The sequence below is a fragment of the Azospirillum ramasamyi genome, assembly GCF_003233655.1.
Lineage (GTDB): Bacteria > Pseudomonadota > Alphaproteobacteria > Azospirillales > Azospirillaceae > Azospirillum > Azospirillum ramasamyi.
On the sequence record NZ_CP029831.1, the window covers coordinates 497,501 to 555,171 of the forward strand.

A 57,671-nucleotide genomic window follows, 5' to 3' on the forward strand; every position below is an offset into this window, starting at 1 on the left:
GGGTAGCGACTGTTTACTAAAAACACAGGGCTCTGCGAAGCCACACAAGGCGACGTATAGGGTCTGACGCCTGCCCGGTGCCGGAAGGTTAAGAGGAGAGGTGCAAGCCTTGAATTGAAGCCCCGGTAAACGGCGGCCGTAACTATAACGGTCCTAAGGTAGCGAAATTCCTTGTCGGGTAAGTTCCGACCTGCACGAATGGCGTAACGACTTCCCCGCTGTCTCCAACACCAACTCAGCGAAATTGAACTCTCCGTGAAGATGCGGAGTTCCCGCGGTCAGACGGAAAGACCCCGTGCACCTTTACTACAGCTTTGCAGTGGTGCTAGGGACTTCATGTGTAGGATAGGTGGGAGGCTTGGAAGCCCGGGCGCCAGCCCGGGTGGAGCCAACCTTGAAATACCACCCTTGAAGTCTCTGGCATCTAACCGTGGCCCGTGATCCGGGTCCGGGACCCTGCATGGCGGGTAGTTTGACTGGGGCGGTCGCCTCCCAAAGTGTAACGGAGGCGCGCGATGGTGGGCTCAGAGCGGTCGGAAATCGCTCGTCGAGTGCAATGGCATAAGCCCGCCTGACTGCAAGACTGACAAGTCGAGCAGAGACGAAAGTCGGCCATAGTGATCCGGTGGCTCCACGTGGACGGGCCATCGCTCAACGGATAAAAGGTACGCCGGGGATAACAGGCTGATGACTCCCAAGAGTCCATATCGACGGAGTCGTTTGGCACCTCGATGTCGGCTCATCACATCCTGGGGCTGGAGCAGGTCCCAAGGGTTCGGCTGTTCGCCGATTAAAGTGGTACGTGAGCTGGGTTTAGAACGTCGTGAGACAGTTCGGTCCCTATCTGCCGTGGGTGTCGGAGTTTTGCGAGGATCTGTCCCTAGTACGAGAGGACCGGGATGGACATACCTCTGGTGCACCGGTTGTCACGCCAGTGGCATGGCCGGGTAGCTAAGTATGGACGGGATAACCGCTGAAAGCATCTAAGCGGGAAACCCACCTCTAAACCAGAGCTCCCTTGAGAGCCGTGACAGACCATCACGTCGATAGGAGGCATGTGGACGGGCGGCAACGCCTGAAGCTAAGCCTTACTAATCGCTCGATCGGCTTGATCTCACCCCACAAACCGCGCCATGCGCAGCAGCAAGCCTGCTTGACGCACGCACCGCAGTTCGATACATCCTCGACCTCACTTGCACTGAACCCGCGATACGCTTTGGGAAAAGCGTCGGTCTTGAGCCTTGGTGACCTGGTGGTCATGGCGAGGTGTCAAACACCCGATCCCATCCCGAACTCGGCCGTGAAAAGCCTCCGCGCCAATGGTACTGCGTCTTAAGACGTGGGAGAGTAGGTCGCCGCCAGGTCACTCAGGCTCAAGAGACGCCATAACCAAAGCAAATCCGCAGGCATCGGCACGACATCCATCACCCCATATCGAGACATCCGCGGGGTGGAGCAGCCCGGTAGCTCGTCAGGCTCATAACCTGAAGGCCGCAGGTTCAAATCCTGCCCCCGCAACCAACGACAGTTGACAGCCCGCCTCCAACGAGGCGGGCTGTCGGCGTTTCGGGTCCGCCTCTGCGCACGCCTCCAGGATCACCAGCAGGTCGCCATGAAGCTGCGCCTCCAGCCCAGCACCGGACGGGCAGGGGGACAGCACGACACGGTCGACCATGGACCGGATGATCTTGCCCCGGTTGGTTGGACACCACAGCTAGAGTTTCGAGCGTTTAATCTGACGCATATCCTGCATGTTTGAGGTAGTTCCAGCATTCGTCTGGTGTGTAGAGGTCGCAGATAGAGCCGACAGCCCTCCACAACTCCTCGATGGTACGGGCGCCGATGCGGCGGAGATGAGCTTTGAGCTTGGCGAACGCCATTTCGATAGGGTTGAGGTCGGGACTGTAGGGCGGCAGGAAGAGGAACCAAGCGCCACGTTCCTTGAGGATGGCCTTGGCCTTTTCACTCTTATGGCTGGATAGGTTGTCGAGGATGACGACATCGCCCGGCCGCAGGGTCGGGGCGAGTTGTGTCTCGACATAGGTCTCGAAGAGCGTCCGGTTCATCGCGCCCTTGATGATCCACGGGGCGGTCAGCCCGTCGCAGCGCAGGGCAGCGATGAAGGTCTGGGTGCCCCAATGGCCAAACGGCGCCGTGGCCTTGAACCGCTGGCCGCGCTTGGCCCGTCCGCGCAGTCGGGTCATCTTCGTGGTGGTTGCGGTCTCGTCGAGAAACACCAGCCGATCCGGCTCCTCGCGCATCCGGGGCTGACGGTGGCTGCGCCAACTCCGGCGGTCCTCAGCAACGTCAGCGCGACCGGCCTCGCTCGCCAGCACCGTTTTTTTTGACAGTGAAGCCGCGGGCGAGCAGGAAGCGCGACAGCGAGGCGGGGTGGACCGTGACCCCGCGCTCGGCCTTCAGCTTGGCCGCCAGTTCGGGCATGGTGATGTCGCCTTGCTTCTCCACCCAGCCGATCAGAAGTTCGGCATGCGGGGCCAGCTTGCCACCGCCCGGTGGGCGCCCCTGCCGGGCCGGGTCCAGCGAGCCCGTTGCCGCCATGCGCTGAGCAAGCCGCACGCCCGTGCTCGCGCTCACATCGAACCGGCGCGCCGCCGCCCGACGCGAACCGCCTTTCTCGACCTCTCCGTAAATCCGAACCCGAAGGTCCGACGAATAGCTGCGCCCCATGATCCACCTCCAACAACGGTGAATCACGTCAACGGCCCAAGCGCAACTGTCGATTCAGATTTCAGGCGCGATGCTCTAGGCTCCGAGTGGAGCGGGAAGGTGTCCGATGACGCAGACGAGGCGATGCTTCACGGACGAGTTCAAGCGTGAGGCCGTTGGCCTGTTGGAAGCGAGCGGCCGGCCGCTGTAGCATGTGGCGCGGGAGTTGGGCCTCCAGGCCTCGGTGTTGCGGAACTGGCGGCGGGTAGCCCAAGGCCACCCGCCGCGCTCACGGTCTGGCGCCCCTGCCGTACCCGGCACGGCCATGCCGGCCAAGCCGAACGAGCAGACGGCGGAGATCGCGCGGCTGCGACGCGAGCTGGAGCGCGCCCGACAGGAACGCGACATTTTAAAAAAGGCCATCAGCATCTTCTCGGAAGCACCGAGATGAGGTTCCGCTTCATCGAGGACCACCGGGACAAGTTTCCGACCCGGCTCATGTGCTCGGTGCTACTCGGCCATCGGAGACATCACCCCCGAACAGGCCGGGCTAAGATCTGCGTGAACCCGTGTCCACCCAACCGGGGCAAGATCAAGGAGACGCGTACCGGCAGGCCGGTCGTCGTCATGGGGCCGCACTCTTGGCGATGACCGGGCTTCGTTGCGCCGTACGCATCCGGTGAGTGCCGCAGTCAGATTGCCTTCCAGTTCCAGGGCAGCAGTTCGGGCAGGCGGTTCTGCGGCAGGTCGGCGATGCGGGCCAGCACGTCGGCCAGCCACGCCTGCGGGTCAACTTCGTTGAGCTTGGCGGTGGTGATCAGGCCGTACATGATCGCCGCCCGCTGCCCGCCGCGATCGGAGCCGCAGAACAGCCACGCCTTTCTGCCCAGGGCGATCCCGCGCAGGCCGCGTTCGGCGGCGTTGTTCGTGAGACACAGCCGGCCGTCGCCGAGGAAGCGCGTGAAGCCGTCCCAGCGCGTCAGCATGTAGTCCATCGCCTTGGCCACGGGGGCATGGCGGGAGAGCCGGGCGCGCTCCGTCCGCATCCAGTTCTCCAGCGTGGCCACCAGGGCGACGCCGTGCTCCTGGCGGGCCGCCAGCCGCTCGGCCGCGGGCTTGCCGTTCAGGGCGCGCTCGAGATCGAAGAGGGCGTCGATGTGGGTCACGGCCTCCAGCGCCAGCGGTGAGATCGGCGGGGCATCCTTGCCGCGTCTGGTGTTCGCGGCGATGTCGGCCAGCTTGAAGAAGCCGCGCCTTGCATGCGCCCAGCACAGTGCGGCGCTGATCGGCCCCGGTCGGCGCTCAGGTTCGTACAGCCGGTTATAGCCGGCGAACGCATCGGCCTGCAGCCAGCCCGTGAAGCCGGCCAGGTGCCGTTCGGGATGCTCGCCCTTGCGGTCTCGCGAATAGTGGAACAGCGCTGCCGGTGGGGCTTGGCCGGCAAACGGCCGGTCATCACGCACATACACCCACAGCCGCCCGGTGTCGGTCTTGCCTTTGGCCAGCACGGGCACGGGCGTGTCGTCTCCATGCAGCCGCTCGGCTGCCAGTACATGCGAAGCGATCAGGTCGTGCAGCGGCTTCAGCACCGCGGCGGCGGCGCCCACCTGGTCGGCCAGGGTGGACAGGCTGAGCGGCACGCCCTCGCGCGCAAAGCGTTCGGCCTGCCGGTTCAGCGGCTGATGCTGGCCGAACTTCTCGAACAGGAGGGTGGCCAGCAGGTTGGGGCCGGCCCAGCCCCGTGGGGTGGCGTGGAACGGCGCCGGCGGCTGGCTGATCGTCTCGCAGGCCCGGCAGGAGAACCGTTCCCGCACCGTCTGGATCACCTTCCACTGGCGCGGGATCACCTCCAGCGTCTCGGTGATCGTCTCGCCCAGCTTGCACAGCTTGTCCGAGCCGCAGCACGGGCAGCTCGCCGGTGCCGGCACAACGACGCGCTCGCGCGGCAGGTGGTCGGGGAAGGGTTGGCGTGATGGCCGTTTGCGGGTAAAGGCCGCCACCGCGGTGGTTTTGGCAGCGGCCTGCTCGGCCGCCAGTTCGTCCTCGCTGGCCGTCGCTTCCAACTCTTCGAGCTGGAACTCCAACTGGTCCAGCAGACGCGCCTTGCGCTCGGAGCGCGTCCCGTAGAGTTCGCGCCGGAGTTTCTCGATTTCCAGCTTCAGGCCGGCGATCAGCGCCTCGGTGTTCGACGCCATCGCCTTGGCCCGCGCCGCTTCGGCTTCCGCCGCATCCGCCCGCGCCTCGGCCTGCGCCAAGGCAGCGCGCAAGTTGGCGACGTCGTCGGCCGAGGTGGAGGGGAGCGGGGCGGCGGTCATGGCGCCAGTTTACCTGGGAACGCGCCGTCGAGCCGCCGCAATCGCCCCTGAACCGGTGCGTCGATTCACCGTGTCGCAGTCACCCCGCGGCCTCGGGACGCCAGGTCTTCTGCGGGTTGCGCCAGTCGATGCCTTCGAGCAGATAACCCATCTGCCCAACCGAGATCGACACCGCGCCGTCCGCCGGCGTGGGCCAGATGAAGCGGCCCCGCTCCAGCCTCTTCATGAACAGGCAACTGCCCTGGCCGTCATACCAGATGATCTTCACCAGATCGCCGCGGCGCCCGCGGAAGATGAAGAGATGGCCGCTGTGCGGGTCTTGGGCGAAGCGTTCCTGCACCAGAAGCGCCAAGCTTGCCCAGCCCTTGCGCATGTCGGTGTGTCCGCTGGCCAGCCACACCCGCACGCCACTCGGCACCGGGATCATGCCAGAGCACCGATGACGGCCGCCGCCAGAGCCGGATCGACCGGCCCTTCCAGACGCAGGCGTGCCCCGCCGGGCAGGATGACCTCGAGGATCGCTGGGCTCGTGGCCAGCGTCGCTGGAGGCGGCAATGGTTCAGGGGGCTCCAAGACCGGCGGTTCTGTTACGGTCGGCTCCGGCGTGATGGTCACTGCGACGAAGCTGGACGGTTCGGCCACCGCGCTCCCGCTCGCCTGCATCAGCCCTCGCCAGCGGTATAGCAGACTTTCGTGCACGCCCAGCCGGCGGGCCGCTTCCGTCACCACCACGCCGGGGCGGAACGCCTCCTCGACCATTCGGACCTTCTCCGCCGGCGTGTAATTCCGCCGCCGCTCCGTTCCCGTCAGAACCTCGACCCGCTGGTAAGCCATGACGTTTGCAACTCGTTTGCGTCCGCGCAATGACGCGCCACGCAAATCTCAGACGTCGCCCCCTGCTTTGCCAAGGCGGCGCTCACCGGAGGCGTACGTTGCGCCCGGAAAGCGGCAGCGTTGTCCGCGAGGATTTTGGCGGCTATTAAACCATACTGCCGCATGCAAGTTGTCTTGCATCCTTCTGAAGCCGTTTTTGGTGGACGCAGCATGGTCGGTCGTCTTGGCGTTTGGGCAAGCACGGAGCGGATTTCGCGCCGCTGTGGAAGCTGGGCGCAGAGGCTGGCGCGAGCGCTGGTGAGCGTGCCCCTGCTGCTGCCGGGCGCGGCTGCTGCCGGACAGGAACTGCCGGGCGCGGCGGAAGCGATCACCGTCCTGACCTCCTTTCCCGCCAGCTTCTACGAGCCGGTGCGCGAAGCGTTCGAGCAGGCCCATCCCGACCGGCGCCTGCGCGTGATCAATAGCAAAACGACCGCCGCGATCACTCAGCTGCAGGATCGCGTGGAAAAGGACGTGGACATCTTTTGGGCATCCGCACCCGATGCCTTCGAGGTGTTGAAGGCCGCCAAACTGCTGCTGCCGGTCGCTCCCCGTCCGACCGGCGCCCCGGCGACCGTCGGCAACCAGCCCATCGACGACCCGGACGGTGGGTATCTTGGCTTCGCATTGTCGGGATACGGGCTGATTTGGGACCAATCCTACCTCGACCGCCACGGGATCGCCGCCCCGCGCAGGTGGGAGGATCTGCGCCGGCCCGTCTATGCCCGCCACCTTGGGATCACGGCACCCTCGCGCTCCGGCACCATGCATCTGATGGTGGAAACGGTTCTGCAACTCCACGGCTGGGAGCGCGGCTGGGCGACATGGCTGGAGATCGCCGGCAATCTGGCGACCGTGACGGCGCGCAGCTATGGCGTGGTGGAAGGTGTCGGCAAGGGGCGTTTCGGCATCGGACTGGCCATCGATTTCCTGGGACAGGGCACAAGACAGGAGGCCGGGCAACGCCAGGACGAAGCGCCGCAGGGCGGAACGACGGACAGCGGCGGCCTGCGTTTCGCCTATCCGGCCGACGGCGTGTTTCTGCCGGCCAGCGTGGCGATCCTGCGCACCGCCCCAAATCCGGCCGGGGCGGGCCTGTTCATCGATTTTCTGCTTTCGCCGGCCGGGCAGCGCCTGATGCTGCGTCCCGACATCGGACGCCTGCCGGTGAGCCCCGACGCCTACGCCGCAGCTCCCGTCGGTTATCCCAATCCTTATGCCCGCGAAACCGGCGACGACCTCTTCCTCTTCGACCGGGCCTTGTCCAGCCGGCGCTACGAACTGGTCAATCTCCTGTTCGACGAGCTGATCACCTTCCGGGTGAAGACGCTCAACCGCGTCTGGCAACTGATCCACGACGGCGAGAACCGCCTGACGGCCCACCCCGACCCGGTGGCCCGCGACCTGTTGCGCACCGCCCGCGCGGCGGCCACCGCGGTTCCCGTCGGCTCCGCCGAGGCCGTCGATCCAGCCTTTTCCGCGGCGTTGCGGCGGCCGGCCCGGGGCATGCGGGTCTCTGCCCGCCAGGAGGAACTGGCGGAGGAATGGCGGAGCTTCTCCAAGACCCAGCTGGACGCGGCGCTGTCGGCGGCGGAACGGGCGCTGGTGATCCTGCGGGTGGCGGCCGGCGAAGGGGGCTGGCCATGAGCACCCTGGTGCAGCCGTCCCTGCCCGACGGTGGGCAGGAGGGCAATGGGCAGGAGGGCAGTGCGCGGGGCAGGCGGGGTCCGCGGCGCTTCGGCATCCGCGCCCGTCTGTTCCTGGCCTTCGTCGCGGTGGCCGTTCTGTCGGTGGCGGCCTGCGCGCTCGGCTGGCTGTCCTACGACCGGCTGGGCGGCACGCTGGACGAGTTCGCGGAAAGCCACCTGCCGGCCCTGGGGCTCGCCGCCAAGCTGGCCGAGGAGGGGGGCGCCATCATCGCCACCGCTCCCATCCTGGCCGGCAGCCGCACCGAGGACGAGATGGACGCCATCCGCGACACGCTGGGCCGCCGGCTGTCCGCGCTGCGGACGCTGACCGACGCCATCGAAGGCGGCGTTCCCGGTCTGCGCCCGGTGGTCGACGCGCTCGGCCGCAATCTGGCGGAACTGGACGGCACGGTGCGCCAGCGGCTGACGCTCGCGCGCCGCAACCAGGAGGCCATCGAGCGGCTGCGCTGGCTCCACGCCGATTTCCTTGACGAGATCGAGCCGCTGGTGGCCGACGCCCGCTTCAACATCCAAAGCGCGCTGTATTCGGTGGAGAGTGGGAAAGCCTCCGCCGAGCAGGTCCGCATCCTGCGGGAGGAGAACCGGCGGAGCGAGGCGGTGCTGCAGATCGGCGCCAACGGCAACCTCGCGGTCGGGCTGATCGCGAGGGCGGCGATGCTCGCCACGCCCGAGATGCTGGACGACAACGCCGGCTTCCTCGACGAGACCGCCGATCGGTTGCAGCGCGATCTCCTGGCGCTGTCCAACTGGCCGGACGGGGTGTCGCTCGGGCAGGTGGTGGCCCAGCTACTCGGGCTCGCGCGCGGGGCCGAGGGCGGCGTGCCGGCGCTGCGCCGGGAGGAGCTGGAGACCGCCGCGCGCGGACAGGTCCTGCTGGCCGAGAACCGCGACATCGTGGCCCGGCTGAACGGGCTGATCGCCCGGCAAGTCCAGGCGGTCGAGCATGATTCCCGCGCCGCCGCCGCGCGCTCCGCCCAGGCGGTGGCGTTCGGCCGCACCGCCCTGCTGGCGAGCGCCGTGGTCAGCCTGCTGGTGGCGGTGCTGGTGGCGTGGCTCTACGTCAACCGCAACCTGATCTCCCGCCTGACCCGATTGGGCGACGCGGCCCGCGCCATCGCCGCCGGAGACCTGAAGGCCGACATCCCGCTTGGCGGTCGTGACGAATTGTCGGACATGGCGGCGGCGCTGCTGGTCTTCCGCGACACCGCCATCGCGGTCGAGGAGGCGAACGCCCAGGCGATCATCGACAACGCCCAAGCCGGGCTGGCGATTACCGACGCCCAGGGCATGATAGAGTTCGTCAACCCGCTGGCCGCCGCGCTGATCGCACCGCTCGACGGGGGCGGCGATGGGAAGGGCGCCGCGGCACGCCTCGCCGACCGTCTGGACGCCGACGGCGCCCGCCGCGTCGAGGCGTTCTTCGCCCAGGTTTCCGCCGGAGCCGAGGGCATCGCGCCCACCCTGTCCATCCTGGCCACCGGGCGGCGGCCCGATGGCGGGACGGTGCCGGTGCAGGTCGGCGTCCGCCCCTTCCGGCGGCGCCGGCAGCAGCGCTTCATCGTCACCCTGACCGACATGACCGAACGGCTGGAGGCGCAGCATCTGCTGGAGCGCACGGTGCGGGAGCGCACCACCGACCTGCAGGCCACCAACGACCGGCTGGAGCGGGCCATCGCCGAACACCAGCGCACCGAGCGCGAACTGCGCGAGGCGCAGGCGGAACTGGTGCAGGCCGGAAAGCTGGCGGCGCTCGGCCAGCTCGCCGCCGGTGTCGGGCACGAGCTGAACCAGCCGCTCGCCGCCATCCGCTCCTATGCCCATAACGGCCGCAAGCTGATCGGGCTGGGCCGGGTGGAGGAGGCGGGGGCCAATCTTGGCAAGATCGCCGACCTGACGGCCCGCATGGCAAACATCACAAACCACCTGAAGCGTTTCGCCCGGCGCCCGGACGCCCGCCTGGGCGCAGTGGAGCTGGAGCCGGTGATCCAGGGCGCCCTGTCCCTGTTCGGCAACCGCCTGCGCGAGGAGGAGGTCGCGGTCGATCTGCAACTGGCGGAAGCCGGTGCTCCGCTGCGGGTGCGCGCCGAGGAGGTGCGGCTGGAGCAGGTGCTGGTCAACCTGCTGAGCAACGCGCTGGACGCCGTGGCCGGCGCTCCGGTCCGCCGCATCCTCATCCGCGCCGAGGCTGTGGAGAAGGGGGAGGGAGGGGAGGGCGAGGCCGTCCGCATCGAGGTGCGCGACAGCGGCCCCGGCATCGCCGCCGATCCGGTCGAGCAGATCTTCGATCCCTTCTTCACCACCAAGCCGGTGGGGCTGGGGCTGGGGCTCGGCCTGTCGATCTCGTACAACATCGTCCGCGACTTCGGCGGCGTGCTGTCGGTGGCCGAGAGCGGCCCCGGCGGGACCGCCTTCGCCCTCACCCTGACCCGCCTCCCCTGATCGCCCCCGATCACCCTCCTGATCCGCGAGTGAAAGCCCATCCATGACCGTCCTGCTTATCGACGACGATCCCGAAGTGCTCGACTCCAGCCGCCAGACGCTGGAACTGGAGGGTTTCGCGGTCCAGGCCGTGACGGATCCCGCGGCGGCTCTTGCCCGGCTCGGCTCCTCCTGGCCCGGCGTGGTGGTGACCGACGTCCGCATGCCGGGAATGGATGGCTTCGCCCTGCTGGAGTTGGTGCGCGCCGCCGACGCGGAGGTGCCGGTGGTGCTGGTAACCGGGCATGGCGACATCGCCATGGCCATGCGCGCGGTTCGTGAAGGCGCCTACGACTTCATCGAGAAGCCGGCCGAACCCGACCATCTGGTCGAGGTGGTGCGGCGGGCGCTGGACCACCGCGGACTGATCCTGGAGAATCGACGCCTGCGGGCGCAGCTGGCCGAAGGGGGGGCGGAGGGACGGATCATCGGCCGTTCACCGGCCGTCGAGCGGCTGCGCGCCACCGTCGCGAACCTCGCCGATGCCGAGGTGGACGTGCTTCTGTTTGGCGAGACCGGCACCGGCAAGGAACTTGTCGCCCGCAGCCTGCACGAGGGCGGCCGGCGCCGTGACGGCAACTTCGTGGCGCTGAACTGCGGCGCCATGCCCGACAGCATCATCGAGAGCGAGCTGTTCGGCCACGAGCCGGGCGCCTTCACCGGCGCGCAAGGGCGGCGCATCGGCAAGCTTGAGCATGCGGCCGGCGGCACGCTGTTCCTCGACGAGATCGAGAGCATGCCGATGCATCTCCAGGTCAAGCTGCTGCGCGTGCTGCAGGAGCGGGTGATCGAGCGCATCGGCGCCAACCGGACGATCCCGCTCGACCTGCGGGTGGTGGCGGCGACCAAGGTGGACCTGCTGCGGCTGGCGGCGGAGGGCAAATTCCGCGAGGATCTCTATTACCGGCTCAACGTCGTCACCGTGCCGCTGCCCCCCTTGCGGGAACGGCGCGAGGACGTGCCCCTGCTGTTCCGACATTTCCTCGACGCCGCCGTAGCCCGGTCGCGCCGGACGGTGCCGCCCCTTGACCCGGCGATGCTGGCCCGGCTGGGCGCCCATGGCTGGCCCGGCAATGTCCGCGAGTTGCGCAACGTCGCCGAGCGCGTGGCGCTGGGATTGGGCGACGGCCTCGCCCAGGTTGGGCTCCCCGTCGCCATGACCGGTATGGCGGAGATCGAGCCGCTGGCCGACCAGCTCGACCGTGTCGAAAAGCAGCTTATCGAGGACGCGCTGGCCCGTTGCGGCGGCAGGGTCGGCGAGACTGCGGAGCGGCTGGGGATCACCCGCAAGACGCTGTATCTGAAGATGCGCCACCACGGCCTGAATCGGGACGATTTCGCCGAGGAGTGAGACGACCGGGCCAGGGCATGTTCCCCACGTTACCCGCATGGACCGGGCGATGTTCCCGTCCTGACCCATCGATGCCGTGCGAAGCCAGATGGTTCGAGGCCCCGCCTTCTGGCACGCAGATTGCTGAAGCGTCCAGCATAAGACATCGAAAGGGAGGGACTCCACCCATGCTTCGCACCACGCGCAGCCTGCGCAACGCCGCCGCCGCCCTGGCCGTCCTGCTTCTGTCCGGCACCGCCGCCTTCGCGCAGGATGCCAGCGGCAAGCTGGTCATCGTCACATCCTTTCCCAAGGACATGACGACCGCCTTCCAGCAGGCCTTCCAGAAGGCCAACCCCAAGGTCACGGTCGAGATCCTCAACCGCAACACCAATGCGGGCGTGAAGTATCTCCAGGAAACCGCGTCCAACAACGGCGTCGACCTGTTCTGGGCCTCGGCCCCCGACGCCTTCGAGGTGCTGAAGGGCGCCGGGCTGCTGCAGCCCTACAAGCCCAAGGTGGACGGCATCCCGGCCAAGGTCGGCGCCTATCCGGTCAACGATCCCGAGGGGATGTATGCCGGCTTCGCCGCGTCCGGCTACGGCATCATGTGGAACACCCGCTACATGAAGGCCAACGACCTGCCGATTCCCAAGGAATGGTCCGACCTGGCCAAGCCGGTCTATTACGACCACGTCGCGATTTCCGCCCCGTCGCGCTCGGGCACGACGCACCTGACCATCGAGACGATCCTCCAGGGCGAGGGCTGGGAGAAGGGCTGGCGCACCAACAAGGAAATGGCCGGCAATTACCGCACCATCACCGAGCGCAGCTTCGGCGTGCCGGACGGGGTGAATTCGGGCGCCTTCGGCATCGGCATCGTCATCGATTTCTTCGCGCTGTCGTCGCAGGCGTCGGGCTTCCCGGTGGAATTCGCCTACCCCACCATCACCACCATCGTCCCGGCCAATGTCGGCGTCGTGAAGAACGCGCCCAACAAGGCCGCCGCCGAGGGGTTCGTCGATTTCCTGCTGTCGCCCAAGGGGCAGGAGGTCCTGCTTGAACCGGCGATCCGCCGCCTGCCGGTCAATCCGGTCACCTACGAGAAGGCGCCGGCCGGCTATCCCAACCCGTTCAAGGACACCTCGCTGGGCTCCCAGGTGAACTTCGACGTGGAGGTCTCGCAGGCCCGCTACAACGTGGTGGACGCGCTGTTCGACCAGCTCATCACCTTCCAGCTCGACGACCTCAAGGCGGCGACCCAGGCCATCCACAAGGCCGAGGCGGCCATCGCCAAGAAGCCGAACGACAAGGCCAAGGCCCTGCTGGCCGAGGCGCGCGATCTCGTCGCCGCCATGCCGGTGACGGCGGAACAGGCCGCCGACCCGCAGCTGGCCGGCGCCTTCACGGTTGAGCGCAAGTCGGCCAAGGACGCGGTGCCGGAACGGCAGGCGCAGATCGAGCAGAAGTGGGCCGCCTTCGCCAAGGAGAACTACGCCGCCGCCCGCAAGAAGGCCGACGAGGCGCTGGCCCTGGCGCGCTGACGCGCCGGCGCGCCGTGCATGGGGGACGCGCCGGTCGCGTCCCCTCCTTCCTCCCCAGTTCACGGGCCTTTCCATGACGTCACTTGCGCTCACGCGCGACCGCATCGCGCGCGTGCGGCCGGGGCCGGCGCTGGCCGCGCTGCTGATCGCCGCCTTCCTGCTGCTGTTCCTGGTCGTCCCCGTGGTGCAGGTCATCTTCGTCGCCTTCCAGGACAAGACGACGGGTGCCTTCACCCTGGTGAATTTCGCCGATTTCTTCCAGAACGACCTGTTCATGCGCTCGTTCTGGAACTCCTTCTACGTTTCGGCGATGTCGGTGGTGGTGGCGAGCCTGCTGGCCCTGCCGCTCGCCTACCTGACCACGCGCTTCGAATTCCGCGGCTCGGTGCTGATCCAGAGCCTCGGCATCATCCCGCTGATCATGCCGCCCTTCATCGGCGCAGTGGCGATGCAGCTGCTGTTCGGGCGCAACGGGTCGGTGAACCTGCTGTTGCGCGAGCATTTCGGTTTCTCGATTCCCTTCATGGAGGGGCTGAACGGCGTCATCTTCGTCCAGAGCATCCATTATTTCCCCTTCATCCTGATCAACCTGTCGGCCAGCCTGAAGAACATCGACCGGGCGATGGAGGAGTCGGCGCAGAATCTCGGCTGCCACGGCTTCCGCCTGTTCCGCCGCATCGTCTTCCCGCTGGCGATGCCGGGCTACGTCGCCGGCGCCTCGCTGGTCTTCATCAAGGTGTTCGACGACCTCGGCACGCCGCTGCTGCTGAACGTCAACGACATGCTGGCGCCGCAGGCCTATCTGCGCATCTCCTCGATCGGCATTTCCGACCCGATGGGCTACGTCATCTCCGTCGTGCTGATCGCCTGCTCGCTGCTGGCGCTGTGGGTGTCGGCGCTGGCGATGCGCGGCAAGGATTACGCCACGGTGCAGCGCGGCGGCGGCGGTCTGGCCAAGCGGCGCCTGAAGCCGCTGGAGATGGTGGCGGCCTACGGGGTGGTGCTGCTGATCCTGGTGCTGGTGCTGGCGCCGCATATCGGGCTGGGCCTGCTGTCCTTCGCCACCATCTGGTCCTTCAGCCCGGTCCCCGACGCCTTCACCCTGAAGCATTATGAGACCGTCTTCACCGAGAGCGGGCAGTACATCACCAACACGCTGCTCTACGCCTCGCTGGCGGCGCTGCTGGACGTGGTGATCGGCACCGCCATCGCCTATCTGGTCCTGCGCACCAAGCTGCCTGGCCGCCAGTGGCTGGACTACATCGCGATGGCGGCGCTGGCGGTGCCGGGCGTCGTGCTGGGCATCGGCTATCTGCGCAGCTTCTACGACGTGCCGATGCCCTTTACCGGCCAGCCCCTGTCCAGCTTCTGGCTGATCCTGGTCTTCGCGCTGGCGATCCGCCGGCTGCCCTACGCCCTGCGCGCCTGCACCGCCGCCCTGCAGCAGGTCAGCTCCTCGCTGGAGGAGGCGGCCGAGAATCTCGGCGCCACCAAGCTGCGAACGGTCAGTCGCATCGTCGTGCCGCTGATGTCCGGCGGCATCCTGGCCGGCTTCGTCACCAGCTTCGCCACCGCGGCGGTCGAGCTGTCGGCGACCATCATGCTGGTCCATTCGCAGAGCGACGCCCCGCTGGCCTACGGCCTCTACGTCTACATGCAGTCGGCGGCCGGTCGCGGACCGGGGGCGGCGCTGGGCATCTTCGCCGTCATCATCGTGGGCCTGGGCACTTACCTGTCGCACGTCGTCATCGAGCGCGGCCGCCGCGACCGGGGCCAGGACCACTAGAGTGCGATCGGTTCAAGCGGAATCGCTTGAGGCGTGAATCGCACGGAGAACCAAAAGCCTGGAGTCTGTCCGGGGCGTATCGAGGCACCGGACAGACTCCAAGAGAGTCCTTGAGGGGATCCCCATCATGAACCACCAGTTTTCCCCGGCCGCGCTCGCCGCCCAGATCGAGAGCGTCGGCGTCGACATCGAGGGCGTGAACCTGTCCTACGGCACCAACCATGTGCTGAAGGACGTGAACCTCGCCATCAAGCCGGGCGAGTTCTTCGCCTTCCTCGGCCCGTCCGGCTGCGGCAAGACCACGCTTCTGCGGCTGATCGCCGGCTTCAACACCGCCCAGCGCGGCGCGGTGCGTATCGGCGGGCGCGACATCTCCACCCTGCCGCCGCACCGTCGCGACGTCGGCATGGTGTTCCAGAGCTACGCCCTGTGGCCGCACATGACCGTGCGCCGCAACGTCGCCTTCGGGCTGGAGGAGCGGCGCGTGCCCCGGGCGGAGATAGAACGGCGGGTGGACGCCGCCCTTGATCTGGTCGGGCTGAAGCATCTGGCGGACCGCCGGCCGTCGCAACTGTCGGGCGGCCAGCAGCAGCGTGTGGCGCTGGCCCGTACCGTCGTGATCGAACCGAAGGTCCTGCTGCTCGACGAGCCGCTGTCGAACCTCGACGCCAAGCTGCGCGTGCAGATGCGCCAGGAACTGCTGAGCCTGCAGCGCAAGCTCGGCCTGACCACCATCTTCGTCACCCACGACCAGGAAGAGGCCAACACCATCTGCGACCGCATCGCGGTGATGGAGGACGGCAAGGTGCAGCAGGTCGGCACGCCGCAGGACCTCTACGACCATCCCGCCAACCTGTTCGTGGCCGGCTTCCTCGGGACGGCCAACGTCCTGGACGGCGAGGTGCGCGGCGACGGCGGCGCGGGGAGCGTCTTCGTCGGCAACGGCGTCACGCCGGTGGCGCTGCCGCCGTCGGTGGCGGCGGGTGCGGCCGGCAAGCTGATGTTCCGTCCGCAGAACCTGGTCATCCGGGCCGATGGCGGACCGCCGGCTCCCGGCCACGCCCGGCTGACCGGCATCATCCGGCACCGGGAGTTCCTCGGCGCCTCCATCCGCTATGCGGTGGACGTCGGCGGGCAGCTGGTACAGGTGGACGCGCCGCATCAGGCGGGCGATGCTCTGCTCGCCCCGGACGCCCCGATCATCCTCGACCTTGCGGCCGACAAGGCCCGCTTCCTCCGCCAGTAAGGTGCCGCGACCGTGACCAACCCAGCCGACACCCTCGACCGCCGCCCCATCCGCGCTGCCATCCGGGCGGTCGCCTTCGACCTCGACGGCACGCTGGTGGACAGCGTGGCCGACCTGATGCATGCCTCCAACGCCTTGCTCGCCGAACTGGGGCGCCCGCCGGTCGATCTGCCGTCAGTGCGCTCCTTCGTCGGCGACGGAGCGGCCAAGCTGGTGGAGCGCGTGCTGGCCGCCACCGGCGGGGTTCCGGCCCCGGACGAGGCCGCCCGCTGCGTCGAACGCTTCCTGGAGATCTACGAGGCCGACCCGAGCGCCAACAGCGTGCTCTATCCCGGCGTCGCCGAAACGCTGGAGGCGCTGGCGGCGGCCGGCCTGCGGCTGGGCGTCTGCACCAACAAGCCGATGGCGGCGACGCTGCGGCTGCTCGACGATCTGGGCATCGCCGGCCGTTTCGCCGCGGTGGTCGGCGGCGACAGCTACCCGACCCGCAAGCCCTCGCCGGAGCCGGTGCTGGGGCTGCTGGACCGGCTGGGCGTCCGCCCGGAGGAAACCGTCTTCGTCGGCGACAACGAGCATGACGTGGCCGCCGCCCGCGCGGCGGGTGTCGCGCGGGTGCTGGTGGTGCCCTACGGCTACACCCGCGTGCCGCTGGAGAGCCTGCCGCACGACGGCGTTCTCGACCGGTTCGCCGATCTGACGGGGCGGCTGTCATGCTGAACGCCGTGATCTTCTGCCGCCATGGCGAGACGGAGAGCAACCTTGGCGGCTGGCTCGCCGGCTCGCGCGATGTGTCGCTGACCGACCGGGGCCGGGCACAGGCTCGGGAGGCCGCGACGGCACTGGCCGCTGGAAAGCAGCCGGTTACCATCATCTACAGCAGCCCGCAACGCCGGGCGCTGGAGACGGCGGCCATCCTGGCGGAGTCCCTGAACCTTCCGGTGGTCCCGGTGGCCGGGCTGGAGGAGCGCCGCTGGGGCGATCTCGAAGGCAACGCCATCCCGGCCGACCTGTTGCGGGAGGAAGTGCCGAATGGGGAAAGCCTCACCGGCTTCCACAGCCGGGTCACGGTGGCGCTCGACGGGCTGCCGGTGCCCCAGGACGGCCGTCCGCCGCTGATCGTCGCCCATGCCGGCACCTGGCCGGTGCTGTGTCGCTGGCTGGGGATCGACTCCTCATTGCTGTGGCCGCCCAACGCGTCGCCCATCCTTCTGACGCGGGAGGGGGTGGGCGCCATGTGAGCGAAGCCCCGGCGATTGCCGACCGTCTTCAAGGTTCTGTTGCAGTGCTTGCGCCGGGGTTGGGACCGGGTAGAACCTCGGCCGGTTCGGCAGCCGGGGTGGCAGAGTGATGGACGTTGGTGCGGAACTCGTCGCGTTGACGGACCCCGCCCTGGAAAGTTGTCATTCTGAACCGGTTCAGTTGTTGGACTGCTGTGGCCGGATGTGGCTGCGTGCCACGCCGAGATCAGCCAGCGGCTCAATCACCGCCTTGGCCTTCATCGCGACATTGGTGCAAAAGGCAGGGGTGGTGGCGGTCGGCAGGGCGAGCGGGTAAAGCGGCGCCCCCACCCGGCGCGATCGCCACGTCCGGATGATCAAGGAGCGCGGGCGGCTTGGCTGGCAGCGCGCGGTCCAGTACGGCCGCAGATCGCTGGTTGAGGTGGCGATCCTGAGGTACAAGGTTCTCATCGGACGCAGCCTCCGCGCTCGGACTCTGCCCGCGCAGAAAATCGAAGCGGCCATCGGCTGCAAGGTCATGAACATCATGACCGGCTTGGACATGCTCGTCCCTCGCAAGAGCGCCTGACCACCGCTGCCCAACGGTGGACTGCGCCCTCATGCCGATTTGTGCGCCAAACTCGCCGGTCATGGCATGAGGCGGTCGCTCCAGAACCGGTCCAGCGACGCGCCGATCCGCACCGCGCATTCGCGGTCACCGTCGTCCCGTGGGTCCCGCGCCCGGCGGGCCGATTCCGCCGCCGCTTTCCGGGCCATCGCCGGATCGAGGTGCGGGAAGGCGCCGTCGCGGTAGAGGATTCGGCCCTCCACCATAGTCAGCACCACGTCGCGCCCCAAGGCCCGCGCCGCCACGGCGTCGCGCAGGGGCATGTCGGGGTCGAGCCACCCGCCGCGGACGCGCTCCAGCGACAGCGCTACGAGGTCGGCGCGCCAGCCCGGCTCCAGCCGGCCGATGCCGTTCCACCCCGCGACCGCCGCGCCGTTGACCGTCGCCATGGACAGCAGGTCCGCCGGACCCGGCCCGGTCGGGCAGCCCCATTGCGGGTCACGGGCCAGCAGCCCGGCCAGCCGCAGCTCGCCCAGCAGATCCTCGCCGTCCTGGGAGGCGCAGTTGTCCGTGCCGACCGCGAGCCGCACGCCGTGCGCCCGCAGCCGCGCCAGCGGCGGAGCCCCGTTGGCGAGGCGCAGGTTGGAGCCGGGGTTTGTCACCACCGACACGCCACGCGCCGCCGCCCGATCCATGTCCGCGTCGGTCAGGTAGACACCATGCGCCAGCGAGGTCCGCGGCCCGAGCACCCCCAGCGCGTCGAGCCGGGCCAGCACCCCCTCCGGGTAGAGGCGCCGGCAAGCCGCCGCCTGGACCGGCGATTCCAGCGCGTGCAAGTGGACGGGAAGGCCGAGCCGGTCCGCATCCTCCGCCAGCGCTTTGAACAGGCCGTCGGACACCCATTGCGGCCCGGCGGGGCCGTAGGCGAAGCGGACGCGCGGGTGCCCGGCGAAGTCCGCGCGGAGATCCGCCATCAGTGCCTTGGTCCCGGCGGCGCTCCCGGCGTAGGCGGGCGGGCGCGGCCCGGTGATCCAGGCGCGCAGCTCGTCCGGCAGCGTGGCGAGGAACGCCTCCTCCAGATCATAGGCGATGCCGCCGCGGTCCGCCGCGCCCACGCAGTAGGTGACGCGCAACTCCGCCTCGTCGTAACCGCGCAGCGCCGCGCGGACCTCGCCGGCATAGTCGCCGCTGCCGTAGCTCATGTTGGCGTGCAGCGCCGTGGTCACCCCGTTGCGCAGCATCTCCAGGGCGCACAGCAGGGCCAGCGGGTAAGGGTCCGGCGCGTCGCGCCCGCGCCGCCGGTTGATCCACAGCTCCAGCCGGTCGTCGGGGTAGCCGAGCTGCACCTGGCTGAGGCCCCGGCCGTGCTGGTGCGCGTTGACCAGCCCCGGCATGAGCAGCGCATCGGGCAGGTCGATGCGCTCCGCCCCGCGGTCTTCCAGTTGAGAAGGCGGAGCGACGGCGGCGATCCGGCCACCCTCCACCAGCACCGCCAGACCGGGCAGCGCCTTGGCCTCGGCTGAGGTCAGCACGGCGGCGGGGACGAGGAGGAGCGCGCTCATCCGAAGGTGATCCGGGGCAGCCACAGCGCCACGTCCTGCCAGTAGATCAGGACGACGGTCAGCAGCACCATCATCGCCAGGAACGGCATCGTTCCCTGGATGACCTGCACGACCGACCCCTCGCGCCGCACGCCCTGCACGACGTAGAGGTTCATGCCGACCGGCGGGGTGATCAGCGCCAGCTCGCACATCACCACCAGGAAGATGCCGAACCACACCGGATCGATGCCCAGCGTCAGCACCAGCGGGAAGACCACGGGGATGGTGCCGATCATCATGGACAGCGTCTCCAGGAAGCAGCCCAGGATCAGATAGAAGACGAACAGAACCAGCATGGTCTCGATCGGCCCCGCGCCGATCTCCGCCACGAAGCGGGCCAGCGCCTGCGGGATGCCCAGGATGCCGATGACGAAGCTCAGGTAGAACGCCGCCACGACGATCAGCGTGATCATCGCCGTCACCTGCACCGTCGCGACGAAGCAGTCGTGCAGCATGGATATGGACAGCCTGCGCTCCGCCGCCGTCATCAGCAGCGCGACGACCACGGCCACCGCGGCGGATTCCGTGGGCGTCGCCCAGCCAGCGTAGATGGTGCCCATCACCACCGCGAAGATGCCCAGCGGCGGGACGAGGCCCCACAACGCGCGCAGCCGAACGCGCAGCGGCGCCATCGGCTCGCGCGCTCCGGCCATGGACGGGCGCCACCAGCTCACCGTCACGATCACCAGCATGAACAGCGCGGTCAGCAGCAGTCCCGGCACAATCCCCGCCGAATAGAGCCGCCCGACCGAGGTGTTGGTCATGGCGCCGTAGATGATCATGTTGATCGACGGCGGGATCAGGATTCCCAGCGTCGCCCCCGCCGCCACCGAGCCGAGCACGAGGCGCGGGTCGTAGCCCCGGTTGCGGAAGGCCGGCAGAGCCACCGTCCCGATGGTCGCCGCCGTCGCCACGGACGAGCCGGACACCGCCGCGAACAGCGCCGACGCGCCGATGTTGGTGTGCAGCAGCCCTCCCGGCAGCGGGGAGAGCCAGTGCGCCAGCGCCCGGTACATGCGGTCGGTCGAGCCGCCGCGCACCAGGATCTCGCCCAGGAGCACGAACAGCGGCACCGCCAGCAGCACAAAGTTGTCCGACGCGCTCCACAGCTGCGTTCCGGCCGCAAGCACGATGGGCGAACCGATGGTCAGCGCCGCCCCCAGCAGCCCGACAGCGAACATCACCACCGCCACATGGAAGCCCAGGAACATCATCCCGAGCATGAAGGCGAAGCCAAGGGCGGCTTCCCACAGTCCGATCATTGCGCGGCCCTCCGGCTCAGGTCGGGCAGCTCCGTGCCCAGCTCCTCCTTGATTTCCTCCAGCACCGTGGGCGGGCCGTAGAGGGCGTTCATGCTTCGCATCTCGCCGCGCAGCAGACGCCGCACCGCGTCCACCGCCAGCGCCGCGGCCACCGCGGCGAACAGCACCAGCCCCGCCAGCCACAGCCCCTGCGGCAGCCACATCGGCACCTGGAGGGGCGAGTTGGAGACGCTGCGGAACTCCACGCTCTCGCTCAGCACCGCGTAGCCGCGCTCCGCCATGAACAGCGCGAAGGCGGCGAGCACGAGGGCTGCCAGCGCGTTCAGCACCGCCTGCGCCCTGGCCGGCAGGCTGACCAGCAGCAGGTCGACGCGCGTGTGGGCGCGGCGCACCAGGGCCAGGGCGAAGCCAAAGGCGGTGCTGATCGCCAGCGCGTAGCCGCCGATCTCGTCGATGCCGTTCAGCGAAAAGCCGAAGAACTTGCGCCCGACGATCTCGACGCAGGTCAGTACGCTCAGTCCCAGAAGCCCCCAGCCGCAGAGGATCGCGGCGAAGCGGCACACCGGGTTCAGGAGGGTATGAAGGGGGCTGGAGTCCATGGGTAGCTTCCTATGTGGCGGACATTTGCCCCCCTCCCCTGCGAAGCGCGAGAGGGCCGGGGTGGGGGCAAAGCGCGTCAGTCGATCTTGTACCCGGCGGCCTTGCCGACCGTTTCGTTCCAGGTCTGCGCGCAGGCCGAGTCGATGCGGTTGCAGCTTTCCTTCCAGATCGGCAGGACGACGGCGGTCACCGCTGCCTTCACCTTGGCGGCGTCGGCGGGCGTCACCTCGACCGCGGTCATGCTGAACTTCGTGCCCTCGGTGCAGGGGGCCATGCCGACATTGCAGTTGGCGGCGTCGGCGTTGGCCGTCTCCGCCAGCGCCCACATCTGGTCCTCCATGCCCTTGAAGGCGGCGAGGATCTTCGCCTGGCTCTCCGGAGAGAACTTCTTCCAGAAATCCAGGTTCACGAAGTGCCCCTGGACCGAGCCGGACACCGACAGCGGCAGGAAGTGGCTGGTCACCTCCGGCCAATTGCCGCTGTTGCCCGAGGTGGGCGAGGTCACGCCGCAGTTGGCCACACCGCGCTGCAGTGCCGGGTACACCTCGCTGAACTGCAGGGTCACCGGCGTGGCGCCGAGGTGCTGGATCAGCGCCGCCATGGACGGCGTGAAGCTGCGCACCTTCAGGCCCTTCAGATCGTCCAGGCTCTTGATCGGCGTGTTGCAGTAGAAGACCTGCGGGCCGAAGGGCCAGAGCGTCAGGACCTTGGCGTTGAACTTCTTCTGGAGGCGCTGGTCGAACGCCTCGCGGTAGGCGTCCACCGCCTTGCGAAGCTGGGCCATGTCGGTGGAGACGCCGATCAGGTCCAGCCCCTCGAAGAAGGGGTCATCGCGCGACGCCTGCCCGATCTGCACGCTCATCACGTCGAATGCGCCGGAGCGGATCAGGCGCAGCGCCTCGTCGGCCTTCACGCCGACCACGTCCATCGGGTTGTAGTTGACCTGGAGCTTGACGCCGCTCTTGTCCGAGAGCGCGTCGAAGAAGGGCCGCTCGATCCCCTCCACATGCTTTCGGTTGGAGGAAAAGTTGCCGACGGCGCGCATGGCCGTCGGGTCGGCGGCCTGCACCGCGGGGGCCGCCGCAAAAAGGGCGCCGGTCGCGAGCAGGAAGGCGGCGAGGGTGCGGGACTTGGTCATGTCTGTGAGCCTCCGTGTTCTTTTTTTGGTGTCAGACGGCGCCGGCGCGGATCAGCGCCGGAAGCTCCTGCCCGATCACCTGCTCGGTCGGGTCGGTAACGATCAGGTGGAAGGCGTAGTCGATCACCGCCTTGCCGTCAGCGCGCCGGTGGTAGTCCTCGACCGCGGCGCGCAAGGATTGGCCCTTCATCTGGCAGGCGAAGGGGATCACCGTCGTGGTCCCGCCACAGGCGGCAGAACGGGTGCCGGAGGTGAAGTCGTCCGCCATCACCGACCCGTCGCCGGTCGGCTGGTCGAAGTGGCAATGCGCGTCCACGCCGCCCGGCAGGACGAGCAGCCCCTTGGCGTCGATCTCCTCCTTGCCCTTGGCAAGCCCCTCGCCGAGCGCCACGACGCGCCCGCCGCGGATGCCCACGTCACAGCGCTGGACGTCGCCGGCGGTGGCGACGGTGCCGTTCCGGATGACCAGATCGAACGGGTCCATGCCGCCCTCCCTCACGCCAGTTCCTGGAACAGGCTGCCCCAGCCCTGGACCCGGCGGGTGTCGACGCCGGTCATGCGCAGCGCCTTCCACACCACGGTGGAGACCGTGTCGTAGACGGGGATGCCCAGGGCCTTCTCCACGCGCTCGGCCACGGGGGCCCCGCGCATGTTGGTGCAGATGATGGCGATGGCCTGGGGTTTGGCCTCCGCCACCTCGGCGCACAGGCGCTCGATCCGCTCCTCGGTGATCTCGGAGAAGGAGAAGTTGCCGCGATCGTTCAGGTGCCGCTCCGCGACCACCTCGAAGCCGGCGGCGGTGTAGTTGGCGATCATCTTCTGCTGGATCTCGTCCAGGTAGGGGCTGACGATGGCGAAGCGCTTGCGCCCCGTCGTCTCCAGGATCTCGTTCAGCGCCAGCATGGAGGTGCAGGCGGGGATGCCCGTTTCCGCCTTGATGGAATCGCACAGCCGCGCGTCGGCGTCGAAGCCCATCCAGCCGGCCGAGGTGCCGTTCCAGCCGATCACATCAAGCTGGGCATCGGCCAGAAGCCGCGCGGCGTCCAGGAAGGGGGCGTCGCCGAACTGGCCCAGCGCCTGCGGCTTCAGCGAGATCTCGGTCACCCGGAAGCGCCCGAAATGGGCGCTAACCTCGGGCAGCCCCGCCAGCATGACGCCCGTCACCGGCTCCAGCACCGTGTTCGACGAGGGGGTGAGCATTCCGATCAACGTACGCTTCTGCAAAGGGGGTCTCCCTAGTAGCCCATCGCGTGCGGCAGGGCGGTGATGAGGGGCGGGAAGAGCATTCCGGTGGCCAGCAGCGCGAAGCCCAGGGCGACGAAGGGCCAGAGATGGCGCATCATCTCGCCCATGGAGATGCGGGCGATGCCGCAGACGACGAACAGCACCACGCCCACCGGCGGCGTGAGCATGCCGAGCACCAGGTTGAAGACGAACAGGAAGCCGAAATGTAGCGGGTCCAGGCCGTAGGACACGGCGATGGGGTGGAACAGCGGCACCAGCATGATGTAGGCGGCGTTGGATTCCAGGAACATGCCGACCACGAACAGCATGGCCGCGACCAGCAGGTTGAAGACCAGCGGGTCGGTCGTCAGGCCCTTGATCGCGGCGGTCAGCCGCATCGGCAGCAGGTCCACCGTGATGAGGAAGGTGACGGCCGACGCGAAGGCGATCAGCGCGCCGACCATGGCGGTGGTGATCGCCGCCTTCAGCAGACAGTCCGGCAGGTCGGCCAGCCGCAGCCGCCGCGTCACGAGCAGCCCGACCAGCAGCGCGTAGACCACCGCGATGGCGGCACCCTCCGTCGCCGTGAAGGCGCCGCCGACGATGCCGCCGATCACCACGATGGGCATCAGCAGGATCACCAGCGACCGCCGCATCTGGTACGCGATGTTGGCGAGGCTGACCGGCTCGCCCGTGGGCGGGTAGCCGCGGCGCTTTGCCATCCACCAGCACAGCGCCATCATGCCGGCGCAGTAGATCAGCCCCGGCACCACGCCGGCCAGGAACATGCCGGCCACCGACACGCCGCTGCCGGCCATGAAGGCGTAGACGATCATGGCGCCCGACGGTGGGATGACCGGGCCAAGGTTCGCCGCCGCCGCCACGATGGCCGCGGAGAAGCCGGTGCCGTACACCTTCTCCAACTGGCGGACCAGCACGGTGGCGAGCGCGCTGGCGTCGGCCACGGCGGCGCCCGACACCGCGGCCATGCCCGCGCCGGAGACCAGCGTGACCTGGGCGAGGCCGCCCTGCACGCATCCGACGAAGGCGTTCGCCAAATCGATCAGCCGCTCCGCCAGCCCGCCGCGGATCATCAGCTCGCCGGCCAGCATGAACAGCGGGATCGCCATCAGCGGGAAGGCGTTGACCGCGTGCATCATGCGCTGCGGCAACATGTTGAAGTCGATGCCGCCCAGCGATAGCCCGGCTAGCGCGCTGAACCCCAGCGCGAAGGCCAGCGGCATGCCCAGCAGGCCCAGCACCATGAAGAGGAGGATGATCGGCAGGCTCATGTCGGCCCACTCCCTGCCCGGCGGAATGCCGGCCCCAGCGCCTGGGACAGCAGGTGCAGCGCCCCGTGCAGCGCGCCGATGCAGACCGGCAGCATGAACAGCCCGACCGAGACGTCCAGCGTGGACATCGGCTCGTCCCACTGGTCGAGCGTCAGGATCGCTGCCTGCCAGCCGACCAGCGCCATCAAGCCCATGCCCAGCAGCGCCATCAGCCGGGCCAGCCCGGCGCGCAACCCCTTGGGAATGACGTCCGTCAGCAGCGTCATGCCCACATGGGCGCCGCGCCGGATGCCCAGCGGGATCGCCAGGAACACCGTCCAGACGAAGAGAAGACGCGAGATTTCCTCCGCCCAGTCGATGGACAGATTCAACGCATAGCGCATGAAGACCTGGGCCGGGATGATGACGACCATGCCGATCATGGCGCCGGTCACCACCTTGGCGACGATCCAGTCGATGCCGTCGAGCACCCGGCCGAGGGCCGCGGCGGCGGTCCCCGGCGGCGCGGCCACGCCGTTCAGCGTGCTCATCCCTTCTTGCCCACGGCGGCGAGCACCTGGTCGACCAGGCCGGCCCCTGCGCGCTTCTTCACCTCGTCCACCACGCCGGAGGTCGCCTTGCGCAGCTCGGCAAGGGTTTCCGGCGTCAGCGAGTCGAACTGCATGCCCTTGGACTGGAGGTCCTTCAGCGCCTCGGCATCGGCCTCGGCGGCCAGCTTGCGCTGCTCGGCCACGGCCTTGGCCGAGGCGGCGGTGATCGCCTGCTTGTACTCCGGCTTCAGCGCATCGAACTGCTTCCTGTTGGCGACGAGGGGGATGAAGTCGAAGAAGTGGCCGGTGTTGGACAAGTACTTCTGCACCTCGAAGTACCGGCTGGCGCGGATGATGGGGTAGGGATTCTCCTGCCCGTCCACAACTCCCTGCTGGAGTGCCGAATACAGCTCCTTCACGTCCATCGCCACCGGGTTGGCGCCGAGCGCCCGGAAGGTGGCGAGGTGCGTCTCGTTGGGCTGCATGCGCAGCTTCAGGCCCTTGAAGTCCTCAAGGGTCTTCAGCGGGCGGGTGTTGTTGGTGGCGTGGCGCTGGCCCAGCTCCATCCAGCCGAGCGGCGCGAAGCCCTTGGCCGCCAGTTTCTCCTCGATGGCCTTGCCGACCGGGCCGTCGATGACCTGGAAGGCGGTCTCGCGGGTCTCGAACAGGAAGGGCAGGCTGACCGCCTCCACCTCGGGCACGAGGCGCGAGACGAAGGCCGCCCCCACCCAGGTGCCGAAGATCGTGCCGGAGCGCACGGCGTCCACGTTCTCCTTGGCGCCGCCAGGCTGCATGCCTGGGAACAGGTCGATGGTCAGCGCGCCGTTGGTGCCGCGCTCGACCTCGGCCTTGAAAAGCTCCATGGCTTTGGAGGAGGAATGTTCCGGCGCGAAGTTGCCGGCGATGCGGAGCGTCTCGGCGTTGGCGCTGCCCGCCGTGACGCCCAGAGCCACGGCCAGGACGGCCAGAAATCCCGAGTGGGTTCCCATGGATGCACCTCTCCTGTTCCAGTCGAGCGGCGCGCGCTCCGATACCTGCACCGGACGCGGTCGAGTATTAGGGAGTTACGGCGAAATCGGCGGGTCGATTGTCTCCTTTCGACCGGATTGACTTCCCTCATTCTTGGAACCCCGATCCTCTTCGCACTATTGCAAGTCAATTGCCAAAACTGGATATTGAATTACAATGATGCGTAACATATTGAATACTCGTGGGAAAATGTGGGCGGGATGGGTTTGTCCGCTTTCTGCGCCTCCGGAGGAGGTGCGGTGGTCCGCTCAAATCCTGGGCAGCGGGGGGAGGCATGGTGATGCGGAATTCGGCAAACGAGCGTCCGGCGCGCCGGGCTGCCATCGGTCGGGTCACCCTGCACGACGAGGTGGCGGCGCGCCTGCGCTCCATGATCGTGGAGGGGGAGCTGTCCCCCGGCGCCCGCATCCCGGAAAGCCAGCTCTGCGAGGCGTTCGGTGTCTCGCGCACGCCGCTGCGCGAGGCCTTGAAGGTGCTGGCATCGGAAGGTCTGGTGGAGCTGCTGCACAGCCGCGGCGCCATCGTGAAGCGCATGTGCGTGCAGGAGGTGGCTGACATCTTCGAGCTGATGGCCGGCGTGGAGTACATGACCGGGCAGCTCGTCTGCCAGCGCGCGACCGCGGAGGAGGTGGAGGAGTTGCAGGATCTGCACGCGCGGCTGCTTGACTTCCACCGCCGGGGCCGGCGGTCGGACTATTTCCGCACCAATCAGAAGATCCACCGGCGGATCGCCGAGGTGTCTGGCAACCGCGTTCTGGCGGAAATGCAGGCCGATTTCTCCGGCAAGATCCGCCGCGCCCGCTACATGGCGAACCTCCAGCAGGCCCGCTGGGACGAGTCTGTGCAAGAACACGAAGCCTTCATGGAGGCGCTGGCCCAGCGCGATGGCGACCTGATGGGCCAGCGCCTGCGCGACCACATGCGCCACACCGGTGACGTGGTGATTCGCGCCCTGCGGGAGGAGGGAGGCGCGTAGCGAGATGGGCCCCGGATCTGAGGCAGGTGACGAAGCGGAAGTCTCGCCCCTATAAGTAGCATAAACACAGGAGAGGTACGTAGGGTTGACGCCTGACGCTGGCTTGCCGGCATGCCAAGCCCGAGGTTGGCGCTGAGGAGTCAGATGGTGACCGGCGGAAGTGTCACCTCTCGGCGGCCTCCTGCCCCCGCAACCAACGACACCAGACGCCCCGGTTCGAAAGAGCCGGGGCGTTCGTGCGTCATGGCCTCGCCCATCCGGACGGCGCCCTCGCAGACCGCCAGCACGCCGGCCAGTTCGCCATGCAGGCCGGCATTCAGCCCCGCACCGGCAGGGGAGGGTGTCAGGACGACGCGGTCGATCATGATCCGCACCATCACCATCGCCTCGGCGCTGTCCTCACCGCCGGCGAGGGCCGCCTCCAGCGCTTCCACCTTGCGGCGGTAGAGGTCCGACAGCTGGGGGGCAGCAGGACCGACGGCAGATCCGCATCGGACTCTTCGGTCTTGGCAAGCTTTGTAGGCACGGGCCTGCGGGGCCGCAATGGCCTTTGCCGCTGAGCGTAAGCCAGAACTTACCCTCAGCGGCATTGCTCATTCAGGCCGCTTGCTTTCCAGCCTGAATGAGCAAGGTCGGGTCAAGGATGTAGCCGCTGAGCTTGTGAAGGCTCAGCACACATGAGCCAGCCGCAGCGCATCAAGCACCGCAGCATGAACGTTCCGGCTTCCTGCGGCATCCCCGATACGATGCAGTTCGAACCCTTCGTCACGCATGGGCTGTGGCTTGCTCGCCAGCAGCGCGGGGATGTCGGTGACTCCGCGGTTGCCGGCGTGGGGGCGCAACCCTTCGAACAGGTCGTCCATAGGCACGGTTCCCATCTCGACGATGACCTGGTCGACCTCGATCTCATGCAGGTTGTGCGTCAGCTCATCCAGCACCGTCGCGGTGAGGCGATGACCGGCGCGCGCCACCTTCACCAGACGATGCTCCAGATGGGGCGTGACCCCCATGCGGATGAACTCCTGCTTCCAGCGGGTCCGCTCGGCATAGGTGAGCTCCTGCGCCAGGAACCCGTCGATGGTGAAGTAATGGATCTTCGAGCCGGCCGCATGCGCTCGTTCGGCGGCCAGCGGAGCCGGATGGCGGCCGGTGCCGTCGAAAATCAGGACTTCCGCCGCCGGCGGAATCTGGCGCCCGATGATGTCCCAGGAGGGGACCACCAAATCGGCCCCGTCACCGAACTCCGTCTGCGGCAGTCCGCCCGTCGCCACGATGACGAGATCCGGCTCAAGCGCCAGCACATCGGCGGCTTCCATGTAGGCGTTGTAGGACACGGTCACGCCCAGGCGCTCCAGTTCCGCCACCCGCCAGTCGACCAGCCCGATGATGTCGCGGCGCCACTTCCCTTCGGCGGCGATGCGCACCTGTCCGCCCGCCTCGGCGCCCGCCTCGTACACCGACACGTCATGGCCACGCTCCGCCAGCACGCGCGCCGCTTCCAGCCCCGCAGGGCCGGCGCCGACGATGACCGCGCGCCGGCGTGGCCCGGTGGTGGGGCGGATGACGTGCGGCAGGGTAAGCTCGCGTCCGGTCGCGGCGTTGTGCAGGCATTTGGGGCGGTAGGGCGATTGGCAATGCGTCGCGCCGACGCAGGGTCGGATCAGATGTTCCTCACCGCGCGCCAGCTTCGCCACCAGATGGGGGTCGGCGATCTGTGCCCGTGTCATTCCGGCCATGTCCACCATGCCCGCGCTGACGGCATAGCGGGCGGTGGCAATGTCGGAAATGCGGGCGGCATGGAACACCGGAAGCCCGATCTCCCGCCGGAAGGCGCCGACGGCGGTCACCCATGGGGCGATGCGCGTGCCCATGCCGGGCATGTTCTCTTCCGCCAGGGCGCGCGCCGTGTCCATCGAGCCATAGATGGCGTTGAAGAAATCCACCGCTCCTTCCCGCTTGAGGATCTCGGCGGCGGCGATGCAGTCCTCCGCCTTCAGAGCGCCGTCGATTCCTTCGTCGACGACGAAGCGCATGCCGACCAGGAAGTCGTCGCCGACGGCCTTGCGGATCGCTTCATGGACCATGAGGCCGAAACGGATGCGATTTTCCAGGCTGCCGCCGAAGCGGTCGGTGCGCTGGTTGGTCTTGGGCGAAAGGAACTGGCCGATCAGGTGCCCGGCCGCGAGCGTTTCGATTCCGTCGAGGCCACCCTCCCAACAGCGGCGGGCGGCGGCGGCGTAGGCATTCACCACGCGCTCGATGTCGTGGTCGTCCATTTCGCGCGGGATGGCGCGGTGCAGGGTCTCGCGTAGGGCGGACGGCCCGATGGCGGGCAGCCAGTCCTGGGCGTAGGGGTCGGCGCGCCGCCCGAGGTGGGTGATCTGACACATGAGCGCGGCCCCCTCGGCATGCATGGCCTCGGAGAAGCGTTGCAGGTGAGGGATGATCTCGTCGGAACCGACATTGAGTTGGCGGAAGATGTTGGGGCTGTCGCTGTCGACGTTGGACGACCCGCCGAACATGGACAATGCGATGCCGCCGCGGGCCTTTTCCACATGGTAGGCGCGGTAGGCCTCCTTCGGCATCCCTCCGTCCTCCAGGCCACAGGCGTGGCTGGTGCTCATGATCCGGTTGCGGAAGACCGTCTTCTTGATGGTCAGCGTTTCGAGCAGAGGGTCTTGCGTCGTCGTGATGGCCTGGTCGAGCATGTCTCGTGACACTCAGTGTGGGCGCTGAGGGCCTCGGTTCCGAAGCTTTGTGCCCCCGGACGCCGCTGCCCTGCGCGGGAAAGTTGATCGGTGAGAAACGGTGCTAGGTTCCGTGGGACGCCGAAGGACGGCTCAGTCTTTCAACCTTCCGGCCTATTGCCGGTCTGGTGAGGCCGTCGGCGTCGGCGTCGGCGGTGCGAAGCGCCGCGCCTGGAGCGCGAGGAAAGCATCCACCTCCCGCACCTTGTCTTCGTCCGTCCAACCGAGCGGACCGGCGATCACATCGGCCACCGCAGCCGCATCCTCGCGGCTGAGCAGCCCCTGCCAGACCAAGCCGGTGCGTTGCACGAGCACGCCGTAGAGGTCGCGGGCATGTTCGCGGGTCACGGCATCCAGAAGCGCCTGCCTCGGCACGCCGCCGCGGTTCGGCAGGATGAGGTCCGCGCCGGACGCCGAAGCCCTGGCCGGGGACTGCGCGTTCACGGGCTCGCGGCTGCCGAGCCGTCCTTGAACCTTGTCCAAAATCTCGCGTCCGGCGCTGCGGTGGCTCATGACGGGGCCGGCGGTCATGGCGAAGACGTTCGGCATGCCGCGGCTTTCCAGGTCGTGCAGGATGCGCTCGCGGGCACCCATCGGGCGCTGCGGATCCCAGGTCAGCGGCCGTACGCCCGCCCAGGTCTGATGCACGTCGGCGCGGGTCAATTTCAGGCCCGGCAGCAGATGGTTGGCTTCGCCCAGCAGGAAGTCGATGTCCTCCTGATCGGCCGCCACGTCGGTCGCATCGCCCTCGAAGGGGGTTTCGGTCGGCCCGAAATAGAAAAACTCGTCGCCAAGCGGCAGGCAGTAGAAGGGATGGCCGCCGCGATGCATGGTCGCGATGCCGTGGTCACGGTAGCGCTCCGGCAGACGGACGACGATGTGGGCGCCCTTGGTGCCGCGCACCAGGCGGCCGGGAATGTTGCCCGCCGACTCCATCCAGGTGCCCGCCATGTTGATCACGGTCCGCGCCCGGACATGGCGCTGACCATGAGGCGCCTCCAGTGCGATGCGCCAAGTGCCATCCGGCTGCCGGTCGCCGATGCGCGCCGTCGTGAACAACTCCATCGCCGCGCCATGGGCTTCCGCATCCAGGGCCGCGTCGAGACACAGGCGCTCCGGGTGGGCGAACAGGTATTCGCGGAACGCCGCCATGGCTTGCAAGCGGTCGAGGTCACGCAGATCCTGCGTTATGGGATGCCGGCGCGCCTCGGCCGCGCCAAGGATGCGGGCGTCGAGTGACGGACCTTTTGTGTGCAGCGCCTGCAACAGCCGCAGACCCGCCGAGAGGTGCCAGCGCCGGACGGGGCTGTCCGGCCAAACGGGAAAGCAGAGAGTGATCGGCCGCGTCGCCACCCGGTCGTCCTGCGCAAGGTCCGCCCGGGCCTCCATGGCCGCCCGCGCCATGGACAACGCCGAGACGAAGCGCCGTGGATGCAGGGCGAAATCCCGCACCGGGCTGGGGGTTTCGAAGTAGCGCAGGCCGCAGTGCAGCATCCGGGAGGACCGGCCGCTCGCACCGCCGGCAAAGTCGCCCTTCTCACACAACAGCACGGAATATCCCGCCCGGCTCAGTTCCTGGGCGGCCGCCGTGCCATTGATGCCGCCGCCGATGATCACGGCGTCGTACAGCGGCTCATCGCGTGTCAGTTCCTGCTGCCTGACCTGTGTGCCGGCCACTGCGGTTTGTACCATCGCCTCTGACCTATGTCGGTAATATGGAGCGTCGGAGGCCATTAGGTGGCAGCGCGAGGTTTGCGCAAAATGAGAAGAACTCCCAACGTTATGCGCAAACCGCATATTCACGTTTTATCGAAAAGCCCCCGCAGCAGAAGATCGCGCTCCTCCTTTGCATACTCGATGAGCGCACTGGCGAGCGGGGTCGGCGGGCGCGTATCGGGCAGCAGCAGAGCGACGCGGCAAGGGATATCCGGCACGAAGGGAAGCACCCGCAGGCCGTTGCCTTTCTGCGCCGCCGCGGTGAAGGGGTCCACGATCCCGACGCCGAGCCCGCGCCTGACCATGGCGCAGATGGAAGAGGAGAAGGTGGTGGTGCAGATGGGCCGCGGCCGCACCCCCGCGCTCTGCATCACTTCCTCCAGCATCCGGTTCACGGCGGTGAAGGGGGACCATGACAGCAGGGGAAACTCCCCCAGGTCGCGGGCGCGGACCTCGGCGCGGTCCGCCAGCGGATGATCGGCGGGAACGGCGGCAACGTAGGGGGCTTCGCTGAACAGCTCCGTGCGGAAGCCGGACCGTTTGAAGGGCGTCTCCGCCAGGCCGAAATCCACCTGCTGCGTCGCCGCCCAATCCTCGACATTGGCCGACATGCGGACGTTCAGGGTGACGCGCGTGCGCGGATGGCTGCTGTGGAAACGGCTTATGACCTGCGGCATGAAGTCGATGCCAAGCGCCGGCATGACGGAGCAGGCCAACTCGCCCTCGTCGCCATCCTGCAGGCGGCGGGCGAAGTCCTGCAGGGAGGAAAGCGAGACGAAGGCGCGTTCGACCTCGTCCAGAAGGTGATGCGCCGCGGCGGTCGGCGACACCCGACCTTTGCGGCGGACGAACAAGGTCAGGCCAATCTCGTACTCCAGCCGGTCCATCATACGGCTTACCGCCGGCTGGCTGCGCCCGAGAATTTCCGCGGCGCCGCTCACGGTTCCGGTCTGCATAATCGCACGGAAGGCTTCGAAGAGACTGAGATTCATGGCTTTTCCTAGTAATCCGCCGGAGTGATCCGCCGGGGCGGTCCGCCGAGCTTGCCGCAACGGTGCGGCGCGGACGCCGGCGACCGCGAACGCGGTGGATGGAGCGGCCCGCTCCGAAAGGGCAGGCTTGATCGGCGCGGAGGCGCCAAATTCCGCGCGATGCGCCGGTCCGCTACGACACCGAAGGCTTTGATCTGGACCGAAGGCTTGGCCCGGCCGTTCAACCGACCCGAGGAGCATCCGGGGAAGGCCGCCTCACCTGATCCCCCATTCCTTCCGGATCGTTTGAAGCATTCCGAGGAATTCGCGACCGACCCGGGAGAGCGGACGGTGCGCGGGGTGGAGGACGCCCACACGGAAGGGAATGTTCGGTTCGAATGGCCGTATGTCGACCCCGCGGCCCTGGAAATCCCGCGCCGTAAAGGGATCGATCAGTCCGACTCCAAGCCCTTGGGCGATCATGCCCGCGATGACCCCGGAGTTCTGAGCTTCGTAATATTGCTCTCGCGGCACATTGGCCATCAGGAATTGCTGGTCTATGGCGTGCCGGGCCGCCGTGTTGCTGCTGAGCGAGATGAAAGGCACTCCCGCCAGATCCGTCACCGCCACCTGCGGCAAGGCCGCCAATGGGTGTCCGGCCGGCATGGCGAGGACGTAGGGCGTGCAGCAGAACTCCGCGGCGTTGATGCCGCTGCGGACAAAGGGGAACTCGCCCAGGCCGAAATCGACGTGGTGGGCCGAGACCAGCTCCTCGATCTTCGTGGACGGGAAAACCAGCACCGAAATGCGGGCCTGGGGGTGCTGCGTGGCGAAGCGCGCGATGACCGTCGGCAGAAACGCGTGTGCCAGAGCCGGCATCGTCGCGACGGTGAGGCTGCCCATGCGGGCCGCCTGGATATCGCGCGCGATCTCCGAAATCTTGTCGACGGAAACGAATGTCCGTTCGACCTCCTCGAAGAAGATGTCCGCCTCCGGCGTCGGGACGAGGCGTCCGTTCTTACGGTCGAACAGCTCGAAGCGCAGCGAGCGTTCGAGCTGTTCGATCAGGCGCGAGATCGCCGGCTGGGAAATGCCGAGGATCGCGGCCGCCCCATTCGTGGTGCGGGCGAGCATGAAGGCCCGGAACGCCTCGAGCTGGCGAACGCTCAGCCGCACCTGGCCATAGCCGATGTCGCGAGCGCTGCCCTTCGGTGTCTTCTCCGCATCCGTCACCAACTTGGCCCCCCGCCAGCGCGGCCGTTCATTCGTTTCGGCGCCAGGCGTCGGCCAGTGAGAATTTGGTCGTCGCCCCGCCATCCACGATCAAGGTCTGCCCGTTAAAGCCGCTGGACCGGTCGCTGGCAAGAAAACTTATCGTCTCGGCGACTTCTTCCGGCTGGACCATCCGTCCCATGGGATGAGCCTTGAGCACATTCGCCAGAACCTCGGGCATTTGCTCGCTGCCGTGAACCATTTCGATGGAGCGCCGGAGAAACTCCGTGTCGACATAGCCCGGTGCGACGGCGTTGGCGCGAATTCCCTGGCCCCCGTGATCGACCGCCAGCCCGCGGACGAGGGCCGTCAATCCGGACTTCGCCGTCAGATAGGCCAAACGGTCGCACGGCGTCGTGAAGGCCCAGATCGTCGAGACGAAGACCAGGGAGCCGCCGCCGCCGGCGATCATCACCGGCAAAGCCCTTTTCGCCGCGAGGAACGGTGCGCGCAGGTTGAGCCGGAAACAGGAATCCCAGTCCTCGCTCGTGAGTTCGAGCGCGTTGCCGGGGTAGGCCCGGCCCGCGGCGAAGACGAGCGCGTCGATGCGTCCGTAGCTTTGGGCGGCCGTATCGATGAAGCCGTTCAGGGCCGCTTCGTCCGCGACGTCGCAGACGGCCCCGTCAATCCGCAGATCCCCTTGGCGCCCCTCCTCGCACAGGGCATCGACGTCCTTCTGGTCCCGGCTGCAGGCAAAGACCTCGAAGCCGTCCTGAGCCAAGGCCAGCGATGCGGCCCGTCCCATTCCCTTCGTGCCGCCGATCACCACGGCAACGGATGGGTTCGCACGATCGTTGGTTCTCACCGGATTTCCTCTTTCGCCGCTGAAAGCAGGTCTGCACTGCCCGACTTGCCGCCGCACCGGGCCGCCAGATCGGGCAGTCCTGGGCCGCTAGACTGGATTGAAGCACCAGAACTCGTGGTCTTCGCCGCACGCGGTCACCTCGGGCCGGGCGTCGTGACATTTGCCAAGCGCGCGCGGGCAGCGGTTTGCGAAGTTGCAGCCCTTCGCACTCCGCTTGGCCTCTTCCGCCACCGGGGCCTCTCCCTTGCGCGCGTTCATCAGCATCGTCGTGTACGGATGGCGCGGGCTGTCCATGACCTGATCGACCGGTCCAAGCTCGACGATCCGGCCGAAATACATCACCGCAACGCGGTCGGCGAGAAACTGCGCGACCCCGAGATCATGCGTGATGAAGACGAACGCGATCTTCTCCGAACGGTTCAGCGACTTGATCAGATTGAGGATCTGGGCGCGTACGGAGACGTCGAGCTTCGACACCGCCTCGTCGGCGACGATCAGGCGCGGCGACAAGGCCAGCGCCCGCGCGATGGCGGCGCGCTGCAACTGACCGCCGGACATCTCATGCGGGTGGCGATGTGCAAAGCTTGCGTTGAGACCCACCCGGCTCAGCAGATCGGCGACCCGTTCGGAAATTTGCTCCTCGGACATCTTCAACTGCAGGCGCAGCGGCAACGCGATCGAGGAACCGACGGTGAAGCGCGGGTTGAACGAGGACAGAGGGTCCTGGAACACCATCTGCAGATCGTACGCGCCATGACGGCGCGACGATGCGGCCTTCGGGGGCTCGACCGCGATGCTCCCGGAGGTGAGCGGGTGGAGACCGAGCATCGCCTTGCCGAGCGTGGTCTTGCCCGAGCCGGACTCCCCGAGAAGTGCGATGATCTCCCCTTCGTTCACGTCGAGCGAAATGTCGTCCAGGACGCGGAGGTCGCGCTTGGCGCCCCAGGACTTGCCGATCTTGAATTCGAGAACGGCATCCCGAATGCGGATGAGCGGAGAGGTGCTCACCGGCAACACATCGATCACGTCATGCGGCATGATTGAAACACCTTACGCTGTGACCGGCTTCCACCATGTGCTCGGTCGGCTCCATGGCGGTGCAACGGTCGGTCACCTGGGGGCAGCGCGCCGAGAAGGCGCAACGCTTCGCCCAGCTCGTGGCGCCCGGCTCGCCTTTGATCTCATAGAGCGTCGCATCGCGCTTCTCCAGGGAGCGTGCCGTCGCCAGCAGGCCGGCCGTGTAGGGGTGCGCCGGCCGCTCGAGGATCCGCTCCGTCGGACCGATTTCGACGATGCGGCCGCTGTACATGACCGCAACCCGGTCGCACAGATGCCGTGCAACGGTCAGGTCATGCGTGACGAACAGGACGCCCGTGTCATGCTGCCGCTGCTGGCTCCGGATGAGCTCCAGGATCTGGCGTTCCACGAGATTGTCGAGATTGGTCGTTGGCTCGTCGGCGATCACCAGCCTTGGATTCAGCCCGAACACCATCGCGATCAGCACGCGCTGCAGCATTCCGCCGGACAGCTGGTGCGGATAGGACGCCATGGTGCGTTCCGGCTCCCGAATGTTGACCTGCTTCAGAAGTTCGGCGGCTTCCTCCTTCAGATCCCCGGGCGAACCGTTGGAATGCCGGCCCAGCGCCTGCACGATATGCCAGCCGATGGTCTTCGCGGGATTGAACGAGCCCACGGGGTCCTGGAAGATCATGGCCAGGTCGGCGCCGCGCAGGCGTTGCATGTCCCTGGCGCCGATCTCGGCCAGCGACCGGCCGTTATAGGTCAACTCCGCCGCCTCGACGTGAGCATTGTCGGGCAGGAGTTGAAGAACGCTGAGACCCGTTACCGTTTTCCCCGATCCCGACTCGCCGATGAGGCCCAGCACCTCGCCTTTGTTCAGATCGAAGGAGACGCCCTTGACCACCTCGGTTTTCCGATCGCCCGAGCCGAAGGAGGTTCTCAGATCACGCACGCGCAGAAGAGGAGACGGCGTCACGACAGGCGCTCCTTCAGTTTCGGGTCAGTCAGATCCCTCAGGCCATCGCCCAGGAGATTCAGGCCGAGAAGGGCGATCGAAATGGCGAGGCCCGTCATGGTGAGCACCCAGGGGGCGGTGTTGAAGTATTCGCGCCCGTCCGACATCACGAGTCCGAGGGACGGGGCGGGCGGCTGGACGCCCAGGCCGAGGAAGCTGACGCCCGCTTCGATGACGATGCCGAAGGCGACGCCGATCGTCGCCTGCACCAGGAGCGGGGAAAGGGCGTTGGGCAACAGCTCCCGCAGCAGGATCGAATGGGTGGGCTGGCCGAACAGCTTCGCCGCCTGTACCCACGGCTCCATCACGATGAGCTGCGCCAGATTGCGTGCGAGCCTGACGAAGATCGGCAGGTAGATCAGCGCGATCGCAAGCGCGACGTTGAAGACGCCATAGCCCAGGACCACCATCAGGAAGAGCGCCAGGACGAAGCTGGGAAACGAGAACAGCAGGTCGGACGCCTTCATCAGCACGTTGCTGAGAAACCCCGGCCGGTACGCGATGAACAGGCCGATCATCGATCCCAGAACGGCGGCGATGCCCACGCCCGAGATGGAAATGAGAAGAGACAGCCTGGCGCCATAGAGGACCCGCGTCAGAACGTCTCTTCCCATCGTGTCGGTACCGAACGGATGGGCCAGGCTCGGCGGCGCCAGCATGGCCATGACGTCCATGGCGTCCCCGTCATAGGGGGAGATCATCGGCCCGAAGACGACGGCGAACGCGACCAGAACCGAGATGACCGCTCCCGTCAACGCAGTCTTGTTTGCGGCAAGCCGCTTCAGCACAGGGATCATCGCATCCTCGGGTTCAGCATGGTGCAGATCAGGTCGACGACGATGTTCACGAACAGGACGATCAGCAAAAACGTGAGGGCACAGGCCTGAATGATGGGATAGTCCCGCCCGAAGGCGGCATCGATCATCAGAGATCCCACGCCGTTGATGCCGAAGATGCGCTCGATGACCACGGTGCCGCCGAGCAGGTAGCGGACCTGAAGACCGATGACGGTGACGAAGGGAATCAGCGCGTTGCGCAGGACATGGTGCAGGAATATGAAGGTTCCGCCGTGCCCAAGCGACCGGGCGACACGCACGTGGTCGCGGTGTGCGTTGTCGATCAGCGCCGAGCGCAGGATCCGCGTGAAGGAAGCGGCCATCGGCGCCGCGATGGCAAGCGCCGGCAGGAAGCCGCTGAGAAGCGCACCCCCCAGGGATTCCATCGGCGAGATGAAGCCATAGGCCGGAAACCAGCCCAGGCCGAGGGCGAAGGCATAGATGAGCACATAGCCGATCCAGAAATCCGGCATGGAGATGCCGGCCGCCGCGATCGACGTTGCGACGGTGTCGATGATTCCTCCCCGGTTCAGCGCCGCCGCGGTGCCGGCGACGAGGGAGATCAGCACCGCCAGGATGATGGCGTAGAGCCCGACGAAGAGCGTGTTGGGCAGGCGGTCGGCAAACAGCGTGTAGACGTCCGTTCCAGACGCGATCGACAGCGACTGTCCGAAATCTCCACGCAGGGCGTTCAGGATCCACAACCCGAACTGAACGATCAGAGGCTCATCGAGATTCCACCGCGCGCGGAAGGCCGCGATGGTTTCCGTGGTGGCGCCTTCGCCAAGGGCGGTCAAAGCCGGATCCCCGGGGGCGGCGCGCATGGCGAAGAACACCACGGCCGCCCCCATCAGGGCCAGAATCAACACCCCGGCGCTTCGCGTCACCACGTGGCGTAGGACTGCGAATGCCATGTCAACCTCAGCCGAACTTCAACTTGGCGAACTGATCGCCGTAGTTCGAATAGGGCAGTTGGGTGAAGCCCGTCAGATTCGGAACCGACAGGTTGTGGACGTTCGAGTTGAAGCACGGGATCAGCGGCATGTCCTCCAACATCAGGAGTTCCGCTTCGCGATACACATCGCGCCGGACCGCCGGGTCCACCTCGCTGCGGCCCTTCTCGAGCAGAGCCTCGAACGCCGGGTTGTCATAGCCGTGGAAGTTGCGCGACCCATCCTTCCCAAGGAGATCGCCCAGATATTCGTCGGCATCGATGAAGCCGAGCCAGCCCCACACCGCCGCCTGATAGTCGCCCGACCGCAGCCGGCTGAAGACGGCGTTGCTCTCTCCCGCCTCGATCTGGATCTTGGTGCCGAGAACCTGGTTGACCTGGATGACGAAGAACTCGCCGATCTTCCGCCACCAGGTCGGACCCCAGATCAGGAGCTTGATCTCGGTGTCGGCCGGGTATTTCGACTTGGCAAGCTCGGCCTTCGCCGCGGCCGGGTTGAAGGTCAGCAGCGGCGACAAGGGCTGATCGGGCTTGGCGATGGCCGGCGGCAGCAGGCCGGTGGCCGGGCTGCCCTCGCCGAAGACGACGGAGCGGACCATCGCCTGGCGATCGAACGCCATGGCGAGGGCACGGCGGAAATGCGGGTCGTCGAACGGCGCCTTGCGGCCGTTCAAGCCGATGTAGCGGACGTTCAGGCCGGTCTGCTTGTAGACCTTGACCTTCGGATCCTTGACGAGATTTGGAATGGAAGCGAAGGGCGCCGTCGAGGTCAGATCGATCTGGCCCCCCTGCAGGGCCGTCAGACCGCTGGATTCCTCGCCGATCAAGGGCATCGACACGGTCTGGATCGCCGGCGCGCCGTCGAAGTAGTCCGGGAACGCTTCCAGCTTGACGCCGCTTCCGGTCTTCCACTCCTTGAGCATATAGGCGCCGGTGCCGACCGGATTGAAATCGAACTTGTCGCCCAGCGTCTCGACAGCCTTCCGCGGCACGATCTGCGTTCCCGTGCGCGTGTTCGCCAGATAGGTCAGCAGCGGCGCGAAAGGCTTGTGCGTGATGATCCGAACCGTGTGGGCGTCCGGCGTTTCGATCGTCTTGATCGACGAAAGCTTGGCACGGTTCGGCGAAGCCGTCTTTTCATCCAAGACGCGTTCGAGCGAGAACTTCACGTCGTCGGACGTCAGCTCGCTTCCATCGTGGAATTTAACGCCTTTGCGCAGTTTGAATTCGAGCGTGGTGGGATCGATAAAGGAATAGCTTTCGGCGAGATCGGGAACGATCTCCATCTTGTCGTTAAACTTGACAAGCGAGTTGAACACGGCCCAGACGACGTAGCTTTCGGGCAGCTGCGTGACCTTGGCGGGATCGAACGTGTTGACAACCGTGTATCCGGTGATCGCCGCTCGCAGCAGAGACGCAGACGACTGTGATGTCGTTGATTGCGCCAGGGCGCGGAAGCTAATTGGCAGAATAGCGGCAGAAGCAGCCAAAGACAGGGCTTGGCGACGGTTGAATTTTATCGATTTCATTCTACCCTCCTCTGTTCCCGATGTGTTTGATTATTGAAAGGCTGGATCAGCCCAGTCAATAAGGAATTACTCCTTTTGATTAACATGTTCTGAATGCCACTCATATCCCGCAGATACAGTTTGTCATTCGAGCATGTCTTTCGGTGACCAGGCTCGTTCTGCTGGAAACTCGGATGCGGCGCATTCGCTTTGCTTATCGCCGGAGCGACGCCGCTATCCGGTATTCTTGCGCAGCGACAGGCTATGCTGCCGCCGCTGCGCCTCCGATGACCGCAGCATCGAGCAAGTGGCCGTTCAGCGCGTCAAACGGCGCCCTCCAGGCATTCGTTCAACCTCTGCATCAGCGCGTGGACCGAGGGTTCGCGCTCCATGCTGAAGATTCGGCCAACGAGATCGCCCGCACCGCTCCCCGACATGCCGAGAAACTTCTCGGTCAAATCGGCATCGCTCAACCGGGACTGTTCCGACCACGGGTCGCCAAGGGCGAAATCGTCCTCGTCGTGGAAATCACCCCTCGTCGTCCGCACAAGCACGCCGCCGGGCATGGTGCGGATCTGGTTGGCTTCCATCGTCCGGGCGAAGTCGTTGCCTCGTTCATGCGCGACGACGCGGACCTTTTCCGCGATGCTCAGCGTGTCGGGGTCCGTGACGCTTTCGGCGTCCAGCCATTTCGGCCCCGGCGCGACGCCGCGAATGAGCATGGCGGCCATATGGGGATAGCTGAAGCTGCGGCTGGCAAAGGTGCGCGGCAGAGGCTTGGTGAACCGGGCTGAAGCCGCCATCGGGCCGGTCTCGATCACGACTTCCTCGATCTCGCCCGGTGCGATGTTCTCGCGCCGGAGTATGCGATCGAGCGACGTCAGGGGATAGTGAGTGAAGCGACACGTCGGCCAAGGCTTGTACGTGACGTTTGCAATCAGCCAGGTCTTCCCAAGTCCCTCTGTCAGGCTCCGCTCATCGAAGGTCTGCACCCCGCACATCCGGGCGAGGCCGTAAGGTCCGTCCAGCGCATCGGTAAAGCCCGTCGAACCGGCCTCGACCGAAAGCACCGCGAAGACGCCTGCGACGGCGCACCATCCGGCGTCACAATATTTGCAGTTGGGCAGATCGACCGCATTGGACCACAGCGCCCCCGCGGGCAGGGGGCTGTTCGAGACGGCCAGTCCGACCGCCTGGGCAAATTGGCGTTCGTCCAGCCGCGCGATGGCCGCGGCTGCCCCCATGGCGGCAAGCACAACGGGCGCCGCCACGCCCCAAACCTTTGAGAAGCCTTTGACTTGACCGTCGACCACTTCGGTCATCGGACCGATGTAAGTCGCGATCCGCGCCCCCAGTTCATAGCCCACGATGACGGCGCGCAGAACATCGGCGCCCGAGGCGCCGCGTTCCTCGGCCATCGCCAGAGCGACCGCCACCGCGGCCACGCCGAAGTGAACGCCGACCGGGAAGGTTTCGTCGAAATCCAGCGCGTTGGCGATGCGGGCGTTGCCGTAAACGGCGGAGATCAACGTGGTGTTGCCCTGCCCGATGAGCGTGCTGCCCCCGGACGCCAGACGCTGACCAAGCAGGAGCGCCAACTTGTCGGACGTCGGCGCGATCTCACAGGACCGCCCACCGGCAAGACAACCCAACGTATCGAGAAGGATGCGCTTGGCCTCATGACGCACTTCGCTCGGTGCGTCCTTGAGCTGGAACTCCGAGAAGTAGCGTGAGACCGCTGCGGTTGTGGTCGGCATCGTTCGTTCCATGGGAAATGGATGCAAACGATATTCAGCGGTCGACATAAAATCAAATGTGCTGCTGTCGGCTTCGTATGCGTTTATGTTATAGAGTTTGCTGAGCGGTTGCTCGATGGAACTGTGAATCGACCGCGACTGCATGGTTGTGCATCGGCATCGAATAGGGTTCCCGTTCTGGGGCGCTATCGTGTCGCTGAGCGACTTGAGTAGTATGGTGATTTGGCCGGGCACCGGGTCATTGGCAGTCCGCCCGACGATTGAAGTTGTTTGGCGATCCTGCTCCGGAATGGTCCGGGGGGCATGTCATGGAAGTTGCCCCGCTTGCCGTCAGCCAAGCTGACGAGACGGTCAACTCCGCCGGATCGCTCCGCCTTGTGACGCCTGCGGGGTCAGCGAACGCATCCAGCGATGAAGGACGCGTTCTATCGCCGCGGCGTCCTTCCGGGCGGTCCTTCGCATGTTCTGGGCCGTTTCCCGAGCTTCCCCGGGCGACATGCCGTAGTTGGACCGGAAGGCCCGACCGAACGAGGCTTCGGAGCCGAAGCCCCAATGATAGGCGATGTCGACGATCCGCGGGCGGTCCCGCCGGGGGATTACCAGATCATCCAGTGCCCGCGCCAGCCGTCGGTCCCGCACATGCTTCGCCACCCCGCCCAGCGGTTCGAACAGTCGATAGAGAGCCGAGCGCGAAAGGCCGAAGCTGTCGCAGATGAGGGCGGTCCCTAGCTCGGGAGCTTCGAGCCTCATCTCGATGAACTCCTTGATGCGGTCGAGCAGTGCCCCCCGCGGTTCATCGGCCGGACTGCGGGCGTCGATCGCCGATCCGACGCACGCGGCGATCAGTCCGGCGATTCCATCGGCGACCGCCCTCGCCGCGGCGGCGTCCAGTTCGGGAAGCTGCGCATCGAGGGCGCGCAGATGGTCGTTCAGGAGCATTCCGACCGCCGAGTCCGCCGACAGCACCAGCCCATGCAGGGCTTCCGGCGCCTTGACCAGGGGGGCCAGCCCGTCCCAGGGGATCACCAGGGCCAGCAGTTGGAACGCGGAGGTTTCGACGGCGACGGGGCAGCCCAGATTCAGGAACCCGATGTCGCCGGTGCGCATGGTGCCCGTGTTCCCACCCTTCGAGAGGGTGCAGTCGCCCTCGAGATAGAGCTTGACCAAGCAATGGTCCAAGGCTCCTCGGGCGATGGTGGCGTTGGTGCGGCGTAGGGCCATCGCCGGCCCGCCGATCCGCAGCATGAGAAGGCTCCCGAGATGGAAGGCCGTCGCCGACCCGGCGAGGCCTGTCTCGTCCGCCGCCCCGGCCGGTTCCGCTTCGAAGAGGATCGACAGGAGGTCACGCCACCGGGTGAAGCCGGCCCGGCCCGAGAACTCCTCCGGATCGAACGACAGCGTCGGGATCGACGGACGTTCCGCTGCCGCCTCACGGGGGCCCATCGTGATGCCTTGCCTCATTGTTCCGAAGCCTCGCCGCGCGTCCGACACCGGGGTCGATAGCAGGCGTCCGTGATCGCCTGCAAGATCGCGGCACAGCCCGGCCCCCCGCCGTCGGTCCAAATTCTCGTATTGAGACGCAATGTCAAATCTTTGGGACGGATCGACGCGTATAACCATGGGCGATTAGGTAAATTTCGGCCTCGACTGAAAAAACTACCGTGGGCCGATGGGTCGCCGGGACGTGGCTGCCTCGACGCCGCGTGCATCGGACGCGCCCCCTTCGCCGCCCACCTGACAGAGGCTGGCGTCAGAGGCATGCGACATTCGACCGACAGGCGGCTGCGTTCCACCGGACGGCTCATAGGCCGGAGCGGCCTGCTGATCGCCTTGATGAGTTGCACGGCGCTCACGCCCCTGCACTCCGCGACGGCCGAGGAGGCGCTGCCGACCAACGGGCGCTTCACCGCCGGGGCCGGGCGCATCGTCGAGCAGCCCGGCGGCCTGCGGATCGAACAGGGGTCGCGCACCGGCATCGTCGAATGGCAGGGCTTTTCCATCGGCAGCGGCAAGTCGGTTCATGTCGAGAACGGCGCCGGCGCCACCCTCAACCGCGTCACCGGCAGCCTGCCGTCCCGAATCGACGGTTCGCTGACCGCCACAGGATCGGTCTATCTGGTCAACCGCGCCGGCATCGTGGTCGGCAAGGAGGGGCGTGTCGATACCGGCGGCGGCTTCTACGCCTCGACCCACGACGTTTCCGACGCCGCCTTCGCCGCCCAGCGCGACCTGACCTTCGCCGGGGACTCGAAGGCCGCCGTGGTCAATATGGGGACCATCAAGTCCCGTGGCGGTGACGTGGCACTGATCGCCCGCTCCGTGCGCAACGAGGGCAAGATCTCGGCACCGAAGGGAACGGCGGCGCTGCTGGCCGGCTACGAGGTGCTGGCGAAGGAGACGGCCGACGCCGAGGGGCGCTTTGCGGTCAAGGTCGGCGGGTCCGACACCGAGGCGGTCAATGCCGGCACGCTGGCGGCGGCCAACGCCGAGATGCGGGCCAATGGCGGCTCCGTCTACGCCCTGGCCGGCAACACCGGCGGCGTCGTCAAGGCGACGGGCGTTGCCAAGCGGGACGGACGTGTCTTCCTGACGGCCGGCGACGGCGGTAGCGTGACCGTCGAGAGCCCGGTGGTGGCACAGCGCCGGATCGCGGAGGAGGTTCCGAAACAGGGGGTTGCCCGCAAGGAAGCCGGGCACAAGGAATCGGCGGCCAAGCATCCACCGCGCCGGTCGCGGCAGCCGGAGCGGGCAGGCGGCGACATCCGCGTATCCGGCGGATCGGTGACGGTTTCCGGCAGGCTCGACGCCTCGGGAACGACCGGAAATGGCGGGACGCTCGTAGCGACCGGCGGGACGGTGGTGCTGTCCGGGACGGCGGCGTTGGACGTGTCCGGCGCGTCGGGCGGCACGCTGCTGGTCGGCGGCGACTTCCAGGGCGGACGGAACACGGCGACGCGCTACCTCGCCGAACCGGTGGCGACGGCGCGGACGCTGACGGTGGAGGCGGGCGCGCGGATCGACGCCGACGGCACGCGGGGGGATGGCGGCCGGGTCGTGCTGTGGTCCGACGGCGACACCGCCTTCGCCGGGGCGGTTTCGGCGCGGGGGGCCGGAAAGGGCGGCGACGCGGAGGTGTCGGGCAAGGCGCGTCTGGCCTTCACCGGCACGGCGGACCTGCGCGGGACGGCGGGATTCGGCACGCTGCTGCTCGACCCCTACAACCTGACCATCTCCAATGCCGCCGACAGCGGGATGTCCGGCTTCAGCGCCAGCGGCAACGACAGCATTCTGAACGTGGACACGCTGAAGTCGGCACTGAATTGGGCCAATGTCGCCGTGACGACGGGGGATGATGGCACCCAGGCCGGCGACATCACGGTGGCGGCACCGCTCACCTGGAACGCGTCGACGATGCTCACCCTGTCGGCGTACCGGGACGTCAACGTGAACGCTGCCCTTACCGTCCAGGGCACCCAGGGCATGATCACGCTGATGGCCGGCCGCGACATCGCGGTGAACGCGGCCATCACTGGCGAAAACTGGTCCGATGTTTCGCTGCTGGCGAGGCGCGACGTTGCGGTGAACGCCGCCGTGAGCGGGGCGAAGGTGACGCTGTGGTCGGATTACGGCGGCATCGGGACGGGAAGCGTGCGGTTCGGCGCGGGAGCCACCGTCACGGCCTCCGGCGGAGCGTCCATCCTCTACAACCCTACCGCCTATACCGCGCCGACCGATTATTCCGGCATCGCCGGGGCAGGCACGGTGGTGACCGGCTACATGCTGGTGAACACGGCGGAGAATCTGCAGGCCATCGGCAGCAATCTGGCCGGCGCCTACGCGCTGGGCCGCGACATCGACGCGCACGCCACCGCCGGCTGGAACAGCGGCGCCGGCTTCGCCCCGCTGGGCAGCGCCGCCACACCCTTCACCGGCCTGTTCGACGGGCGGGACCATGCCGTCAACGGGCTGACCATCAACCGGACCGGCAGCGACGACGTCGGCCTGTTCGGCGTCGTCGGCATGGGCGGCGCAGTGCGGGATGTCCGCATGGTCGGCGGCAGCGTTTTGGGGGCGAACCGGGTCGGGGCATTGGTCGGCAGCAATGCCGGGACGGTGAACTGGGCGTCGGCAACCGGCACGGTGACCGGGCGGGGCAGTGAGGTAGGCGGGCTCGTCGGCAGCAACGCCGGGACCGTGGGCCAGTCCTTCGCCACCGGGGCGGTGACGGCACAGGGCGGTGCGGTCGGCGGGCTGGTCGGCAGCAGCAGCGGGACGATCCTGCAAACCTATGCCAGCGGCTCCGTGACGGCGGGGGGCGATCAGGTGGGTGGCTTGGTCGGCCGCATGACCGCAGGGTCCGTAGACTTAGCCTACGCCCTGGGCAGCGTGACGGGAACGAGGTCGGTCGGCGGCCTGATCGGCGACAACGGCGGCGCGGTGACCGAGAGCTACGCCACCGGCACCGTGACGGGGCAGGATGCCGGGGGCCTTATCGGTGCCAATGGCGGCACGGTCGAATGGTCCTTTTGGGACACGCAGACCACCGGTCTCGGAAATGGAGTCGGCAGCGGTGCGGCCACCGGAATGAGAGGCCTGACCTCCAACCAGATCCGTGATTCCCTCTCAGTAAAAAGCGGACAGTATTTCAACGTCCCCGCTTACAAATGGTACTTGAATATATTCGACCGAGGTCCGGACTTCCGGCCCATCGGGATGTGGGAAGCAGCCAGGAAGGGAGCGGACGGTTACAGGGTCGTCAGCAATCTGCATCAGCTCGTTCTTATAAATGCGAGCGATGGCTTGACCGAGAGTTACAGGGGAGACTATCGGCTGGCCACGGACATCGATGCGTCCGAGACCGCGGGCAGCAACCCTGCAGGAATCTGGGGCGAGCGCGGGTTCCTCCCGATCGGGAGAGTCGTGGACACCAAGTTTCAAGGCAATTTCGACGGCAACGGCCATGTGATCAAAGGCCTTTACATCAATCGCCCAAGCACCATGAACGTGGGCTTCTTTGGGGTCGTGGGCGGATCAGGGACTAGAGTTCCCAGCATTAAAAATATCGGCCTTATCGACGGGAGCATCACCGGAGGTTCCTCTAACTCCGTCGGAGGGCTTGTTGGGTTCCTTAACGGGGGTGCTGTCGAAAATTCATACTTTACCGGATCTGTTTCCGGCGGATGGTTCGTTGGCGGGCTTGTCGGTGAGTCGCAGTCCACCTTGGACCGGATCAAACAATCCTACGCGGTCGCGTCCGTCACGGCGACGGAGGAATCGGGCGGGGGGCTTGTCGGAGACAGTTATGCACAGATCGACCAGTCCTATGCGTCCGGCAGTGTGACGGGAGCCAGCAACGTCGGTGGGTTCATCGGCCGGCATTATCAAGGCATCATCACCAATTCATATTGGGATAAGGACACCAGCGGTCAGCAGAACGGCATCGGCAACGCCACCCTGGCCGGACTGACCGGCCTGACCACCGCCGAGGCGCGACAGGCGTCCTCCTATGTCGGCTGGGATTTCGCCAAGGACTGGTACCAGTCCGGGGACATGCGGCCCATCGGGCGGTGGGAGGCGGCGAAGGCGGAAAGCGACGGCATCGCCGCCATAACCAACCTCCACCAGCTTCAGCTGATCGATGCGAACCCGACGGGGTCCTACCGGCTCGATGCCGACATCGACGCGCGGGCGACGTCAGGCCTCGATGCGGCCGGCATCTGGGGAGCGGGCGGCTTCACCCCGCTGGCGGGTGCCGGGGCCGGCTTCACCGGCAGCTTTGACGGGCGCGGCCATCTGATCCGCGGGCTGACCATCAACCGGCCGGCGAGCGACGATGTCGGCCTGTTCGGCAAGATCGGCACGGGCGGCACGGTGGGCAACGTCGGCCTCGACGCGACCGGTGCCATCACCGGCGGGAACCGGGTCGGCGCCATCGCCGGGAGCAACGGCGGCACCATCCACCAGTCCTTTTCCAGGGCCGGCGTGACCGGACAGGGGGCCGGCACCGGCGGGCTGGCGGGCAGCAACAGCGGCACCATCCGCCGATCCTATGCCGCCGGCACCGTGGCCGGACAGGGCGACAGCGTCGGCGGGCTGGCCGGCGTCAACGACGGCACCATCCTGCAGACCTACGCCACCGGCGCAGTCAACGGACAGGGCGACCGGGTCGGCGGGCTGGCCGGGACCAACGGGACGGACGGCAGCATCGCCCAATCCTACGCCACCGGCGCCGTGGCCGGGCAGGGCGCCGCACTCGGCGGACTGGCCGGACGCAATGACGGCACCGTCACGCTGTCCTATTGGAACACCGAGGCCAGCGGCCGGGCGGGCGGCGCGGGTGCCGGAACCCCCACCGGCATGACCGGGCTGACCGGCACGCAGATGCGCGACGCGAACAGCTTCACCGGCCTCGACGCCCTGGCCTGGGCGCCGGCCGACGGCACCGCCGCGCCGTTGCTGTTCGGCGTGTCCGGCGTGGTCGGCATCGTCCACAACACCGTCTATGGCGACGATCCGGCGAGTGTGCCCATCGCCGTGCTGGGCGGGTCGGCCTGGAACAGGATCAGCGGCGGGGCAACCAGCACCCTGGCGGCCGGCGCCAATGTCGGGACCTATCTGAACCTCGTGGACGCATCGGGGGTGACCGGCAGCTTTGGCCTGGGCGGTGCCGCCCGCGTGGTGAACGTCGGCGCCGTGGTGACGCCCGCCACTCTGACGCTGACGGCAGCGGGCGGCACGATGGTCTATGGCGATACCGTGCCGGCGCTGACGGGGTATGCGGTGACGGGCTGGAAATACGGCCAGACCGACGCGCTGCTGTCGGGCGTGACCGTCTCGACCGACGCCACCTCCGCCTCGAATGTCGGCACCTCCTATCGCACGATGACGGCGGGCGGCACGCTGTCGGGTGCCGCCGCCGGCAATTACAGCTTCAACCGTGTCGACGGTGGCTTCTCGGTGACGCCCGCCACGCTGACGGTGACGGCATCCGGCGGCACGATGGTCTATGGCGACACCGTGCCGGCGCTGACCGGCTACAGCGTGACGGGCTGGAAGAACGGCCAGAGCGATGGGCTTTTGTCGGGCGTCACGGTTTCGACCGACGCCACCTCCGTCTCGAACGTCGGCACCACCTATCGGACGATGACGGCGGGCGGGGCGCTCTCCGGTGCTGCCACCGGCAACTACACGTTTGCCCGAGTGGATGGCGGCTTCTCGGTGACGCCGGCCACCCTGACGGTGACGGCATCGGACAGCACGATGGTCTACGGCGACGCCGTGCCGACGCTGGGTTACAACCTGTCCGGCTGGAAGAACGGCCAGACCGACGCCCTTCTGACGGGCGTGACCGTCTCCACCGATGCCACCTCCGCCTCGAACGTCGGCAGTTCCTACCACACCACGGCGACGGGTGGCACGCTGTCGGGTGCCGCCGCCGGCAACTACACGCTCAGCCATGTGGGCGGCGCCTTCTCGGTGACGCCGGCCACCCTGACGCTTACGGCGTCGGACGGCACGATGATCTATGGCGACGCCGTGCCGGCGCTGACGGGCTATTCGGTGGCGGGCTGGAAGAATGGACAGAGTGACGGGCTGCTGTCGGGCGTCACGGTTTCCACGGACGCAACGTCTCAGTCGAACGTCGGGACCGCCTATCGCACGATGACGGCGGGCGGGACGCTCTCCGGTGCTGCCACCGGCAACTATACGATTGCCCGTGCGGACGGCGCCTTCTCGGTGACGCCGGCCACGCTGACGGTGACGGCGGCCGACGGAACCATGGTCTATGGCGACGCCGTGCCGACGCTGACCGACTACAGCGTGACGGGCTGGAAGAACGGCCAGACCGACGCGCTGCTATCGGGCGTGACCGTCTCGACCGACGCCACCTCCGTCTCGAATGTCGGCACCTCCTACCGGACCATGACGGCGGGTGGCACGCTGTCGGGTGCCGCATCCGGCAACTACAGCTTCAACCGTGTGGACGGTGCCTTTTCGGTGACGCCTGCCACGCTGACGCTGACGGCGTCGGACGGCACGATGATCTATGGCGACGCCGTGCCGACGCTGACCGGCTATAGCGTGACGGGCTGGAAGAACGATCAGACCGACGCGCTGCTGTCGGGCGTGACCGTCTCGACCGACGCCACATCGCAGTCGAACGTCGGCACCTCCTACCGCACGATGACGACGGGCGGAATGCTGTCGGGTGCCGCCTCCGGCAATTACAGCTTCAACCGTATCGACGGTGGCTTCTCGGTGACGCCCGCCACGCTGACGGTGACGGCGGCCAACAGCACGATGGTGTATGGCGATTCCGTGCCGGTGCTGGGCTACAGCCTGTCCGGTTGGAAGAACGGCCAGGGTGACGGGCTGTTGTCCGACGTGACCGCTTCCACCGACGCCACCTCCCTGTCGAATGTCGGGAACTCCTACCGCACCGTGACGGCGGGCGGCACGCTGTCGGGGGCGGCCGTCGGCAACTACACGCTGAACCATGTCGGCGGCAGCTTCTCGGTGACGCCCGCCACCCTGACGGTGACGGCCGGCAGCCGCAAGATGGTCTATGGCGACGCGGTGCCGGGGCTGGATTACAGCGTGGCGGGCTGGAAGAACGGTCAGACCGACAGTCTGCTGTCGGGGATCGGCGTCTCGACCGACGTCACAGTGCAATCGAATGTCGGCGACTACCGGATCGCCACGACGGGCGGCACGTTGTCGGGGGACGCCGTCGGCAACTATACGCTTCGCCATGTGGACGGCAGCTATTCGGTGACGCCGGCCACGCTGACTGTGACCGCGGCCGACGGAACCATGATCTATGGCGACGCCGTGCCGGTGCTGACCGGCTATTCGGTGGCGGGCTGGAAGAACGGCCAGACCGATGGACTTCTGTCCGGCGTCACGGTTTCCACGAACGCGACGTCTCAGTCGAACGTCGGCACCTCCTACCGCACGATGACGGCGGGCGGGACGCTCTCCGGTGCCGCCACCGGCAACTATATGTTTGCCCGTGTGGACGGGGCTTTCTCGGTGACGCCCGCCACGCTGACGGTGACCGCGGCGGACGGCAGCATGGTCTATGGCGATGCCGTGCCGGCGCTCGGCTACAGCGTGTCCGGCTGGAAGAACGGCCAGAGCGACGGGCTGCTGTCGGGCGTCGCGGTTTCCACCGACGCAACCTCACTCTCGAATGTCGGCACCGGCTACCGCACCACCGCGGCGGGCGGCACGCTGTCGGGCGCGGCGACCGGCAACTACAGGCTCAGCCATGCCGGCGGCGCCTTCTCGGTCACACCGGCCCTGCTGATGGTCACGGCCTCCGACGGCTCGATGGTTTATGGCGACGCCGTGCCTGCGCTGGGATATTCGGTGACGGGTTGGAAGAACAGCCAGACCGATGCCCTGCTGTCGGGCGTCACCCTGTCCACCGACGCCCGCTCGCGGTCGCCAGCCGGGGCCGGCTATCGCATCACGGCGGCCGGTGGGACGCTATCGGGGGCGGCCAGCGGCAACTATGTGATCCGCCATGCCGATGGCAGGCTGACGATCGGCCGGAGGCCGCTGACGCTCGTGGCGGACGATGCCGCCCGGCTGTCCGGCGCTCCCAACCCGACCCTGACTTACCGGGTGGTCGGCCCCGGGCCGCTGGACGGCGACCGGATCGACGGCCTGCCGGAAACCCTGGCGACGGCGGCGTCGCCGGCCGGAGCCTATGCCATCACCCGGGGCGGCCTGACCGCCGGGGACAATTACGACCTGCGCTTCACGCCGGGGCTGCTGACGGTATCGCCGCAGCCGTCCGGTCTGGCCGCCATCCTGCCGGCGCGCCTGATCGAACCGGCCACTCTGTCGGGACCGGGCATCGCAACCCTCGGCCGCCCGGCCGAAGCGGGTGGATCGTCGGATTCCGCTTCGCCGGCAGCCGCATCAGAGGTCAGCGGCCCGGAAACCAACGGCAACGGCAAGGACGGGGAGCAGGACGTCTGCGGTGCGGCGGCCGGCGAAGGCTGCGCCTCGCTTCCGCATCCCGCCAACCGCTTTATCGGAACCTTCCTGAGCGTGAAATCCCCCTGATGCCTGCGACCTTCTTCCATTTGTCCTTCGGCGCCCTGGCGCTGGGCACCCTTGCCCTGACGGGTGGGGGAGCGCTGGCGCAGTCCCTGCCGGTCGAACGCAACCCGCCGCCCCGGCAGGCCGAACCGTCCAATACCCTCTCGATCGACCCCGGCAACGGTGCCGCGGCGGACCGGACCCCGCTGGGCGTCCAGTTGAGCGCAATCAGATTGATCGGCCGCGACGCCGCCGTCCCGTCGGCCGGCAGGGCGGCCGTCGGCACCGGTCAGATCGTTACCGGCCGGATCGGTATTGGCGGTGCCGAAACGGACCAGGCGCTGCGGGACGAACTGCGCACCGCGCTCTCCGGTTTCATCGGGCAGCCGCTGTCCATGGCGCTGATTGCCGATGCGCAGGCCGCCATCGCCGGGGTCTACCGCGATGCCGGCTATCCCTTCGTGTCGGTCAGCATTCCGCCGCAGGAGGTCACCGCCGGCACCCTGACCCTGCGGGTGATCGAATTCGCCCTGGGGAAAATCTCGCTTCAGGGAGAGGCGGATGGCCAGCGAAGCGGGCGCGGCGCCACCATCGCCGCCGGCATCCGCGGTGCGGAGGGGGAGCGGATCGAGGTAGCTCGGATCGATGAGGATCTGCGCTGGCTGAACCGCTACCCCTACCGCCGCGTCCAGGGCATCTTTTCCCCCGGCGACGGACTCGGCCGTTCCGACCTGACGCTGGAGCTGGTGCCGCAGAAGCCGTGGCAGGTCTTCGCCGGCTATGCGAACACCGGCACGCGGGAAACCGACCGCAACCGCTTCTTCCTAGGTGCCGGCTTCGCTCTCCCCCAATTGGGCGACGCCTATGGATCGTGGCAGACCACCGGTTCGCGCGACCTGTTCGCTGGTGCCGGGCGCCTGTTCCCAGGCGACGGCGAGCGTGCCCGCTATCTCAGCCATTCGGCGCGCTTCGTCCTGCCCACCGCAGCCCGCCAGGCGATCGAGATCAGCCCGAACTTCGTGGCGACGCGCCAGAGGAACGGCTCCTTCACCTCCGACAACAATTTCTTCGAGCTGCCGGTCTATTACCGCGCCGCGCTGTCAAGCCTGCTGCCCGGTGTCCATTTCGGTGACGTCCTGGCCGGGGTCGAGGCCAAGACGCTCGACCGTCGGACCTTCTTCGACGGCGCCGGTCTTGGCCGGGCGCGCGCGGACGTCGTCCAGATCGGCCTCGGCTGGGACCGGAGTTGGAGCGACCGGCTGGGAGCGACGGGGCTGAGCCTGATCGGCAAGATCAATCCAGGCGGCGTGATGGCCAACAACGACGATGCGGGCTGGACCGCCTTTTCGAACGGCCGGGTCCGGAAGGCGCGATATGCCTATGTGACCGGTGTCGCGAACCGAAGCACCGACCTCGGTGGCGGGATCAGCCTGACCCACGAATTGACGGTGCAGTACGCCGGGCAGGCGCTGCCCGACACCGAACAGATCGCGCTGGGCGGGCTCTATGCCGTGCGTGGCTACGACCTGGGGAACGGGGCGGCCGACCGCGGCGTCATTCTGCGCAACGAGCTGCGCCTGCCCGGCGTTCCGCTGGTCCGGGGCGACATCCTCCAGCCCTTCGCCTTCGTCGACGGCGCGGTCGGAAAGGACATCGGCGCGCGCCGCGACCTGTTCCTGGCGGGGACCGGTCTCGGCGTCGACTACCGCGTTGTGGACCATGTGACGACGAGCCTGACCGCCGCGGTCGCGCTGGCCGACGAAGGCAAGCGGCAGGCCGGGCCTTTCGACCTGACGTTCCGCGTCTTCGCCACCTATTGACCCTCCACCATCCATACCGTCTTGAAAGGACGATCGAGCATCGTGACCATGACCCATCGAAGCATCGTTTTCCGGGGCACTGTTTTCCCGGGCGCCGTCTTGCCGCTCGTGATCCTTCTGTCTGTCGGCGGCGCAGCAGCGCAGCAGCCGGCTTCCGTTCCGGCACCGAACCGGACGACCGCCAATTACGACGACTGGCTGGTGCGTTGCGAGACCGAGCGCGACGGCACCAAGGAAACGAAGCTGTGCGAAACCGTGCAGACGATCGCCGGGCCGGACGGCCGGATCGTCGCGCAGGTCGTGATCGGCCGGCCGACCGGGGCTGCCGGGGACAAGATCCTGGCCGAACTGCCGGTCGGCGTGTTGCTGCCGCCCGGCGTCGCCATCCGCGTCGGCGACAAGCAGGTGGCATCGCTCACCTTCCGGCGTTGCCTGCAATCCTGCCTCGCCGAAGCGGAACTGCCCAAGCAGAACCTCGACGCACTGGCGAACGCCACGCAGCCGATCAGCCTCGGCTTCTCGGACGGATCGGGAAAGGCGGTGACTCTGCCGCTGTCGGCCAAGGGATTGCGCAACGCCTACGCGGCCGGCGGCGCCCCCGGAAAATAACGGCGGTGAGGAGAGGGGAGGTGGCGCTCGTGGATGCTCGCCCCGTTGATGCTTGACAGAGGGCATATGCGGATGCATCCCCTTTCGGAGGGGAATTGTTCGAGTGCGACCAATGTCCGATGCGGCCCATGTGACGGAACCCGTTGTGACGGCTCCTGTTCTTCGCTTCGACAGCTTGGCTATGCCGGCGGAGGAGGGATTCGGGCGGTGGCGGGACCAAATGTCGCCGATCTTCGACATAAGCCTGTCGAAGGACGATCTCGACAGCTTTCGCGGCAGCCTACAGACTTACCATCTGGGCGGTGTGCTGCTCGGCCGCTGCACAACGGTGACACAGACATTCCACCGTACGCCCCAGGTGATCACCCGCAGCGGCATCGACCATTATCTGATCCAGCTGCAGGTGAAGGGTGGGTCCTGCGGGACGATGGGGCGGCGCGAGGTCGACGTGCGATCCGGCGACGTCTGCATCCTGGATCTGGCGCAGACGGTCCACACGGTGGATTACAACGTTGACACCCTGACTCTCTGCTTGCCGCGGGAGATGCTGGCTCCGCTGGTGACTGCGCCGGATGAGCTTCATGGGCTGGTGCTGCGCAGTGGGAGCTCGATCGGCTCCCTGCTGTCCGCTCACATCCAAGCCCTCTATCGGGTGGCAGGCCAGCTGTCTTCGCGCGAGGCCATGACCGTGACCAAGGGTGCGGCCAGCTTCATCGCCGGTTGCCTGGGACCGACCGTCAATGCGCTCGACCTCGTCCGGCCTGAGATGCAGGCGTCCCGCATGGCGGAGATCAAACGCTACATTGACGCACATCTCGGCGACCCGGGGTTCGGAGCGCCCCAGATCGCCGAAGCGTTCGGCCTCTCCCGCCCCACCCTGTACCGCTTGTTCGAACCGCTGGGCGGGGTGGCCGCCCATATCCTGCGGAGGCGTCTGGACCGCAGCCTGGCCGACCTGATGGCGGCGCATCGTTCACAGCGGATCGCCGACATCGCCCATCGCTGGGGGTTCCGCTCAGAAGCTGCCTTCAGCCGTGCATTCAGGTCGGCGTTCGGTATGACGCCCAGCAATGCCAGAGACACCGGGCAACGCCTGCGCCAGCCGGTTCCCGATTCCACCAATGTGTTCAAGCGCTGGTTCCACGAACTCGCCGTTCTTTGACCGGTTCGGTTGCCGACTCTGCTGAAGGCCTGCAACGACTGCCCCGTCTTGCGGAATCGCTTCGTGTGTGCCGGCTCCGGGAGGCCTTGTCGGGGCGTTACTCCAGAGAAGCTCCTGCACTATGCGTCGCAACATGATCTGAACCGCGGTTCAGCGATGAATGGGAGGCCATTGCGTCCCTCTTCTTCAAGAACGAAAGACGAGGGAAGAAGCCGGTCCACGACCTGCGCCGGGTTCTGGACGGCTGCTTTTACGTTCTTCGCGGCGGGATTGCGTGGCGGATGATGCGGCACGACCTGCCGCCATGGCGCGTGGTCTACGATCATTTCGGCGATTGGTGCCGCACCGGCAAGTGGGAGCGGAGCAACGCGGTATTGGGCAAGCGCTACCGCGTGAGCAAGGGTCGCGACCGACAGCCGTCGGCGGCAGTCGTTGACAGTCAATCGGCCAAGACGACGCAAACCGGCCGGCCGCGCGGCTACGTCGGTGGCAAGAAGGTCAAGGGGCGCAAGCGCCAGATCCTGGCCGACACCGAGGGCAGTCTGCTCAAGGTCGCGGTCCATCCCACCGATCAGCACGGCAAGCAGGGCGGTTTGCTCCTGCTGACTTGCCTGCACCTCCTATTTCCAGCGAAGCCCAACCGATGGCGGGGCGCCCAGCGCTTCGCCAGATGCGGGCGAAGCGCTGGGCCACGGATCACTGCGCGGCGTCCTTGGCGTTTTTCAGCAGGAACTCCATGACGATTTTCTGTTGATCGTCGTCCAGGCCGGCGCGCGGGAACATGCTCTGGGTGATGCCCTGCCATTGCTGCTGGGTGAACTGGGCCGGATCGCGCGGGCCGTGGCAGACTGTGCAGCTCTGGTAGAAGAGCTTCTCGCCCGGCTCCATGTTCGCGGTCGCCTTTTCGGCCAGCCCGTACGCACGGTCGAAGCCGTAGAACTCCTCCTTCAGCGCCACCTCGCGCTGAAGGACCGGCGGCGGCTCGTAGGCCTGGTTCGGCGTCTCCGGATCCGTGCACTTGCGCAGGAAGGCCACGCAGGTGTTGGCCGTTGTCGCCTGGTTCAGGCCGCTCGAAGGCCGGGAGCTGGTGATGAAGTTGACCAGTCCGCTGTTGCAGCGCCCCTTCGAATCCAGCTGGGGCCAGACGCCCTCCTGGATGCTCACCACGCCCTTCATGATCTTGTCGGAGACGACGGCGCCGGCCAGAACCGACCCGCGCTCGTTGTGCAGTTCGACCACGTCGCCCGACACGATCCCCTGCTCCTTGGCATCCTCGACCGAGATCAGCAGCGGCTCCCGGCCGGCGACCGCGTAGCCTTTGCGCAAGCTCTCCGCGTTGGCCATCTGCGAGTGCAGCCGCATGAAGGGGTGCGGGCTGACCACATGCACCTGCCCCGGCTTGGCGTTGCCGAGGAACTCCGCGGGCTCCATGTAGGTCGGCATCGGCGGGCAGTCCGGCAGCTTGAACGCGGCCACCGCCTCGCAGTACATCTCGACCTTGCCGGACTTGGTGTGCAGCGGGTTCTTGACGGGATCGTTGCGGAAGTCGCCGTGCCGGACCCACTTGTGCGCCTCCTGCGGCACCGGAACCTCGGCGATGCCCTTCTCCCAGAACTCGTCGAAGGGGATGGGGGCCGCGCTCTTCTCGTAGGCCGCCTGGATGATCTCCAGCGGGGTCTGGCCCTCGGTGAAGGCCTGCTCGACGCCGAAGAGCTCCGCCAGGCGCCGGAAGATCTCGAAATCGTCCAGGCTCTCGCCCAGCGGCTCGATCACCTTCTTCATGGCGAGGATCTTGTCGTTGCTGTAGGTGCCGGCGGAGGAGACGTCGTCGCGCTCGACCGGGGTGGTGGCCGGCAGGACGATGTCCGCCCAGCGCGAGGAGGCGCACCACCACGGATCCTGGACGACGACCGTCTTCACCGTCTGCAGGGCGCGGATCAGCTCGTTGGTGTCCTGCTGGTGCGACATGAAGTTGTTGCCGGCGTTGTAGACCAGGTCGATCTTGGCCGGATAGGTGTAGGTGCTGCCGTTGTAGGTGAATTC

The 57,671-nt window shown here is 67.3% G+C and carries 40 protein-coding genes, 1 tRNA gene, 2 rRNA genes and 3 pseudogenes (2 of these 46 running past the window's edge); 19 read left to right on the plus strand and 27 right to left on the minus strand.

What is annotated here, in order from left to right:
* The 3 genes from DM194_RS18635 to DM194_RS18645 form a co-directional block, all read left to right on the plus strand.
* Nucleotides 1–1,116 (plus strand): 23S ribosomal RNA (locus DM194_RS18635); it begins 1,631 nt to the left of the window's first position.
* A 132-nt stretch (nucleotides 1,117–1,248) separates the two neighbouring features.
* Nucleotides 1,249–1,364: ribosomal RNA gene (rrf, locus tag DM194_RS18640) — 5S ribosomal RNA — on the plus strand.
* Nucleotides 1,365–1,444: 80 nt separating this feature from the next.
* Nucleotides 1,445–1,521, plus strand: a tRNA-Met gene (locus DM194_RS18645).
* Between the two features lie 209 nt (nucleotides 1,522–1,730).
* Here DM194_RS18645 and DM194_RS18655 read toward each other — a convergent pair.
* Nucleotides 1,731–2,688, minus strand: a protein-coding gene (locus DM194_RS18655) for an IS630 family transposase (RefSeq protein ID WP_246024207.1) whose coding sequence is annotated in 2 segments (ribosomal slippage) — nucleotides 1,731–2,345 and nucleotides 2,347–2,688 — 957 coding nt in all. Because the reading frame shifts where the segments join, the coding sequence is not laid out codon by codon here.
* A 193-nt stretch (nucleotides 2,689–2,881) separates the two neighbouring features.
* Here DM194_RS18655 and DM194_RS28990 point away from each other — a divergent pair.
* Nucleotides 2,882–3,118, plus strand: coding sequence for a transposase (locus DM194_RS28990; protein ID WP_111069056.1), 237 nt, complete (start codon nucleotides 2,882–2,884; stop codon nucleotides 3,116–3,118).
* 241 nt (nucleotides 3,119–3,359) lie between these two features.
* Here the strand turns inward: DM194_RS28990 and tnpC are convergent, their stop codons facing one another.
* The 3 genes from tnpC to tnpA all read right to left on the minus strand — a co-directional run bounded on the left by tnpC (nucleotide 3,360) and on the right by tnpA (nucleotide 5,816).
* A complete protein-coding gene (gene tnpC, locus DM194_RS18665) occupies nucleotides 3,360–4,982 on the minus strand; it encodes an IS66 family transposase (protein WP_111069057.1) in 1,623 nt (540 codons plus the stop codon).
* A 79-nt stretch (nucleotides 4,983–5,061) separates the two neighbouring features.
* Nucleotides 5,062–5,409, minus strand: a complete 348-nt coding sequence (tnpB, locus tag DM194_RS18670; RefSeq protein ID WP_111065522.1) for an IS66 family insertion sequence element accessory protein TnpB — start codon at nucleotides 5,407–5,409, stop codon at nucleotides 5,062–5,064.
* On the minus strand, nucleotides 5,406–5,816 hold the full coding sequence (gene tnpA / locus DM194_RS18675) for an IS66-like element accessory protein TnpA (RefSeq protein WP_111067545.1): 411 nt from the start codon (nucleotides 5,814–5,816) through the stop codon (nucleotides 5,406–5,408). Before tnpA ends, tnpB begins: the two co-directional genes overlap by 4 nt.
* A 297-nt stretch (nucleotides 5,817–6,113) precedes the next feature.
* Here tnpA and DM194_RS18680 point away from each other — a divergent pair, with 297 nt between their 5' ends.
* The 9 genes and pseudogenes from DM194_RS18680 to DM194_RS18720 all read left to right on the plus strand — a co-directional run.
* Entirely contained in the window at nucleotides 6,114–7,502 is a 1,389-nt protein-coding gene (locus DM194_RS18680; protein ID WP_246024458.1) for an ABC transporter substrate-binding protein, read from the plus strand.
* Nucleotides 7,499–10,003 carry an ATP-binding protein gene (locus DM194_RS18685; RefSeq protein ID WP_111069059.1) on the plus strand — a complete coding sequence of 835 codons (2,505 nt, stop codon included), beginning with the start codon at nucleotides 7,499–7,501 and terminating at the stop codon, nucleotides 10,001–10,003. Before DM194_RS18680 ends, DM194_RS18685 begins: the two co-directional genes overlap by 4 nt.
* A gap of 43 nt (nucleotides 10,004–10,046) precedes the next feature.
* A complete protein-coding gene (locus DM194_RS18690; protein WP_111069060.1) occupies nucleotides 10,047–11,393 on the plus strand; it encodes a sigma-54-dependent transcriptional regulator in 1,347 nt (448 codons plus the stop codon).
* 167 nt (nucleotides 11,394–11,560) lie between these two features.
* Complete coding sequence (locus DM194_RS18695) at nucleotides 11,561–12,916, plus strand: extracellular solute-binding protein (RefSeq protein WP_111069061.1); 1,356 nt, start codon at nucleotides 11,561–11,563, stop codon at nucleotides 12,914–12,916.
* Between the two features lie 73 nt (nucleotides 12,917–12,989).
* Entirely contained in the window at nucleotides 12,990–14,702 is a 1,713-nt protein-coding gene (locus DM194_RS18700) for an ABC transporter permease (RefSeq protein WP_111069062.1), read from the plus strand.
* A 127-nt stretch (nucleotides 14,703–14,829) separates the two neighbouring features.
* On the plus strand, nucleotides 14,830–15,948 hold the full coding sequence (locus DM194_RS18705; RefSeq protein ID WP_111069063.1) for an ABC transporter ATP-binding protein: 1,119 nt from the start codon (nucleotides 14,830–14,832) through the stop codon (nucleotides 15,946–15,948).
* A 12-nt stretch (nucleotides 15,949–15,960) separates the two neighbouring features.
* Complete coding sequence (gph, locus tag DM194_RS18710; RefSeq protein ID WP_246024459.1) at nucleotides 15,961–16,665, plus strand: phosphoglycolate phosphatase; 705 nt, start codon at nucleotides 15,961–15,963, stop codon at nucleotides 16,663–16,665.
* A complete protein-coding gene (locus tag DM194_RS18715; protein ID WP_111069064.1) occupies nucleotides 16,659–17,186 on the plus strand; it encodes a histidine phosphatase family protein in 528 nt (175 codons plus the stop codon). The genes gph and DM194_RS18715 overlap by 7 nt, the downstream gene beginning before the upstream one ends.
* A 322-nt stretch (nucleotides 17,187–17,508) precedes the next feature.
* Nucleotides 17,509–17,754, plus strand: a pseudogene (locus tag DM194_RS18720) (IS5/IS1182 family transposase); the annotation flags it as partial.
* A 59-nt stretch (nucleotides 17,755–17,813) separates the two neighbouring features.
* On the opposite strand, the gene DM194_RS18725 reads toward DM194_RS18720, so the two are convergent.
* The 9 genes and pseudogenes from DM194_RS18725 to DM194_RS18765 form a co-directional block, all read right to left on the minus strand.
* Nucleotides 17,814–19,295 (minus strand): amidohydrolase family protein, encoded by a 1,482-nt coding sequence (locus DM194_RS18725; protein ID WP_111069065.1) that lies wholly within the window; start codon nucleotides 19,293–19,295, stop codon nucleotides 17,814–17,816.
* Nucleotides 19,292–20,596 (minus strand): TRAP transporter large permease, encoded by a 1,305-nt coding sequence (locus tag DM194_RS18730; protein WP_111069066.1) that lies wholly within the window; start codon nucleotides 20,594–20,596, stop codon nucleotides 19,292–19,294. The genes DM194_RS18725 and DM194_RS18730 overlap by 4 nt, the downstream gene beginning before the upstream one ends.
* A complete protein-coding gene (locus DM194_RS18735) occupies nucleotides 20,593–21,195 on the minus strand; it encodes a TRAP transporter small permease (RefSeq protein WP_111069067.1) in 603 nt (200 codons plus the stop codon). Before DM194_RS18735 ends, DM194_RS18730 begins: the two co-directional genes overlap by 4 nt.
* 77 nt (nucleotides 21,196–21,272) lie before the next feature.
* Entirely contained in the window at nucleotides 21,273–22,334 is a 1,062-nt protein-coding gene (locus DM194_RS18740) for a TRAP transporter substrate-binding protein (RefSeq protein ID WP_111069068.1), read from the minus strand.
* Nucleotides 22,335–22,374: 40 nt separating this feature from the next.
* Nucleotides 22,375–22,818: pseudogene (locus tag DM194_RS28995) on the minus strand (dihydropyrimidinase); the annotation flags it as partial.
* 11 nt (nucleotides 22,819–22,829) lie between these two features.
* On the minus strand, nucleotides 22,830–23,534 hold the full coding sequence (locus DM194_RS18750; protein ID WP_425457310.1) for a maleate cis-trans isomerase family protein: 705 nt from the start codon (nucleotides 23,532–23,534) through the stop codon (nucleotides 22,830–22,832).
* A gap of 35 nt (nucleotides 23,535–23,569) precedes the next feature.
* Nucleotides 23,570–24,850: a TRAP transporter large permease gene (locus DM194_RS18755; protein WP_111069070.1), complete on the minus strand. Its 1,281-nt coding sequence runs from the start codon at nucleotides 24,848–24,850 to the stop codon at nucleotides 23,570–23,572.
* The gene (locus DM194_RS18760) at nucleotides 24,847–25,380 is read right to left on the minus strand and encodes a TRAP transporter small permease (RefSeq protein ID WP_111069071.1); all 534 of its coding nucleotides are present in this window, start codon (nucleotides 25,378–25,380) and stop codon (nucleotides 24,847–24,849) included. The genes DM194_RS18755 and DM194_RS18760 overlap by 4 nt, the downstream gene beginning before the upstream one ends.
* Nucleotides 25,377–26,369, minus strand: coding sequence for a TRAP transporter substrate-binding protein (locus DM194_RS18765; RefSeq protein WP_111069072.1), 993 nt, complete (start codon nucleotides 26,367–26,369; stop codon nucleotides 25,377–25,379). Before DM194_RS18765 ends, DM194_RS18760 begins: the two co-directional genes overlap by 4 nt.
* A 320-nt stretch (nucleotides 26,370–26,689) precedes the next feature.
* On the opposite strand from DM194_RS18765, the gene DM194_RS18770 reads away from it, so the two are divergent.
* Nucleotides 26,690–27,385, plus strand: coding sequence for a GntR family transcriptional regulator (locus DM194_RS18770; RefSeq protein WP_162630112.1), 696 nt, complete (start codon nucleotides 26,690–26,692; stop codon nucleotides 27,383–27,385).
* A 140-nt stretch (nucleotides 27,386–27,525) separates the two neighbouring features.
* On the opposite strand, the gene DM194_RS18775 is transcribed toward DM194_RS18770, so the two are convergent.
* From DM194_RS18775 to DM194_RS18835, 13 genes are all read right to left on the minus strand, one after another.
* Nucleotides 27,526–27,819 (minus strand): hypothetical protein, encoded by a 294-nt coding sequence (locus tag DM194_RS18775; RefSeq protein ID WP_111069074.1) that lies wholly within the window; start codon nucleotides 27,817–27,819, stop codon nucleotides 27,526–27,528.
* Between the two features lie 234 nt (nucleotides 27,820–28,053).
* Nucleotides 28,054–30,093 (minus strand): NADH:flavin oxidoreductase, encoded by a 2,040-nt coding sequence (locus DM194_RS18780; RefSeq protein ID WP_111069075.1) that lies wholly within the window; start codon nucleotides 30,091–30,093, stop codon nucleotides 28,054–28,056.
* Nucleotides 30,094–30,246: 153 nt separating this feature from the next.
* The gene (locus tag DM194_RS18785) at nucleotides 30,247–31,824 is read right to left on the minus strand and encodes an FAD-dependent oxidoreductase (protein ID WP_111069076.1); all 1,578 of its coding nucleotides are present in this window, start codon (nucleotides 31,822–31,824) and stop codon (nucleotides 30,247–30,249) included.
* 107 nt (nucleotides 31,825–31,931) lie between these two features.
* Entirely contained in the window at nucleotides 31,932–33,080 is a 1,149-nt protein-coding gene (locus tag DM194_RS18790; RefSeq protein WP_246024460.1) for a LysR substrate-binding domain-containing protein, read from the minus strand.
* A 15-nt stretch (nucleotides 33,081–33,095) separates the two neighbouring features.
* On the minus strand, nucleotides 33,096–34,052 hold the full coding sequence (locus DM194_RS18795) for a LysR substrate-binding domain-containing protein (RefSeq protein WP_246024485.1): 957 nt from the start codon (nucleotides 34,050–34,052) through the stop codon (nucleotides 33,096–33,098).
* Between the two features lie 28 nt (nucleotides 34,053–34,080).
* On the minus strand, nucleotides 34,081–34,896 hold the full coding sequence (locus DM194_RS18800; RefSeq protein WP_162630114.1) for an SDR family NAD(P)-dependent oxidoreductase: 816 nt from the start codon (nucleotides 34,894–34,896) through the stop codon (nucleotides 34,081–34,083).
* 87 nt (nucleotides 34,897–34,983) lie between these two features.
* Nucleotides 34,984–35,934, minus strand: a complete 951-nt coding sequence (locus DM194_RS18805; protein WP_111069080.1) for an ABC transporter ATP-binding protein — start codon at nucleotides 35,932–35,934, stop codon at nucleotides 34,984–34,986.
* Nucleotides 35,924–36,892 (minus strand): ABC transporter ATP-binding protein, encoded by a 969-nt coding sequence (locus DM194_RS28245; protein WP_162630115.1) that lies wholly within the window; start codon nucleotides 36,890–36,892, stop codon nucleotides 35,924–35,926. Before DM194_RS28245 ends, DM194_RS18805 begins: the two co-directional genes overlap by 11 nt.
* Entirely contained in the window at nucleotides 36,889–37,719 is an 831-nt protein-coding gene (locus DM194_RS18815; RefSeq protein ID WP_162630116.1) for an ABC transporter permease, read from the minus strand. Before DM194_RS18815 ends, DM194_RS28245 begins: the two co-directional genes overlap by 4 nt.
* A gap of 5 nt (nucleotides 37,720–37,724) precedes the next feature.
* On the minus strand, nucleotides 37,725–38,681 hold the full coding sequence (locus tag DM194_RS18820; protein WP_111069082.1) for an ABC transporter permease: 957 nt from the start codon (nucleotides 38,679–38,681) through the stop codon (nucleotides 37,725–37,727).
* 7 nt (nucleotides 38,682–38,688) lie between these two features.
* Nucleotides 38,689–40,248 carry an ABC transporter substrate-binding protein gene (locus DM194_RS18825; RefSeq protein ID WP_111069083.1) on the minus strand — a complete coding sequence of 520 codons (1,560 nt, stop codon included), beginning with the start codon at nucleotides 40,246–40,248 and terminating at the stop codon, nucleotides 38,689–38,691.
* Nucleotides 40,249–40,550: 302 nt separating this feature from the next.
* On the minus strand, nucleotides 40,551–42,128 hold the full coding sequence (locus DM194_RS18830) for an MmgE/PrpD family protein (protein ID WP_111069084.1): 1,578 nt from the start codon (nucleotides 42,126–42,128) through the stop codon (nucleotides 40,551–40,553).
* A 207-nt stretch (nucleotides 42,129–42,335) separates the two neighbouring features.
* Nucleotides 42,336–43,445, minus strand: coding sequence for a helix-turn-helix domain-containing protein (locus DM194_RS18835; protein WP_162630117.1), 1,110 nt, complete (start codon nucleotides 43,443–43,445; stop codon nucleotides 42,336–42,338).
* 297 nt (nucleotides 43,446–43,742) lie between these two features.
* Between DM194_RS18835 and DM194_RS18840 the strand changes: the two genes are divergently transcribed.
* The 5 genes and pseudogenes from DM194_RS18840 to DM194_RS18860 form a co-directional block, all read left to right on the plus strand.
* Nucleotides 43,743–52,061, plus strand: a complete 8,319-nt coding sequence (locus DM194_RS18840) for an MBG domain-containing protein (RefSeq protein WP_246024461.1) — start codon at nucleotides 43,743–43,745, stop codon at nucleotides 52,059–52,061.
* Nucleotides 52,061–53,857, plus strand: coding sequence for a ShlB/FhaC/HecB family hemolysin secretion/activation protein (locus DM194_RS18845; protein ID WP_111069086.1), 1,797 nt, complete (start codon nucleotides 52,061–52,063; stop codon nucleotides 53,855–53,857). The genes DM194_RS18840 and DM194_RS18845 overlap by 1 nt, the downstream gene beginning before the upstream one ends.
* A 48-nt stretch (nucleotides 53,858–53,905) precedes the next feature.
* Entirely contained in the window at nucleotides 53,906–54,466 is a 561-nt protein-coding gene (locus DM194_RS18850; protein WP_111069087.1) for an invasion associated locus B family protein, read from the plus strand.
* A gap of 112 nt (nucleotides 54,467–54,578) precedes the next feature.
* The gene (locus tag DM194_RS18855; protein WP_111069088.1) at nucleotides 54,579–55,628 is read left to right on the plus strand and encodes a helix-turn-helix domain-containing protein; all 1,050 of its coding nucleotides are present in this window, start codon (nucleotides 54,579–54,581) and stop codon (nucleotides 55,626–55,628) included.
* Nucleotides 55,629–55,783: 155 nt separating this feature from the next.
* Nucleotides 55,784–56,257, plus strand: a pseudogene (locus DM194_RS18860) (transposase); the annotation flags it as partial.
* A gap of 67 nt (nucleotides 56,258–56,324) precedes the next feature.
* Here the strand turns inward: DM194_RS18860 and DM194_RS18865 are convergent.
* Nucleotides 56,325–57,671 carry the 3' portion of a molybdopterin-dependent oxidoreductase gene (locus tag DM194_RS18865; RefSeq protein WP_111069089.1) on the minus strand. Its footprint extends 1,320 nt past the window's final position, so only the last 1,347 of its 2,667 coding nucleotides appear in the window; its start codon lies beyond the right edge, outside the window — the gene reads right to left on this strand; it ends in the stop codon at nucleotides 56,325–56,327.

Bases quoted from the DNA above. Each gene is read 5' to 3' on its own strand.
- DM194_RS18845 (WP_111069086.1), top strand. From the start codon at position 52,061: ATGCCTGCGACCTTCTTCCATTTGTCCTTCGGCGCCCTGGCGCTGGGC.
- DM194_RS18750 (WP_425457310.1), bottom strand. From the start codon at position 23,534: ATGCTCACCCCCTCGTCGAACACGGTGCTGGAGCCGGTGACGGGCGTC.
- DM194_RS18850 (WP_111069087.1), top strand. From the start codon at position 53,906: ATGACCCATCGAAGCATCGTTTTCCGGGGCACTGTTTTCCCGGGCGCC.
- DM194_RS18820 (WP_111069082.1), bottom strand. From the start codon at position 38,681: ATGGCATTCGCAGTCCTACGCCACGTGGTGACGCGAAGCGCCGGGGTG.
- tnpC (WP_111069057.1), bottom strand. From the start codon at position 4,982: ATGACCGCCGCCCCGCTCCCCTCCACCTCGGCCGACGACGTCGCCAAC.
- DM194_RS18785 (WP_111069076.1), bottom strand. From the start codon at position 31,824: ATGGTACAAACCGCAGTGGCCGGCACACAGGTCAGGCAGCAGGAACTG.
- DM194_RS18715 (WP_111069064.1), top strand. From the start codon at position 16,659: ATGCTGAACGCCGTGATCTTCTGCCGCCATGGCGAGACGGAGAGCAAC.
- DM194_RS18780 (WP_111069075.1), bottom strand. From the start codon at position 30,093: ATGCTCGACCAGGCCATCACGACGACGCAAGACCCTCTGCTCGAAACG.
- tnpB (WP_111065522.1), bottom strand. From the start codon at position 5,409: ATGATCCCGGTGCCGAGTGGCGTGCGGGTGTGGCTGGCCAGCGGACAC.
- DM194_RS18725 (WP_111069065.1), bottom strand. From the start codon at position 19,295: ATGAGCGCGCTCCTCCTCGTCCCCGCCGCCGTGCTGACCTCAGCCGAG.
- DM194_RS18705 (WP_111069063.1), top strand. From the start codon at position 14,830: ATGAACCACCAGTTTTCCCCGGCCGCGCTCGCCGCCCAGATCGAGAGC.
- DM194_RS18805 (WP_111069080.1), bottom strand. From the start codon at position 35,934: ATGCCGCATGACGTGATCGATGTGTTGCCGGTGAGCACCTCTCCGCTC.
- DM194_RS18855 (WP_111069088.1), top strand. From the start codon at position 54,579: ATGTCCGATGCGGCCCATGTGACGGAACCCGTTGTGACGGCTCCTGTT.
- DM194_RS18830 (WP_111069084.1), bottom strand. From the start codon at position 42,128: ATGCAGTCGCGGTCGATTCACAGTTCCATCGAGCAACCGCTCAGCAAA.
- DM194_RS18695 (WP_111069061.1), top strand. From the start codon at position 11,561: ATGCTTCGCACCACGCGCAGCCTGCGCAACGCCGCCGCCGCCCTGGCC.
- DM194_RS18730 (WP_111069066.1), bottom strand. From the start codon at position 20,596: ATGATCGGACTGTGGGAAGCCGCCCTTGGCTTCGCCTTCATGCTCGGG.
- DM194_RS18765 (WP_111069072.1), bottom strand. From the start codon at position 26,369: ATGGGAACCCACTCGGGATTTCTGGCCGTCCTGGCCGTGGCTCTGGGC.
- DM194_RS18690 (WP_111069060.1), top strand. From the start codon at position 10,047: ATGACCGTCCTGCTTATCGACGACGATCCCGAAGTGCTCGACTCCAGC.
- tnpA (WP_111067545.1), bottom strand. From the start codon at position 5,816: ATGGCTTACCAGCGGGTCGAGGTTCTGACGGGAACGGAGCGGCGGCGG.
- DM194_RS18770 (WP_162630112.1), top strand. From the start codon at position 26,690: ATGCGGAATTCGGCAAACGAGCGTCCGGCGCGCCGGGCTGCCATCGGT.
- DM194_RS18755 (WP_111069070.1), bottom strand. From the start codon at position 24,850: ATGAGCCTGCCGATCATCCTCCTCTTCATGGTGCTGGGCCTGCTGGGC.
- DM194_RS18825 (WP_111069083.1), bottom strand. From the start codon at position 40,248: ATGAAATCGATAAAATTCAACCGTCGCCAAGCCCTGTCTTTGGCTGCT.
- DM194_RS18735 (WP_111069067.1), bottom strand. From the start codon at position 21,195: ATGGACTCCAGCCCCCTTCATACCCTCCTGAACCCGGTGTGCCGCTTC.
- DM194_RS18840 (WP_246024461.1), top strand. From the start codon at position 43,743: ATGCGACATTCGACCGACAGGCGGCTGCGTTCCACCGGACGGCTCATA.
- DM194_RS18685 (WP_111069059.1), top strand. From the start codon at position 7,499: ATGAGCACCCTGGTGCAGCCGTCCCTGCCCGACGGTGGGCAGGAGGGC.
- DM194_RS18700 (WP_111069062.1), top strand. From the start codon at position 12,990: ATGACGTCACTTGCGCTCACGCGCGACCGCATCGCGCGCGTGCGGCCG.
- DM194_RS18760 (WP_111069071.1), bottom strand. From the start codon at position 25,380: ATGAGCACGCTGAACGGCGTGGCCGCGCCGCCGGGGACCGCCGCCGCG.
- DM194_RS18740 (WP_111069068.1), bottom strand. From the start codon at position 22,334: ATGACCAAGTCCCGCACCCTCGCCGCCTTCCTGCTCGCGACCGGCGCC.
- DM194_RS18835 (WP_162630117.1), bottom strand. From the start codon at position 43,445: ATGAGGCAAGGCATCACGATGGGCCCCCGTGAGGCGGCAGCGGAACGT.
- DM194_RS18790 (WP_246024460.1), bottom strand. From the start codon at position 33,080: ATGCTCCTCGGGTCGGTTGAACGGCCGGGCCAAGCCTTCGGTCCAGAT.